Consider the following 53,736-nt stretch of genomic DNA (forward strand, 5'->3'; position numbering starts at 1 on the left):
GGTCTGCTGCTGGGGCTTGTGATTGTTCTGGCCGGATTTGTGCATCCGGTGACCTTCACCAGCGCGGTGATATTTGTGGGCATAGGCAACGGCTTAACCCTGCCATCGACCAACAGCGGTGCGATGTCGGTGCGCCCGAAACTGGCGGGCAGCGCTTCTGGGCTGTCTGGCGCGATGAGCGTTGCAATCGGCGCGGTTATGACCAGCGTGACAGGCGCTGTGCTGACGCCGCAGAATGGCGTTTTGTTGCTCTATGGGCTGATGATCGGCTGTGTGGCGATTTCGCTTATATGTGCGATTTACGTGCGTTGGCTTGATATCAAAGAGCCGCTTGAGGAGACCTCAGAAGCGGCTTGACCGGGCAATTTCCCTGTGGCACGAAGCAGGCATGGACACTGAAGGCATCTTTTTTGGCATCTATTATCCCCTGACCACATAGTGGCGGGGTCTTTAGCATTTTCATCCGCTGCGTTTGCCGGGGATGAAGCCAAAAAACCTTCCAACACATGAGACCCCCGACAGGCGTGGCCCGATAGACAAGGGGTCCGGTCATGGGACATGAACTCAAACTTTTGAATGGCGCCAAACTGGGCGCGCAGGCGCAGCTCCGTGTGGGGCTGGTGGGCTTTGGCGGTTTTGGCCGGTTGGTGGCGCGTGAGCTGGCTGGGCAATGTGCGCTGACGATCTGTGATCCGGCGTACAGCCGCGCCGTGCTGCCGGATGGGCGGCGGCTGGCGCTGCAGGGGCTGGCGGAGGTGGCCCAGTGTGATGTGGTGATCCTGGCGGTGCCGGTGGCGCGTATGGCGCATGTGTGCCGGGCGCTGGCCCCGCATCTGAAACCGGGCACGGTGGTGATGGATGTGGGCTCCGTCAAAGTGGCCCCGATGGCGGATATGCAGGCGCATCTGCCGCCGCATGTGGAGATTTTGGGAACCCATCCGCTGTTTGGACCGCAAAGTGCGAAGGAGAGCGTGAAAGGGCGGAAGATCGCGCTGTGTCCGGTGCGTGGCACCCGCTGGCGTCGGATAGCCGCTTTTCTGCGCCAACGGGGTTTGAATGTGATTGTGACCACAGCAGAGGATCATGACCGCGAGTTGGCGATGGTGCAGGGGCTGACCCACCTGATCGGCAAGGTTATGACGGACTTGGGGCCGCTGCCAGAACGCCTGACCACGGCGAGCTTTGATCTGCTGCGGGAGGCTGTGGGCATGGTGCAGGACGATCCGCCCACGGTTTTGCACGCGATTGAGGTGGCCAATCCTTATGCCAAAGAAGTGCGCGCGGCGTTCTTCCAAAAGGCCGAAGTGCTGCGCGATCAATTTGAACAAGCCACCCTGCTTGTTCAGGGACAGAGCGTGTCACCTGCGGCGTAAACCGCAACAACAGCGATCATGGCGCAGCCCCCGAAGAGAAAGGCCCGCGCATCCAGAGTTTGAAATTCTTTGGATGCGTTTTGATGCATAGGCTCAGAGGCCTTGCGGCTTTAACGCTAGGGGGCGTGCGCCCAAAAAAGAAAAGCCCCGGCGATAGGGATCGACGGGGCTGTTGCTTGTCTGATTGTGAGACGTCTTAGCGTTTGCGGTCGCGGCGCGAGCTCATCGGCTGGAAGGCGACGCCGACATGGGCCTCACAGTAAGGTTTGCCGGCTTGCACAGGCAGGCCGCAGAACCAGAAATCCTCGGTTGCCGGATCGCCGACAGGCCATTTGCAGGTGCGCTCGGTCAGCTCCATCAGAGAGAGCTTCTTGGCGGTTTTCTCCACCTCATTGACCTTGGCCAGCGCCTCCGGGCTGATTTCATTGGCGGAGGGCTGCGGCGGCAGCGGCTGACCTGCGGGGATGATGGCCTTGCGCAGCGGCTGTGGCGGACGCGCGGCGACCGCAGGTTCGGTCTTGGGTTCCGGCTTTGCCTCTTCCGCTTTAGGCTCTGCCTTTGGCTTTGGCGCAGCCTTGGGTTTGGGCGCTGCCTTTGGCTTGGCCTCTGCCTTTGGTTTGCTCTCGGCTTTCGCGGTGCTGCCGGTGGTGCGGTTGGACAGGCCCAGACGATGGACTTTGCCAATCACGGCATTGCGGGTCACGCCGCCGAGCTCCTTGGCAATCTGGCTGGCCGATTGGCCTTCGCCCCACATTTTTTTCAACAGCTCTACGCGCTCGTCGGTCCAGGACATTCGTCACTTCCTCAGCTAAAAAGCGGCCCGCCTAAGGCCGCCTCTGCATTTCTTGGTCAGGGGCCTATTCTAGCCACCCCAGCCCGAGTTACAAGGCGAAGAATCACTTCGCGCCCGGACAATCGCGGACAATGGCGCAGCAGGCACAACTCAGTGAGGGCAGAGAGACATGGCAAAGAGCGATCAACCGTTGCAAATGGGTGTGCGCCGCTTTGGGCGCGTAAATTGGCTGGGGCTGCAGACCCTCGCGCAGCGGGAGATTCTGCGGTTTATGTCCGTCTGGACGCAGACCCTTCTGGCGCCTCTGGTGACCGCGGGTTTGTTCCTGCTGATTTTTTCCATCGCGATCGGGCCAAGCCGCAGCGATGTGATGGGCGTGCCGTTTCTGACCTTTCTGATCCCCGGTATCATGATGATGACGGTGATCCAGAATGCGTTTGCCAATACCTCCTCCTCAATCGTGATCTCCAAAGTGCAGGGCAATATTGTCGACACGCTGATGCCGCCGCTCGCTCCGCTGGAAATGGTGCTTGGCTATCTGGCTGGCGCGGTGGCACGGGGGCTGTTTGTGGCCGTGGCCATGAGCGTCGTTGTGGGGCTGGTTCTGGGGCAGGGGGTTGCACACCCGCTCTGGGCGTTGCTGTTTGTTGCGCTTGGTGGCGCGATGATGGGCGCCGTTGGCATCGTGGCTGGCATTTTTGCGCAGAAGTTCGATCAGATGGCGGCGATCACAAACTTCATCGTGACCCCCTTGGCTTTTCTTTCCGGCACATTCTATTCCGTTGAGGCCTTGCCGCCGGTGCTGCGGAGCTTCACCCGCGTGAACCCGATCTTCTATCTGATTGATGGCACACGTTTTGGCGTGATTGGGGTATCTGACGGCGCACCGGTGCTGGGGCTGGTGGTTGTAGCAACCGTCACCGCAGCGCTCTGCACCATTGCGTGGTGGATGCTGAAAACCGGCTATCGGCTCAAGAGCTGACCGGCGTCAAATGAGTGAGATTGCTTGGGGGCTATTTTCGGAAACGAGAGCAGCCCTCTCTCTTTGCGCTAAGCGGTTCCGACTAGCGCCAGAAGGCGACCCATTCGATCAGTTCAAAGAACTTCTTGGCCAAAAGCAGTGAAGCGGCGCTGTCGTTAAACAGCATGTCCAAACCCAAACCCGTCAGAAAGAGTAAGACGAGAAAAACAGCGATGGGATTGGTCATGAAGCACTGCGCCCCCGGATGATTTTGGTCAGAGCAGATATGCCTGACCCCATCCGAGGGCGCAAGATTTAGTATGGGTTTGGGTTAGATGCGGCCCATTTTGGCTGCAACATCCGCCATACGTGCGGAGAAGCCCCATTCGTTGTCATACCATGCCAGCACGCGCACAAGACGGCCGCCGAGCACTTTGGTTTGCTCTGCTGCGAAGGTAGCACTTTCGGTGGTGTGGTTGAAATCAACCGAAACCAGCGGCAATTCGGAGTAGCCCAGAACGCCTTTCATTTCACCGGCAGCGGCTTCGGCCATCACGGCGTTCACATCTTCGGCGGTGACATCTTTGGATGCGGTGAAGGTCAGATCCACGGCAGACACATTCGGGGTTGGCACGCGGATTGCGGACCCATCGAGCTTGCCTTTGAGTTCAGGCAGCACTTCACCCAGCGCCTTGGCGGCACCGGTGGAGGTCGGGATCATGGACATACCAGCGGCACGGGCGCGGTAGAGATCGTTGTGGCGGCGGTCCAGGGTTGGCTGGTCGCCGGTGTAGGCGTGGATCGTGGTCATGATGCCGCTTTCAATGCCGAAAGCGTTGTTCAGGACTTTGGCCACAGGCGCCAGACAGTTGGTGGTGCAGGAGCCGTTGGAGATCATGTTGTCGTTGGCTTCGAGCTGATGATCGTTCACACCGAAGACGATGGTCTTCTGCACGTTTTTCGCAGGAGCAGAGATCAGCACTTTCTTCGCGCCGCGCTCTAGGTGCTTTTTGGCTTTCTCACCGTCGTTGAAGTTGCCGGTGCATTCCAGAACGATGTCCACACCGTCCCAGTCCAGCTCGTCCATGTCGTAGGTGGAGTACATGCGCATCGGGCCCATGCCCACATCCATGGTGCCGTTGCCAGCCACTACTTCGTTGCGGAAGCGGCCGTGTACGGAGTCATAACGGATCAGGTGAGCTGCGGTGTCCAGCGGGCCGGTGGCGTTCACTTTGACAACGCGCACATCTTCGCGCGTTTCCTCTGCGATGTGCATCAAAGTGCAACGTCCAATACGGCCAAAACCATTGATGCCGACGGTAACAGTCATGAGGCGCTCCTGTAGCTGCGCGGATAAATAGGGATTGGGTATTGCTATAGTCGCCGCGTTGTCTTTGCGGAAGGTGAAATACCGTGAATTATGAGTGTGTTAGCGATAAACTGTACCGATGCCGCTATCGGTTGCGGTATCGGTGCCGCTCACGGTATCGCTAACATTCTTAGGCTGTTCGTAAAGAGTTGGTTAACAAGGTGGGGGCTGACGCAATTCTCCAGTCGTGCCGAATCAGCAAGTTGCAGCGGGCGCACGCAGGCCTGCTGACCACCCACGAGAAGTCGGTCGGATGAGGGCATCACAGGCGATTGACCCAGCGTCTTTGAGATTTGGCACGATCTGCGAGTGATTTTTTACGAAGCTGCGTTATCTGGAGGCTAACGCGAACGGTTCCAACGAACGGGAGACAGCTTATGCAATTGATCGTGGATGGAAAAAAACATGAGGTGGATGTTGAAGACGACATGCCGCTTCTGTGGGTGCTCAGAGATGAGCTGAACATCAAAGGTGTGAAATACGGCTGCGGCGTTGCCGCATGTGGCGCCTGCACGGTGCATATTGATGGGGTTGCGGTGCGCTCCTGCCAGACGCCTGTGGCGGATGTGGATGGCGAAGTGACCACGATCAACGGTTTGGGGCAGCCCGGTGCATTGCATGCGGTGCAAGAAGCCTGGGTGGAGCATCAGGTGGCGCAATGTGGCTACTGCCAGTCGGGGCAGATCATGCAGGCGGCCTCGCTGTTGTCTGATATCCCGAACCCGACGGATGAGGACATTGATGACGCCATGAGCGGCAATCTGTGCCGCTGTGGCACCTATCCGCGTATCCGTGCAGCGGTAAAAACCGCAGCCTCCAAGTTGCAGGAGGTGTAAGCCATGGGAACTGTTGGAAAGATCGCCCGCCGTTCGTTTTTGCTTGGCGCTGCCGCTGTTGTCGGCGGGGTGGCCTTTGGCGTCTACCGTGTGAAGACACCCTATGAAAACCCTCTGAAAGAAGGGCTGGCGGACGGGGCCGCGACCTTCAATCCGTGGGTGATCATCGACAGCGAGAAAGTCACGCTGATCGGGCCGCACGGGGATAAGGGGCAGGGGATTGCCCATGTGCAAGCGGCGTTGATTGCCGAAGAGCTGGACATCGAGTTGGATCAGGTCGAGACCAGCTTCGGCAAGCCTGACAAGGCCTATTGGAACCGGGCGCTTTCGGCTGATGGCGTGCCGTTTCAATCGGGTGACACAAGTTTTGTCGCAGAAAGCGCGCGGACCGTGATGTCAGGGTTTGCCAAGCTGTTGGGCTTGCAGATCACGGGCGGCTCCAGCGGGGTGCCCGATAGCTATGTGAAACTGCGCGAAGCGGGGGCGATTGCGCGCGAAACGCTCAAGCTGGCGGCGTCCAACGTCAGCGGGGTGCCTGTAGCGCAGCTGAAGACGGCCAATGGTGCAGTGCAGTTGCCGGACGGGAGCGCGCTGAAATACACCGAGCTGGCCGCTGAGGCGGCAAAGCTTGAGCCGGTAATGGACATCAAGCTGCGTGACCCAAGCGAATGGCGTCTGCTGGGCAAACCCATGCAGCGGCTGGATATTCTGGCGAAGTCCACTGGCACCTTGGAATATGGCATCGATGTTGAGGTCGAAGGCGCTATGCATGCCACTGTGGTTTGCAATCCGCGCAAGGGCGGTGGCCTGAAAAGCTATGACGCAAGCGCCGCCAAAGAGATGCGCGGCGTTCAGAAGATCCTTGAGGTCACCGGTGGTGTTGCGGTTGTGGCCGACAACACATGGCGCGCCATTCAGGCCGCGCAAGCCATTGATTTTGATTGGGGTGAAGCGCCTTATCCGGCGGAGCAGGATGGCCATTGGGCGGCGGTTGCTGCGAGCTTCGACGAGGAGCAGCTCGATAAGAAATGGCGTGATGAGGGCGATGCGCCCGCGGCCATTGCCTCAGAAGGTGCGGCGATCGAGGTGGAGTATCGCGTGCCCTATGTGGCGCACCAGCCGCTGGAGCCGTTAAATGCCACGGTTTTGGTGGAGGACGACAAGGTCACCGTCTGGACCGGTCATCAAATCCAGATCATGCTGCAGCAGCAGGTGGCTGCGATCACGGGCCATAAGCCGGAACAGGTTGATCTGGTGAACCGCTACATGGGCGGCAGCTTTGGCCACCGGCTGGAGTTTGAACAGGTCAAACTTGCCGCTGAGGTCGCCAACCAGATGCGCGGTACACCGGTGAAACTGACCTACAGCCGCGAAGAGGACTTTGCCCATGATTTCACACGCCACATCGGGATGGCACGTGCCTCCGGTGCGGTGAAAGATGGCAAGGTGGTGGCTGCTGATCTGCAGATCGCCATGCCCTCTGTCGCGTCCTCTCAAATGGGGCGTATGGGCATAAGTATTCCGGGGCCGGACACGCAGATCGCGGCCGGAGCTTGGGATGCGCCTTACAGCTTTGATAACTACCGGATGCGGGCCTATCGCGTGCCGGAGCTGGCACCAACGTCGAGCTGGCGCTCGGTTGGGGCCTCTGCGGGCGGGTTCTTCTTTGACAGCATGCTGGACGAGCTGATCCATGCGGCCGGTGCGGATCCGCTCGAGGAACGCATCCGTCTGATCAGCAATCCGGTCGCGCGCAAAGTGCTGGAAGCGGCTGGCGAGATGTCCAATTGGGGCAGTCCGCTTGCGGAAGGCAAAGGCCGAGGAGTTGCTTTTGTTGAGAGCTTTGGGGTGCCAACCGCCGAAGTGATTGAGGTGACCAGCACCGAGGACGGCATCAAGATCGACAAGGTCTGGGTCGCTGCGGATGTTGGCCGTGTGCTCGACCCGGTGAACTTTGAAAATCTGGTTCAGGGTGGCGTGGTCTTTGCGCTGGGCCATGCGATCAACAGCGAAATCACCTATTCCGACGGGATGGTGGAGCAGTCCAACTATTGGGATGCAGAGGCGATGCGGATGTATCAATGTCCGGAGATCTTTGTGAAAGGTCTTGAGAACGGAGAGAAAATCCGTGGCGTCGGTGAACCTCCGGTGCCGCCTGCAGCGCCTGCCTTGGCCAATGCGATTTTTGCCGCGACAGGGCAACGCATTCGGGAGCTGCCGCTCTACCATCACATTGATTTTGTGTGATCGGAACGATCTGAAACAAATGAACCCGCCGATATTCTCGGCGGGTTTTTCTTTTTTCAGTCGGGGATGAACCGTGGAGGCCGCTTCTCAAAGAAAGCAGCGCGCCCTTCTTTGGCATTGTCGCTGCCGAGCAGGCGCGGCTGCACATCGCGCTCATAATCGATGGCGCTGTCCAGCCGCCCGGAGCTGAAGGCTTTGATCGCGCGCAGAGCTTCCGGCCCAAGTGTCTCTACGTGCTGTGCCAGACTGAGCGCCGCCTTAAGGGTGTCTCCATCCTCCACCATGTCATCCGCCATGCCCCAGCTGAGCGCCGTGGGGGCATCAACCGGACGGGCATAGAGCATCACCTGACGCGCGCGCGCCTGACCGATGCGGGCGGGCAGGGATGCGAGCAGACCGTAATCCGGCATCAGGCCGATCTTTGGAAAGGCCGAGAGGAAACGGGCCGATTTTGCCGCAATCACCGTGTCACACATCATCGCAAGAGACAGGCCAGCGCCAGCGGCCCAGCCTTCAACGGCGGCGATCACCGGAACAGACGCGCCGGTGATTTGATTGGCCAGCCGTTTGACCTGTTCAAAGTTGATCCGCTTCTGCCGCATCGGCGCGTCCATTGCGGCGATATCGCCGCCTGAGCAGAAATTGCCACCGGCCCCCGTGAGGATGACCGCGCGGATGCTTGTGTCGGTCTCAATCTCTTCGAGAGCCTCAGACAAAGCAGCGCGCAAAGGCGCCCCGATCGGGTTGCGCCGGGCCGGATCATTGAGGGTCAGCACCATTGCGCTGCCGATGCGCTCTTTCAAAAGGGGGGGCGTGGCCATGACATCTCCTGTGCGGACGCGAATGCTCACAGGCTGCGGTAAAATTGGGCATCGCTCAAGTCGGGCGCTCATTGGCTACGCCGCGTCATGAATTGGCTGCTGTCATCGGCAAAACTGTGGAGGCTTTTCTCAAAGCGGTTCAGCGGTTAGGGTAACCAGCGTGGTGATGGTAATGGGGTATTGGGGTGGCTGCGGATGACGGGGCTTCGCAAAATTCTACATGTCGAGGATGATCCCGATATTCGGGAGATTACACTTCTCGCGTTGGTGGAACTGGGAGGGTTTGAGGTGCTGCAATGTGCCAGCGGCGAAGATGCGCTTGCACAGGCGGTGGCTTTTGCGCCCGATTTGATGGTGCTTGATGTGATGATGCCGGGCCTGAGCGGTGTGGAAACGCTGGCTGCGATGCGCGCCTTGCCGGAGCTTGCGCAGACCCCTGCGGTGTTCATGACATCAAAAGACATCGCTTCCAAAGATGAAGACGAGATCCGGGAGGGCGCGATTGGCGCCATTCAGAAGCCGTTTGACCCGGTGGCGTTGCCAGATCAGCTGCGCCAGTTGATCGCGGCGCAACAGGCCAGCTGAGAAGACCCCTCAGGCGGTGGCAATCACCTCGCCCAGCTCTTCGCTGAGAATGTCGGTTGCGACCAGAATGCTTTCGAGTTCGTGCGGTGTGGGGAGCCTGAGGCGCACGGGCTCCAGCAATTGTTCCACCTCTGCCGCCAGATCGCCGAGTTTCCTTAGGCCGTAGGTACCGCTGATGCCGGCGAGTTTGTGTGTGGCGAGATAAAGCTCTTCAAGCGCTTTGGGGGACGCGCCGTGCTCCAGCAGCGTGGCGGTGAGATCTTCGATTTCCGCTTCCCGCGCGGGCAGCCCTGACAAAAAACGACGGCGCAGCCCGGCAAACTTTCTTTGATATTTGGACGGAAACATGGCTGCAGTCTCAGGCGTCTTGCTGTGCAGGGGATTGGGGGAGTTCAATGCTGATGTCCTGCTCTGTGTCGCAAAGCGGGAAGATCGCAAAGAAGCGGCTGCCCTCGCCCAATGTGCTTTCAAAGTCGATGGCGGCGCCATGGTCTTCGATGATCTGCTGGGCGATGGAGAGGCCAAGCCCGGAGCCGTCAAACTTGCGGCTGTCAGAGGTATCCACCTGTTGGAATTTGTCAAAAATCAGGTGGCTGCTTTCCGGCGGAACCCCGATGCCGTAGTCGCGCACCTCTAGGATCGCGCACCCGCCTTCCAGACGTGCGCCAAGCTCAATATAGCCGCCGGAATGGGAGAATTTCACGGCATTGGACAGCAGATTGTCGAGCACCTGCATCAGGCGCTCGTTGTCGCCGCGCACCGTGAGAGGCTGAGGCGGCGGCGCTGTGCGCACCACAATTTCAAACTGATCCGCGTAAGGCGTGATGGATTGTGCCGCGTCATGTATCAGCTGGCCGAGATCGACAGGGGCAAAATGGTAGACCATCTTGCGCGCTTCCATTTTCTGGATGTCGAGCAGATCGTTGATCAGTTTGCTGAGGCGCTTGCTGTTCTTATGCGCGATCTCAAGCATGCGGTTGGCGCTGTCTGGATTTTTGGCCAGATCGGTTTCACGCAGCAGAGTGAGCGAGCCGGTGATGGAGGTCAGAGGCGTGCGCAGCTCGTGGCTGACAACCGAAACAAATTGCGATTTGAGCTCATAGCCTTCGCGCGCCTTGTCCCGCTCTGCGCGCAGCTCATCCATCTGGTCCAGCGTGCGTTGATACATGCGCAGAAAGATCGTGGAGCACTCAAGCACGAAATAGAGCACAAACAGGGCGGTCGCAAAGTGGAGCCAGAGCTTGGAGTCAAAGGATGCGTCTTGGGCCAGGATGTCTGACACCGGAATGTAGATAAAAATCACGCCGTAAGTGATCAGCCGAAGGCCCAGAATTTGCGTCAGCTGGTGATTATTTACGGCGGCAAAAAGGCCGGCGGCGAACAAGAAGAACAGCGACATAAAGTGCTGACCGGGGCCTTCGAGGCGGGCCAGCAGCAGAATGAAGGTGGCGATTGAGGCGGCGGAAAGCGCGTTTGACAGGGACAAACCACGGAGCAGGCGCTGGCTGTGGCGCAAGGAATGATCCGTACGGTTAATCACCTTGTAGCAAATCGAGTTGTCAAACAGATCGGTGGCCTGAATGAACAGGTAGCAAAACGCAGCAAGGCTCCAGGAAAAATAGAAACCACAGAGAAAACCAGCACCGGCGTAGATGCCTTGGCGCTGCCAGAAGAGGGTGATGCCGCCAAGCGCAAAATCGTGAATTTCCTGATGCAGGCGGCGGGTGTCCTCAACCTGATGGGCCGCGATGGGAAACAAACCGCGCAAAGGTTTGCCAAACAGGCGGGTCATTCGTGTGGATCGCGTCGTCTTTTCAGGTTGTTCAATGTGCATTCTGCAACATCCAAGTGAGAGTGACCGACGCGGTGCGTTCAATCTGTTTGGCGCGATGCCCCAAGCATCTGTAGGATGCGCAATCTTGGGGGGCAGCGGCCACGCGGGTTTAATGCGCAGGGGCGCTGTGATCGGTTTTGAAGACGCGACCGTTGTGCTGAAGCTCCATCTCCGGGCGGGAGATTTCAAAATCGAGCAATTCGAACGTCGTGTCGATATGGCCTCTGTGATGGGGCACGTAGCCGGATTGATCAAAGGTGCCGGTGGCTTCGATCACGTCCCCGGGGGAGACAGTGGTGCGGAACCGCTCGATAAGCGCCTTGTCACGTACGGTGAAGCTCACGCGGCGCGGGTAGCGAAATCCGGGGGCGTCAGACTCGGTGGCTGTTTGAGCGGAGATGTCGACCATAAGCTTTGGTTCCGGCTCAGAAAGCAGCAGCGTATGCGCGATTTCACCTTTGATGTGAAAATTCAAAAAATAGGTCTGCATGGCATCCTCCGAACTGACGGCCCCTTGGATGGGGTGTTTGCCGAATCTCACTTTGGAAAGCGGCATTTTGATGGTCTTGCCGGGGAGAATTTACGAAGTCATTTCTAGTCCCCACCTATCCTGTAAATCGGACCAAAAGCTTTACGAATGGTAAATTTAATACATAAAATTGCACTAAAATTAGAAAAACTGTGTTCACATTACAGAAACACTCAACAAACTTCACCTAGTGAACTTTTTCACTAGATGTTTAACTAAATTTGTGCCTCAATCGTGCTATGGGTGTTTGGGGGGCGCTTTTTCTAGGTGGTAAACTCTGGTGGGTTATGAGTTAAGTCACTATTTTGTATGGATATAGTTCGTTTTTCTGTTCCAAACTTTTGTCTGCCGTACTCTTTGTCTAAGCGCGAACTTTCTACCTATGGGTGATGCGATGATTGGTCGGTTGCGTGTGTTTTGCATCCGAAAATCGACGTTGTTGTGAGTGAATACAATTTTTTAGGATTTGTCAGTGTACACGGTTGGGAAGGGGCAAAGAGGTATCCGGAGAGAGAATGGATATGCTGACGACGACCCTCTCGTTCGAGAACATGCACAAGCATGGCGAACTGATGGTCAACCTACTAAGGGCTCGCAAACAGTCCTTCATTGTACAGAATAAATGGGACCTGCCAGAAGTGGCGGGTATGGAATACGATCAGTACGACACGCCAGCAAGCAGCTGGATTGCGGTTCATGAAGGCGAGCGCGTGCTTGCCGGGGTGCGTTTGACACCGACCACCGCAAGATGTGGCATGTACTCTTATATGGTGCGGGACGCGCAGAAGGGCATGTTGGAGTCAATCCCCAGCAACCTGCTGTTTGACGAAGCGCCCATCGATCCGAGAGTATTTGACGCCAGCCGGGTTTTTGTGGCGCGGGATGTGCCAGCTGAGCAGCGCATGGAAGTGCAGACGCAGCTGATGCAAAAGCTGATCACCACAGCACGATCCATGGACGCCAAGCATGTTCTTGGTCTGGTGCCCGCAGTTTGGCCGCGTTGGATCAGACGACTTGGTCTGGTGGCAGAAGCGGCAGGGCCGATCATGCTGGTGGACGGGCTTCCGGTGCAGGTTGCGCGTATGGATCTGTCAAACACCCACCGCCACTGAGGCGTTAGCTGAAAGCGGCTGCTGCGGGGCGCGTGTCGATGTCTTCACGCAAAGCGTCTTGGAGCAGATGCTCATAAGCGCGGCGTTCCATTTCGGTCTGGAACCCGCTGCCAGGATGATGGCGCATTGTCTTGCGCAAATATGCAAAACTGCTGCGCTGGTTGGTGGCCCGTATTTCCGCATTGGCGACCGCACGCTGCAAAGCCAGAACCGCGCCTGCCCGGGTCAGGGTGCGCAAGGTTTGCGGCTCTCCGACCGTTGTTTTGCTCATCAAACCATCAATCTGCGTTGACGGAACGTAGCTTAGACGCTCGTTGAGCGCGGCTTCGACGTGCGTGTTTTCAAAGGATCGGCTGCGCGGGGCAACGCAAAGGAAAACGCCATTGCCGCGATAGGTCGCGATTGCGTCATTGTCTGCCACCACCGACATCAGCTCGCTGGAGACATCCGTAAGCATGCGCCGAAAGGCGACAGGCGAGAGCGCGGTATAGGCGCTTTGAATGGTGTCGACCTTAACCCCGAAAGCCATGCTGCGCAGCAGGGTGGAGCGGGGCAGGCCCATCAGGTGGTTTTCAAAAGCAACATATCCAACCATCTGGGTTACGCCGGCGAGCTCAATGGGCTCTTTGAGGCTGTGGGTGGTTGTTTCCAGAAGATCCCGCTTCAAGGCCGCCATTTCGCTGGCGGTCTCTGTGATGCGGTGCTGTTCGGACACAATGCGGTGCGCCAGAGAGATGCGGCTGAAAAGCTCCAGGAAATCAAAAGGTTTGGTGACAAAGTCGGTGGCGCCCGCAGCGAAGGCCCCATCGATGTATTTCTTCTGAGACATCGCGGTCAGCATGATGATGGGCGTGCGGGCATAGCCTTTGGTCTTGCGGATTTTGCCTGCCAGCGTGATGCCATCGATCACGGGCATCTGGATGTCGAGCAGGAAGCAGTCAAAAGGCACTTTGGCTTTGGCAATCGCGCGGATGGCCTCGGGGCCCGAAGGCACCGTGACGATGGTGTGATCGGTTTTGGTCGCAACGGCCTCCGCCAGAAGCGCGCAAATGCTCTCGTCGTCATCGACGGCCAATATCTTCATGTCTCAGCCCTTTCTGTGGCTGCCTGTCTGATAAAGCGTGAAACGCAAACCAACAGTGCCGACGCGGCTTCTGCCCACCGGCCTTGGTCAGATGTTGCAAAGCGAATGCGTCCAGAAAGGGGCGAAAGATTGACTTGATTCGAAAAAATTAAGGATTTGTTAGGAGATCAATCCGTTCAAAATCAAAAGCTTAGGGGCATTTGTGGGTGTTTGAGGCTCCCGTTTGCCTTAACTTCCACCTTGGGGTGAAACTGGTGACAGGTGCTCGCTCAGACAAATTTCCGGAAGATCTTTGTCTGGTCGAACATGTCTTCCAGTGTGCGCATGCGTTGTTCGGTCCGGCCCCAAGAGGCTTCCTGCACGGCGGCGATCAAGGTTTCGGACAAGAGCATCATGGCAATGGTGGAATCCCAGGCCGAAGGGGCTTCGATCCGACAATTCAGCGAAATCTCCGCGTATTGGCTGATCGGGCTTTGCCATTGGTCGGTGATAAGAACTACGCGCGCGCCCTGCGCCTTTGCGATCTCGGCTAGCCGCAAGGTGGAATTCTCATAGCGCCGGATGTCATAGATCAGCACAACATCGCCTTCGGAAATGTCCAGCAGGTCGTGCGGCCATGCGTTTGAGGTGGACCGGATGTGGCGCACGCGCGCGCGAATGACCTGCATATGAAGGTGTAGATATTCGCTGAGTGCGTGGGTGATGCGACCACCGGTGATATAAAGCGCGTTGCTTTCGTCGGCGAGCAGCGCGGCCAGCGCGTCAAATTGTGCCGGATCAACACTTGCCAGAGTTTGGCGGATATTGCCGATCACGGCCTCGGTGAAACGGTTGAGAAGGTGCTCTTCGGGGGCGCTTTGCGCCCAGCTTTCATGTTTGGCAATGGGGTTGGAAAAGCGCGCTTCCACTTCCTGCCGCAAAGTATCCTGAAATTCGGGAAACCCGGAATAGCCGAGTTTTTGCACCATACGTGCCACCGTTGGTGTGGAAACCGACGCCTTCTCAGCAAGTCGCGTGATCGAGCCCATGCCGGACATAGGATAGTTTTCCAGAATCACGCCTGCGAGCTGCCGCTCAGCGCGCGTAAGGCTTTCATAAACCTTGTTAATCTTTTCCTGCGCGGTGTCTGCCAAGGGGGTGCCCCATCTCTCTGCTGTTTCTGTAAGCATAGTTTCAGGGTTTTTTCGAAAGAAGAAGAACTTTCAGAATAATTATTGACAGAAGATGAGCTCCTGAAGAAGTTTGTTCACAAAGGGGGCACCAATGACTTTAGAAGACGACGAAGTGGTACATGTTGAAGGGCCGGTCACGCCTGGTGATGTGCTGTTTGTCTGTGAGCACGCTTCCAATCATTTCCCCGATTGCTTTGGCACACTTGGGCTGAGCGATGACGTGCGCGAGAGCCACGTGGCTTGGGATCCGGGGGCGCTTGCGCTGACACGGCTGCTGGCGCAGCGCTTTGGCAGCACCTTGGTGGCCGGTGGCGTGTCGCGCCTATTGTATGACTGCAATCGCCCGCCCGAAGCGGAGAGCGCGATCCCCCAGCGCAGTGAGGTTTTTGACATTCCCGGCAATGTTGATCTGTCAGCGGATGCGCGGGACGCGCGTGTGCAGCAGATCTATATGCCATTCCGGGCTGGGGTGGAGCAGGTCCTGGTTTTGATGGAACCCAAGGCGTTGGTCACCGTGCATTCGTTTACGCCAGTTTATCACGGCGTACCGCGCGCGGTGGAGATTGGCGTGTTGCATGACCGGGACACGCGACTGGCGGATGGGATGCTGGAGGCGCTTTCGGACTCTGAGCATGATGTGCAACGCAATGCGCCTTATGGGCCGGAAGACGGCGTGACCCACTCTCTGCAGCTTTATGGCCTGAAAAATAAGGTGGCAAATGTGATGCTTGAGGTGCGCAATGATCTGCTGCGCACTGAGGCGCAGATTGCGCATATGGCCGATGTGATCGAAGGCGCGCTGCGTGCAGGCCTTCATACGCTTGCTGACAACTCTACGATGGAAGAGGGGCTGTAAATGCCAAAGCTTGTGCGGCTCTACATTCGCGGCATTGACGGATTTAACCGCCGGATTGGGCGGTTCATCATGTACGGGATTTTCGTCATGATGGCGATTTTGCTGTGGTCCTCCTTCTCAAAGACTTTTGCGACGCCTTCGCTGTGGACGCTTGAGATGGCGCAGTTTGCCATGGTGACCTACTACATCCTTGGCGGACCATATTCGATGCAGCTTGGATCGAACGTGCGGATGGACCTGTTTTACGGGGGATGGACGTTGCGCCAGCGCGCCACGGTGGATGCGATGACCGTGTTCTTCCTGATGTTTTATATCGCGATCCTCATTCATGGGGCCGTGGGGTCCAGCGCCTATTCGCTGGGGCACTTTGGCGTGGAGCCTTATGCGTTTTATCGCGATCTGGTCTGGGCCTATGTCACCGGTGGCAAAGAGGCGGCCAGTGAAATCATTGGCTATATCGAGCGCAGCCCGACTGCGTGGCGGCCGGTTCTCTGGCCAATCAAGCTGATCATGCTTTTTGGCTTTATACTGATGTTCTTACAGGCGGTTTCTGAACTGTTCAAAGACATCGCGCGGATGCGTGGAGTTGACTACTGATGTCTTATGAAATGATCGCCATTCTGATGTTCTCGACTATGATGCTGATGCTCATGACGGGGCAGAGGGTCTTTGGGGCCATTGGCTTTGTGGGTGTTCTGGCAGCGGTGCTGCTGTGGGGCACGGGGGGCAGTGATATTGGCTTCTCCGCCGCGATGAAGCTGATGAAATGGTATCCGCTGCTGACGCTGCCAATGTTCATTTTCATGGGCTATGTGCTCAGTGAATCCAAAATCGCCGACGATCTCTACAAGATGTTCCATGTCTGGATGGGGCCGGTGCGGGGCGGTCTGGCGATAGGCACGATCCTGCTGATGGTGCTGATTTCGGCCATGAACGGCCTCAGCGTTGCGGGCATGGCGATTGGGGCGACCATTGCGCTGCCGGAGCTGCTCAAACGGGGCTATGACAAACGCATGGTGACCGGGGTCATTCAAGCGGGATCGAGCCTTGGCATTCTGGTGCCGCCTTCTGTGGTGCTCGTACTTTATGCCATGATTGCGCGCCAGCCGGTGGGGCAGCTGTGGTTGGCCGGTGTGTTCCCAGGCCTGATGATGGCGGCGATGTTCATCCTCTACGTGGTGATCCGCTGCCGTATTCAGCCGGAGCTTGGCCCGGCCTTGCCTGAGGCGGATCGTGATATTTCGCGCGCAGAAAAGCTGCGCCTACTGCGGGCCGGTCTGCTGCCAATCGTGATCTTCGCCACCATGATGGTGCCTTTTGTGAACGGTTGGACATCGCTGGTGGAAAGTTCGGCGATTGGTGCGATCACAGCCTTTGTGGCCGCCGTGCTGAAGGGGCGTATGACACGGGAAGTGTTTGAAACCTCTGTGCGCAGCACGCTTGGCATTTCCTGCATGTTCATGTGGATCATTCTCGCCGCACTGGGCTTTGGTGCGGTGTTTGACGGGCTGGGCGCGGTGAAAGCCATCGACAATCTGTTCACCGAGCAACTGGGGCTTGATCCCTGGATGATCCTGATCCTGATGCAGCTGAGCTTCATCCTGATGGGCACATTTCTGGACGACACAGCGATGCTGGTCATCGTGGCGCCGCTTTATGTGCCACTGGTGAAGGCGCTTGGCTTTGATCTGATCTGGTACGGCGTGCTTTATACGATCACCACACAGATCGCCTATATGACACCGCCATTCGGCTATAACCTGTTCCTCATGCGGGCCATGGCACCAAGCGAAGTCACCCTGCGCGACATCTATCGCAGCATCGTGCCCTTCGTGTTTGTCATGGTTCTGGCACTCACATTGGTGATGATCTTCCCACAGATCGCGCTGTGGCTGCCGGAATATGTCTACGGAAAATAAAAAATCTACAGAGCGCCGAAAACGGGGCCAGATTCAACAAGGAGAGTAAGAGATGACGACAAGACGTAAGTTTCTTCAAGCCGCTGGCGCTGGCGCAGTTGCGGCACCGTTGGCGACACCGGCGATTGCGCAAAGCACCATCAAATGGCGCATGCAGACCTATGCCGGCCCCGCGCTGGCAGCACATGTGATCGATCCGGCGATTGAGATGTTCAACAAGATTGCGGGCGACCGTATGCAGATTGAACTCTTCTACGCTGACCAACTTGTGCCGACAGGTGAGCTGTTCCGTGCCATGCAGCGCGGCACCATTGATGCGGTGCAGTCTGACGATGACTCCATGGCGTCGCCGACTGAGGTGACCGTGTTTGGCGGCTACTTCCCGTTTGCCTCCCGCTACAGCCTCGATGTGCCTGTGCTGTTCAATCAGTACGGCCTGAACGAGATCTGGGACGAAGAGTATTCCAAAGTGGGTGTGAAGCACATCAGCGCCGGTGCATGGGATCCTTGCCACTTTGCCACCAAAGATCCGATCAACTCCCTGGCTGATCTGAAAGGCAAGCGCATCTTCACCTTCCCAACCGCGGGCCGCTTCCTCAGCCAATTCGGCGTGGTGCCTGTGACCCTGCCTTGGGAAGACATCGAAGTGGCTGTGCAGACCGGCGAGCTTGACGGCATCGCATGGTCGGGCATCACGGAGGACTACACCGTGGGTTGGGCCGATGTGACCAACTATTTCCTGACCAACAACATTTCCGGCGCATGGGCGGGCAGCTTCTTTGCCAACCAAGACCGGTGGAATGAGCTGCCAGAAGATCTGCAGACCCTGTTCCGCGTTTGCTGTGACCAGTCTCACTACTATCGTCAGTGGTGGTATTGGGGCGGCGAGGCCAACCTGCGTGTGAACGGCACCAAGATGCAGCTGACCTCTATTCCGGATGAAGAATGGGCACAGGTGGAAACCGCAGCTGTGAAATTCTGGGATGAGATCGCAGCGGAAAGCCCAACCAAGGCAAAAGTTGTGGAGATCTTCCGCAAGTACAACGCAGACATGCAGGCGGCGGGTCGTCCGTACCGTTACGGCTAAGTCTTTCGGCAATAACATCTTTCGAAGCCCCGTCGGTTGATGGGGCTTCGGCACTCAACAAAGAAGGCGCATTTGATGTCTGGCAATCTGACCCTTGATGAGCTGCGTGGCCTGAGCGCGAGCGGCGAAATTGACACTGTTCTGGCCTGTATCGTGGATATGCAGGGTCGCTTGATGGGCAAGCGGTTTGTGGCGCAGCACTTTGTGGACAGCGCGTGGGAAGAGACCCATTGCTGCAACTACTTGCTGGCGACCGATCTGGAGATGCACACGGTGGAAGGCTATGCCGCAACCAGCTGGGCGGCAGGCTACGGCGACTATCTGATGAAGCCGGACCTGAGCACATTGCGCCGGGCGGCGTGGCTGGACGGCACTGCGCTGGTGATCTGTGACGTGATGGATCACCACGGCCACCACGACATTGCGCATTCCCCGCGTGCGATGCTGAAGAAACAGATCGCACGGCTTGCGGAGATGGGTTTTGAAGCGGTGTCGGCAACCGAACTTGAGTTCTTCATTTTTGAGCAGAGCTTTGAGGAACTGGGCAAGACGGGCTATCGCGACCTGACCCCGATCAGCGCTTATAATGAGGATTATCACATCCTTCAGACAACCAAGGAAGAAGGCGTGATGCGCGCGCTGCGCAATGGGCTTTATGCCTCGGGCATTCCTGTGGAAGGGTCCAAGGGGGAGGCGGAAACCGGGCAGGAAGAGCTCAATATCCGTTACGGCAGCGCCATGGACGCGGCCGAAAACCATACGATTTCAAAACATGCGGCCAAGGAGATTGGCTGGCAGCAGGGCCATGCGGTGTCCTTCCTGCCGAAGTGGCACCATGACAAAGTGGGCAGCGCGAGCCATGTGCACCAGTCGCTTTGGACCAAAGGCGGCGTGCCTGCGTTTTATGATGCGGACAAAGATCTGGGCATGTCCGACCTGGCGCGAAACTATCTGGGCGGCCTGCTGAAATACGCCAATGACATCACCGTTTTCCTTGCGCCTTATGTGAACAGCTACAAGCGCTTCCAGAAGGGCAGTTTCGCGCCGACCGCCAAGGTCTGGTCGGTGGACAACCGCACGGCGGCTTTCCGGTTGTGCGGCGATGGCAGCAAGGCTGTGCGCGTGGAATGCCGGGTGCCGGGGGCGGATATGAACCCCTATCTGGCCATCGCGGCGTTGCTGGCAGCAGGCATCAAGGGCATCGAAGAGAAGCTTGATCCGGGCACGCCTTTGACCGGCGATGCTTATGAGGCGGGCAACAATGTGATCCCGACAAATCTGCGTGATGCAACCGAGGCGCTGCGCGGCTCCGACATGCTGCGTGAGGCTATGGGCAGCGAAGTGGTTGACCATTATGTGCGGATGGCGGAATGGGAGCAGGAAGCCTTTGACGCGGTGGTGACCGATTGGGAAATTGCGCGCGGGTTTGAACGGGCGTAAGCCGGAAGAGGTGAGGGGCCAGCCCCTCACACTCCCCGGGATATTTGACGAATGAGAAAGCGGGGCGTTGTGCCCCTTATGGATGGAGTGTTGCCATGAGCGGCATGTTGACATGTATCTCTCCGATCGATGGGTCGGTTTTTGTAGAAAGACCTGTGCTGAGTGCTGAGGAGGCCTTTGCTGCGGCCAAACGTGCAAAGGACGCGCAGAAAGCCTGGGCCGCGCGGCCTTTGCAGGAGCGGATTGATCTGGTGATGGCTGGTGTGGCCGCTGTGGGTGCGATGAACGATGAGATCGTGCCGGAGATTGCCAAGATGATGGGCCGCCCGGTGCGCTATGGCGGTGAGTTTGGCGGCTTTAACGAGCGCGCAAGCTATATGGCGGACGTCGCTGCGGAGACGCTTGCGGACATTCAGGTGGGCGAAGACGCCACATTCAAGCGCTACATCAAGCGTCTGCCGCATGGCGTGGTGTTTGTGGTTGCGCCATGGAACTACCCTTACATGACCGCGATCAACACGGTGGCGCCTGCGCTGATTGCGGGCAACACCGTGATGCTGAAACACGCGACGCAGACCCTGTTGGTGGGGGAGCGCATGGCGCAGGCCTTCCACAGTGCAGGTGTGCCGGAAGATGTGTTCCAGAATGTCTTCCTGAGCCATGACGTGACCAATGATCTGATTGCGGGCAATGCGTTTGATTTTGTGAACTTCACAGGCTCTGTGGGCGGTGGTCAGGCGATGGAGCGCGCCGCTGCGGGTACGTTTACGGGCGTTGGCACCGAGCTTGGCGGCAAAGACCCGGGCTATGTCATGGAAGATGCGGATCTGGATGCGGCTGTGGACACGCTGATTGACGGGGCGATGTTCAACTCCGGCCAATGCTGCTGTGGTATCGAGCGGATCTATGTGCATGAGAGCCTGTATGATGCCTTTGTGGAAAAGGCGGTGGCGGTTGTAAACGGCTACAAACTAGGCAATCCACTTGAGGAAGAGACCACGATTGGTCCGATGGCCAATGTGCGTTTTGCTGATGAGGTGCGCGCGCAGATTGCAGAAGCTCTTGAAGCCGGTGCAACGGCGCATATTGAGACTTTTGCCGAGGATGATGGCGGGGCTTACCTCACGCCGCAGATCCTGACCGATGTGACCCATGAGATGCGCGTGATGCGTGATGAGAGCTTCGGCCCTGTTGTGGGCATCATGAAGGTCTCCTCTGACGAAGAGGCGATTGCCTTGATGAATGACAGCGAGTTTGGTCTGACCGCAAGCCTCTGGACCAAAGACGTAGAACGTGCAGAGCGTGTGGGCAATGAGATCGAGACCGGCACGGTGTTCATGAACCGGGCGGACTACCTTGATCCGGGCCTATGCTGGACCGGCTGCAAAAACACAGGACGTGGCGGAGGGCTCTCGGTGATTGGCTTCCAGAACCTCACACGTCCAAAATCCTACCATCTGAAAAAGGTGACATCATGACACTTGTTGGCAACTGGTCTTACCCGACTGCAGTGAAATTTGGCGTTGGTCGCATCAAGGAGCTGGCAGATGCTTGCGCGGCAACCGGCATGAAGAAGCCGCTTCTGGTGACGGACAAAGTTCTCGCGGATCTGCCGATCACCACGGCGACGTTGGATCTTTTGGAGGCGACCGGGCTTGGGCGCGCGATGTTCTCCGAAGTTGATCCGAACCCAAACGAGAAGAACCTTGAGGCGGGTCTAGAGGTCTACCGCGCGGGGGGGCACGACGGGGTGATCGCCTTTGGTGGCGGCTCAGGCCTTGATCTGGGTAAAATGGTGGCCTTTATGTCCGGTCAGACCCGTCCGGTTTGGGACTTTGAGGACATTGGCGATTGGTGGACCCGTGCCGATCCTGACGGGATTGCGCCGATCATTGCTGTTCCGACAACTGCGGGCACTGGTTCAGAAGTTGGGCGGGCCAGCGTCATCACCAATTCCGTGAGCCATGAAAAGAAAATCATCTTCCACCCCAAGGTGCTGCCAGCCATTGTGATCTGTGATCCGGAGCTCACCGTGGGCATGCCGCAGTTCATCACCGCAGGCACCGGGCTTGATGCCTTTGCCCATTGTGTGGAGGCCTATTCCAGCCCGCATTATCATCCGATGAGCCAGGGCATCGCGCTGGAAGGCATGAAGCTGGTGATTGAGAACCTGCCGCGCGCTTATGCCGATGGCAAAGATCTGGAAGCCCGTGCGCATATGATGAGCGCGGCCATGATGGGGGCGACGGCCTTTCAGAAAGGTCTTGGTGCCATCCACGCCATGAGCCATCCGGTGGGCGCGATGTTTAACACGCACCACGGCACCACCAATGCGGTCTGTATGCCGGCGGTTCTGGAGCTGAATGCGCCTGAGATTGCGGAGCGGTTTGATCGCGCTGCGGGCTATCTGGGGGTTGAAGGCGGCTTTGATGGGTTCCGCGCCTTTGTGCAGGGCTTCAACGACAGCTTTGCCATTCCGCGCAAGCTGTCTGACCTTGGCGTGAAAGCAGATGCCATCCCTGAACTGGTCAAAGGCGCGCTGATTGATCCGAGCTGCGGTGGCAACCCGGTGGAACTGACTGAGGCGAACCTCACAGCGCTGTTTGAGGCGACAATCTAAGCCGCTTTGCGCAGCAGATAGATATCCATAATCCAACCAATCTCGGCCCGCGCATCTGCGCGGGCCGAGATGATTTTGGCGGAGACCTCTGCCAGCGGGCCTTCGAGCAGGATTTGCTGATCCATGCCCACATAGCCGCCCCACCAGATGTGCAGATCCTCAGGATCGAGATGCTGGAAAGAGCAGCTGCCATCCAGCATCACGGCCACCGTTGAAACACCTTCGGGCCAGCCGTCTTCGCGCAGTTTGCGCCCTGTGGTGATCTGGACCGGATCGCCCAAAGTGTTGAGCGGAATGGCGTGGGCGGCGGTCAGCATTTGCAGAGAGGTGATGCCGGGCACCACATTCACAGTCAGCGGGATGCCGCGCGCAATCAGGCGATCTGCGATGCGCAGGGTGCTGTCATAGAGCGACGGGTCACCCCAGACCATCAGCGCCACATGGCCGTCAGCGGGGGCATGCGTGGAGATGAGATTTTGCCAGATCGCGGCCAGTGCATCGTGCCAGGTGTTTACCCCGTCAAGATATTTGGGCGTGCCTGCGTCGCGCACCGGATAGTCAAATTCGACGATCTTGGGCGCAGTTGACAGAAGCTCTGCGGCAATCATGCGGCGCAAATCGGCGAGCTCGGTTTTCTCATCCCCTTTGCGCGGCAGCAGGATGACATCTGCCGCCTCCAGCGTTTTGAGCGCCTGTCGCGTGAGGTGATCCGGGTTGCCTGAGCCAATGCCAACAAGAGACAGCGTGGTCATGCGGGATCTGCCAGTTCGCCAAAGAGGATGATGCCCGGTGCAGACGAAATCTCTTCCGCGAGCTGTTTGGCGAGCTCTTCCATCGTGGTGCGGGTGAGTGTCTGTTCCGGGTGGGACACGCTTTCAGCCAGGAGCGCAGGGCAATCGCGGCGCAGGCCCGTGGCAAAGAGCTTTTCGGCCAGTTCCGGGAAAGTGCGTTTGGGCATGAACAGCACGGTGGTGGCACCGGGGTCTGCGAGCGCCTGAAGGTTGAGATCGCCGGGCAGGGCGCCCGCCACATCGTGACCGGTGACAAATTGCACGCGACGGGCGACCAAACGACGGGTCAGTGGGATGCCAGCAGCAGCGGCGGCGGCGCTGGCCGACGTCACACCGGGGATGATTTCAAAATCAATGCCAGCCTCTTTGAGCGCGGTGATCTCTTCTTCCAAACGGCCAAAAATACCGCTGTCACCGGATTTCAGGCGCACCACATGGGCGCCGGATTGGGCGTAATCCACCAAAAGCTGGCTGACGTGGTGTTGCTTGGGCGACGGGCGGCCTGCGCGTTTGCCCACCCCAACAAGATCTGCCTCTTTGTTGGCGTGCTCCAGAATGGGGCCTGCGGAGAGGTCGTCAAACAGCACGGCCTCCGCCTTTTGCAGGCGGTCCACCGCCTTCAGGGTGAGCAATTCGGGATCACCCGGGCCGGAGCTTACGAAACTGACAAAGCCGGTCATGCGGAGGCCTCTGCAATCAGGTGGAAGAAGGTGCCGGTGGTGTTGCCTTTGATGGAGCCGGTTTCCGGCACCGGGTTGCCGTCTGCATCGCCAACTTGGGCGAGCGGGGCATCTGGTTCTTCCAGAATGGTGGAATAGTGGAATTCGTGGCCGCGCAGGCGTGCGCCGGTGTCAAAGCCCGGCATTGGGGCCTGCAACGTCGCTTGGCGGTAGCCGAGGTGGAACTTGCGTTTCTCATAAGAGGTCACAAGCCCCAGAAGGCCGGCCATTTCGTGGCGGTTGCCCTCTTTGTCGATCAGGGCTTGGCCCAGTGCCATGTAGCCGCCGCATTCGCCGTGCACCGGTTTGGTTTCAGCGTGTTTGCGCAAACCCGAAAGATAGGTCTGATTGGCGGCAAGCGTGCCTGCGTGCAGCTCTGGATAGCCGCCGGGCAGCCAAACCAGATCGGCGCTGGCATCAGGGGCTTCATCGGCAAGCGGAGAGAAGGGAAGGATCTCTGCACCCGCGTTGCGCCAACCGGTCAGAAGGTGCGGATAGGTGAAGTTAAAGGCCGCATCCCGTGCCAGAGCGATACGCTGGGCCGGGGGCTTGGGCAGCTGTCCTGTGCGCGCGGGGCCTGCTTTGGCTGCTGCTTTGATGGCTTCCAAATCCACGTGCTCGCGCAGGAAGGCGGCATAGCCGGTGATGGCTTCTTCAAGATCGGGATGCTCAATCGCCTGAATGAGACCAAGGTGGCGCTCAGGCAGGGCGAGATCGCCACGCCGCGGCAGCACGCCCAGCACATTGATGCCCGCCTGATCCATGCCCAGACGCGCGAGGCGCTCATGGCGCGGGGAGGCGCAGCGGTTGAGGATCACCCCAGCAAAGGGCAGATCTGGGTTGTAGGTTTTGAAGCCAAGCGCGGTGGCGGCCGCCGATTGCGCCTGACCACCCACGTCGATCACCAGAATAACCGGCCAGCCCATCATCAGCGCGGTTTCCGCAGAGCTGCCAAAGCCGTTTTCACCACGTGTGGCCACGCCGTCAAACAGGCCCATGGAGCCTTCGGCCACAATGATGTCCGCGCCTTGCGCCTGCTCTGATATGCCGCCAGCGAGTGCGGGAGGCATGGCCCATGTGTCCAGATTGAACGCAGGACGGCGCGCGGCTGCGTGGTGGAACGCCGGGTCGATGTAGTCCGGGCCGGATTTGAACGGTTGTACGTTCATGCCATCTTCGGCCAGTGCCCGCAGCAGCCCCAGCATTACGGTGGTTTTGCCTGTGCCGGAGGAGGGCGCGGAAATCAGGATGCCGGGGGGCATGGTGGTGGTCATGTCAGTCGTCTCCATGCTGCCAGCTCGACCACGGGCTGTCTGCGGTCTGAGGGCGATAACGGCGGTCATATTCGGTGGCGTAAAGGCAGCTCTCGTCAAAGCCTTCGCCGGCAAGGGCAGGGCCAACAAGGATCAACGCCGTACGGGTGATGTTTTCGGTCACATCGGCTTTCAGGGTGGCAAGTGTAGACCGGATGATCTGTTGGTCAGGCCAGCTGGCGCGGTAGACCACGGCCACCGGGCAACCTGCGCCATAGGCGGGGGTCAGATCAGCGATCACGTGATCGAGGTTGCCGATGGACAGATGGATCGCAAGGGTCGCGCCTGTGGCGGCGAAGTTCTTGAGCGTTTCGCCTTCTGGCATTGAGGAGGCGCGCCCGGGGGTGCGGGTCAGCACCACGGATTGTGCCAGACCGGGCAAGGTGAGCTCGGTTTCCAGCGCCGCAGCGGCGGCGGCAAAGCTCGGCACACCCGGGGTGACCGAGACAGGAATGCCTTCGGCGCGTAGGCGGCGGAGCTGTTCCCCCATGGCTGACCAGACAGAGAGATCGCCGGAGTGTAAACGGGCCACATCCTGACCCTTTTCATGGGCTGCTTTGCATTCGGCCAAGATGGCATCCAGGTCCAGCGGCGCGGTGTTGATGATGCGCGCGTCTTGGGGGCAGTGTGACAGGATTTCATCCGGCACAAGAGAGCCCGCATAGAGGCAGACCGGGCAAGAGGCGATCAGGTCGCGACCCCGTAAGGTCAAGAGATCGGCCGCACCAGGGCCTGCACCGATAAAGTGAACGGTCATGTGGTACTTCCTTCAGCAATGGCGCAGGTGGCCATACGGTCTTCTGAGATGACGCGGGTTTGCAGCAATGTGGCGGATGCACCCGCAGCCACCAAAGCGCAGGCTTCTGCCACCGAACCGGTGCCGCGTTTTTCGCGCACTTTTGTGGAGTTGGTCACAGTGGTGGCCGCGTGCAAATCCTGCGAGGCCACGGGGATCACGGGCAGAGAGAGGGCATCGGCAAAGGCCGCAAACACATGCGTTTGCGCTTTGTCGTCCGGTGCCGCAATCGCCGACACACCTGCAGGCTGCGCGGCCAGCCAGGCGGCTTGCAGGCTCTCAAACGTGGCGGATTGTCGGAAGCCAAAACCGGCAACTCTCATTTTGTGACGCTCCATTGCACAATGGGATAAGCGGATTTCCAGCCGCGTTTTCGGCCCAAGGGGTTGGCATGCGCAAGCTCGATGCGCAAGAGGTCGCCGCCGTTTTGTGCCTGCCAATTGGCCAAAAGCACCTCTGCCTCCAGGGTTACGGCGTTGGCCACCAGACGCGCGCCTTCGGGCATTTGCTGCCAAACCGTTTGTAGCATCTCTTCGCTGATGCCTCCGCCAATGAAAACGGCATCCGGGGCATCCAGACCGGCGAGGGCCTCCGGTGCGCCGCCGGTCACGACCTTCAAGCGATCAGCACCGAGGGAGGCAGCATTGGCTTTGATACGTGCGGCGCGGTCCGCGTTGATCTCCACACTGGTGCCGCGGGTGCGCGGGTGGGCCAGCAGCCATTCGATGGCGATGGAGCCGGAGCCGCCGCCGATGTCCCAGAGGTGCTCGCCGGGCAAAGGGGCGAGTGCGGAAAGGGTCAGGGCGCGTACCGGGCGTTTGGTGATCTGACCGTCGTTGTCAAAGAATGTATCCGCGCGGCCGGAAGCTGTGGTGAGGGCAGGGCCACCCTGTGCCTCAATCGCGACGGATACGGGATGTGTTATGTCACTGAAGGCCAGTTCTTGGGCTGCGGATTGGCGGATGCGTTGGCGGGGGCCGCCGAGAGCCTCAAGCACATGCAAAGTGCTTTCGCCAAAACCGATGCCTGTGAGCCAAGCGGCAAAATCAGATACAGCGTCACCGTCGCGCAGGGTCACGATGGCGCGTGTGCCGTTGGCGAGATGCGGGCGCAGGCGTGCAAAGGGGGCTGCATGCAAGCCCATGGTGATAGTGCTTTCCAGCGGCCAGCCAAGCGCGGCGGCAGCGAGTGACATGGTGGAGGGGGCGGGCAGGCTGCGCCATTCGTGCGGCTTTAGATGTTTGGTGAGGCTGCCGCCTGCGCCGTGCCAGAACGGATCGCCGGATGCGAGCACAACGGTTTGACGGCCACGATTTTCCAGCAAGAGCGTGAGGCCGTCAGCGAAGGGGATGGGCCATGTCACGGTCTCGGCGGTGAACGCTGGCAACAGCGACAGGTGGCGCGCCGCGCCCATGACAACTTCGGCGTCTTCAAGCGCTTTGCGGCTTGCAGGGGGAAGGCCATCTGGGCCATCTTCGCCAAGCCCGACGATGGTGAGCCAAGGATCAACTGACATGACAACCAAACTCCTTATTCTTGGCGGCACAACCGAGGCCAGCGCCTTGGCTCAAGCTGTGGCGCGCGCCGGTTTTGACGCGGTTTTCTCTTATGCGGGGCGTGTCGCCAAGCCCAAAGAGCAGCCTTTGCCCACGCGGGTGGGCGGATTTGGCGGTGTTGACGGGCTGGCCATCTATGTGCGGGACAATAGCATCACCCATGTGATTGATGCGACACATCCTTTTGCCGCGCAGATGAGCTGGAACGCTTATCATGCCTGTGCGCAGGAAGGCGTGGCGCTGATTGCTTTGACCCGTCCGGCCTGGCAGGCGCAGGCGGGGGATGACTGGCGCCATGTGGCGGATATTGAGGGGGCTGTTGCGGCGCTTGATGGGGCAGAAAAGCGCGTGCTGCTGGCGCTGGGCAAACTCAATCTGCCTGCCTTTGCCGCCCAGCCGCACCATCACTATATTCTGCGCCTTGTGGATCAGCCGGAGACCCCGCCCGCCGTGCCACATCACACCGTGGTTGTGGCGCGGGGGCCGTTTGATGTGGCCGGGGATCAGGCCTTGATGGAGCAGCATGGCGTCGAGGTGGTGGTTTGCAAAAACGCCGGGGGCATCGGGGCAGAGGCCAAACTGCACGCGGCGCGGGCGTTGAACATACCGGTGATTATGATCGATCGCCCTAAGCTGCCGCCGAGGGCGGCGGTTGCCACTTCGGAAGAGATTCTGGCTTGGGCTAAAAACTGAAGTTTGGCCCGGCGTAGACGGGCCGCGCCCGACCCTCCCTACGGGAGGGCGCTTTGCTTCCTCCCAGGATCGGTCGCGGCCCTTTTGGCGAGGGGCCATGACCGACATTTAGCCAGCCACCGACCGAGGCGTGTAGACAATCGGCGCGCCATTGCGCTCGATGATGCGGGTCTGGCTGGAGCCAAGCAGCACCACGGTGCGCATGTCTGCCATATCCGGCGTGGTGTCCTGAAGTGGCACGATTTTGATGGTCTGATCCGGGCGCGACACATTGCGGGCAAAGATCATCGGGCGGTTGTCGCCACAGGCGTCTTTCAGGGTTTTAAGCGCCTTTTCAAAGCCTTCCGGGCGGGACTTGGAGCGTGGATTATAAAAAGCCATGGCGAAATCCGCCTCTGCGGCCAGACGCAGGCGTTTGTCGATCAGCTCCCAAGGCTTGAGATTGTCGCTGAGGTTGATGGCGCAGAAATCATGACCCAAAGGCGCGCCGCATGCGGCAGAGGCTGCGAGCATGGCGGTGATGCCGGGCAGCACGCGGATGTCGAGATCGCGCCACGCGGCCTCGCCATGTTCCACCGCCTCAAACACCGCAGCGGCCATGGCAAATACGCCCGGATCGCCGGAGGAGACCACAACCACACGTTTGCCCTCAGAGGCCATCTCAAGAGCGTGGCGGGAGCGGTCGATTTCAACGCGGTTGTCTGACGGGTGCAGGGTCAGGTTCGGATTGGCCGCCACACGTTCCACATAGGGGATATAGCCCACTGCATCGGTGGCCTCGGCCAGCGCGGCCTGCACCTGTGGGGTCACCAATGCCTCATCACCGGGGCCAATGCCGACGATCTGGACCCAGCCTTGTTCTGACGTGCTCATGGGCGGCGTCCCTGACCGTGGACAACGATGATCGAGAAATAAGGCGTCACGTCGTCTGTCATTTCCGAGAGTTTTGTCACCGTCTGCTTGGGCATGGTGGCGTATTGCACGATCCACGCATCCTCATAGCGGCCTGCGGATTTGAGGGCGGCGATGACCTTCTCAAAGTTGGTGCCGATCTTCATCACCACCAGCGAGTCGGTGCGGGAGATGTAATCTGTCAGCGTGTCCTCGGGCAGGGTGCCGGTGAGCACGGTGAGCACATCGTCCCCCCAGGTGATCGGCGCGCCTGTGGCTGTCCATGCGCCGGACATGCCGGTGATGGCGGGGACGACTTTTACGGGCACGACTTTGCGCACGCGCTCGTAGATGTGCATGAAGGATCCGTAAAAGAACGGGTCGCCTTCACAAAGCACAACAACATCGTCGCCAGCTTGGGCGAGGCGGATCAGATGCTGGGTCACATCCTCGTAAAACTGCGACAGGATTTCATTGTAGCGCGGATCGGACAGCGGGATTTCGGTGGTGACCGGATATTCCATCGGAAATTCGATCACACCCTCGGGCAGCAGCCCTTCGACAATCTGGCGGGCCTGGCCTTTGCGGCCCGCCTTGCGGAAGAACGCCACATGTTTGGCACCGGTCAGAAGACGGTGCGCGCGCACGCTCATGAGGTCGGGATCGCCGGGGCCGAGGCCTACGCCGTGGATGGTGCCTGTCTGTGTCATTCTTTGCGGCTCGCGATAGCGTTGATGGCGGCCACTGTCATGGCGGAGCCGCCAAGGCGGCCTTCGACAATCATGCAGGGCACAGGTTGGTCGGCCCAAAGCGCGTCTTTGCTTTCCATCGCGCCGACAAAGCCCACGGGGCAGCCGATGATGGCGGCAGGGCGGGGGCACTCGGGATCTTCGAGCATGTTCAAGAGGTGAAACAGCGCGGTAGGGGCGTTGCCGATGGCCACGATCGCTCCGCCCAGACGGTCACGCCAATGTTCCAGCGCGGCCGCAGAGCGGGTGTTGCCCATCTCCTTGGCCAGATCATGGATGCCCTCGGCGTGCAGAGTGCAGATCACATCGTTGTCTGCGGGCAGGCGCGGTCGGGTCACGCCTTCGCTGACCATGCGCGCATCACAGAAGATCGGCGCGCCGTCTTCCATGGCTTTGCGGGCCGCCGCCACCATGCCGGGGGTGAATTTCACATGCTGCTCCAGACCAACCATGCCGGCGGCGTGGATCATGCGCACAACAACCTGTTCTTCGTCTGTGTCAAAGCCGTCTAGGGCTGCCTCGCGGCGAATGGTGGCAAAGCTTTCATCATAGATCGCCTGACCATTCTTCTCATATTCGTAAGGCATCAAAATTCTCCCAAGGCGGTGGTCAGCTGGTCCGGCGTGAGGCCGGTTTTTGTGGGCGCATCCCATGGACGGCCGTTTTTGACAAGATCAAATGCGCCGTTGTTGCCCACAAGGGTGGTGGCGCAGGGGCGCGGGCGGGCGCAGCCTTTGGCGCAGCCGGAGACATGCAGTGCACCGCGCGCCGTGGCGGCCAAGGCGCGGGCAAGCGGGCGGGTCTCAACGGTGGAGGAGGTGCACAATGGCGCGCCGGGGCAGGCATCAATGCTCAGCAGAGGATCACTGAATTCTGTGATGAAATCGGCGGTTTCCACCGGCTCCACCCCTTCGAGCAGGAAAAGCCGCCAAGGGGTCACGCGCATCGCATCCGCCTGTGTTGCCTGCACCAATGCGGCCAGCGCGGTGGCTTCGATCTGGCCAAAGGCTGCGCCAAAGACGGTGCCAAGGGCGGTTGCGCCGGGGCGCAGAGATTGTGCAGGGGCGGTGGGCAAGGCGGCTTGCCAGTTGGCGGGCAGGGCGGTCATGGCCACATGCGCGGCCATGCGGCGGCGGCTTGGGCCATCGGTTTTGACAAACCACTGCGCCATGTCAATCAGCGCGTCCACTGCGGTGGCGGCGGTGACCGGACGTCCACGGGACGCGCCGTCTGCGCGCAGGATCAAAGCACCGTCGGCTGTGCGCTCCAGCCGGAAATCGGCGGAGTTCTGCGTGAATTGCGGTGCGCCGTCGATGTCGATGGCAAAGCCCATTTTGGCGGGCAGCTCGGGGAAGTCGCCCAGACGGGCCACCAGCGCGTTTGCGATCTGGTCGGTTTCGTCTCCGGCCTGCCAGAGCGGCGGGGTCAGGATGTTGCGGCGGCTTTCCAGCAGGGGATCATCGGGCAGCAGGCCGAGATCTGCGAGACGTGCCAGAACGGCCTCGTGATCGGCCTCTGCCACGCCACGGATTTGCAGGTTGGCGCGGCTGGTGAGGTCAATCAGGCCGGAGCCAAACTCAAGTGCGGTTACGCAAAGCCCGAGCACCTGCGCCTGTGTGAGCCGCGCCAGCATCGGGCGCACGCGCACCACCAGACCGTCACCGGACATCATCGGCTTATAGGCGCCGGGGCACCAGCCTTTGGCGCTGGGGCGGGTCATGCCAGACGTTCCAGCTCTGCGAGAATGGAATTGCGGCGGGTGATCCAAAGACCGGCCTCATGCAGCGCGGCAAAGCGATCACGCATCGCGGCCAGCGCCTGTGGATTTTCTTTCTCTAGGAAGCTGACCACCTCTGTGTCGCCCAAAGTGGCGTCGTGGTAGGCATCAAACAGCTGTGGTGGCACCGCGCCTGCGAGATTGGCGAAGGCGGCCATATGCTCCAGCGTGGCCGCGATTTCAGCCCCGCCGCGGAAGCCATGGCGCATCATGCCAGCCAGCCAATCCGGGTTGGTGGCGCGGGCGTGCACCACACGCGCGATTTCCTCGGTGAGGCTGCGGGCGCGGGGATTTTCCGGGTTGGTGTTGTCCACATGATAGAGATTGGCGTTGCCGCCGGTGATCTTTTGCGCGGCGGCAAAGCCCGCCTCGTGGGTGGCATAATCGGACGCCAGCAGGAGGTCGGTTTCCGGCATGTCCTGCAAATGCACAAAGCTGTCAGCGGCGCCCACCAGCGCGCGAATGCCATCCGCGTCTTTGGTGATCTTATCGCCATCAAAGGCATAAGAGGAGGCGTTGAGCCAGGCCTCGCCAGCAGCTTTGCGGCCTTCTTCCGAGTAGTTTTCGACGTCGTGGCCCATGCCAAGGCCGTAGCTGCCGGGCGCGGGGCCGTAGACCCGTGGCGCGGTGATGCGACCGGCAAACGGGTTCCAATCGGCGGCTTCGTCTCGGTCTGTCAGAGCTTTGACCGCCTGACCAAAGAGGGTGCTCAGCGTTGGGAAGACATCGCGGAACAGGCCCGAGACACGCAGGGTGACGTCAATGCGGGGGCGTTCGAGCAGGGCGATGGGCAGGATTTCAACGCCCGAAACCCGCTCGCTGCCTTCGTCCCAGACCGGTTTTGCGCCCAAGAGGTGCAGCGCCATGGCAAATTCTTCGCCTGCTGTGCGCATGGTGGCGCTGCCCCAGAGATCGACGATCAGGTTTTTGGGATAGTCGCCCTCTTCCTGAAGGTGGCGGCGCACCAGCTCTTCGGCCAATTTCACGCCCTGCGCATAGGCGGAGCGGGAGGGCACAGAGCGCGGATCGGTGGTGAAGAGATTGCGGCCCGTGGGCAGCACGTCTTTGCGCCCGCGATAAGGCGAGCCGGAGGGGCCGGCCTCGATGCGTTTGCCGGCCAGAGCACGGGTCAGGGATGCGCGTTCGGCATCAGCCGAGGCGCTGGCGTCAAACGCCCCTTTGACGGTCGGCGCGCGGCCAAACACATGCAGGCCATCGCCAAACTGGCTTTCCTTGATGTCACAGACAAAGGTGTCGATGCGGGTGATCGCCTCTGCCAGAGAGGTGGCGTCATCCAGCCCAAGTTCTGATTGCAGACCAAGGGCTTCGGCTTCGTCTTTGATGTCCGATTGCAGGCGGTCACGGCGTTTGGGATCTAACCCGTCGGCGTTTGAGAACTCATCAAGCAAGGTTTCAAGGCGGGCAAACCGCTGTGGCGTCGCGCTGGCTTTCAGCGGTGGCGGCACGTGGCCAAGCGTGAGCGCGTTGATGCGGCGTTTCGCCTGCGCCGCCTCGCCGGGGTCATTCACAATGAAGGGGTAGATCACAGGCGCGTCGCCAATCAGCGCCTCGGGCCAGCAGGCCCCGGAGAGGGCCACGGATTTGCCGGGCAGCCACTCCAGCGTGCCATGGGCGCCGATGTGCAGCAGAGCGTCAACGCCCTGTGTCTGGCGGAGCCACAGGTAAAAGGCCACGTAGGAATGGCGCGGCACGCGGGAGAGATCGTGGTATTCGTCTTCGCGGATCTGATCGGTGCCGCGCTCTGGCTGCAGGGCGATCAGGATGTTGCCGCGTTTTGTGGCTTTGAAGGTGAACGCATCTTCAGAAACGGTTGGATCATCTTCCGGCGCGCCCCAAGCCTCTGTGAGATCTGCGTGCAGCGTTTCCGGCAGAGATGTCAGTGCCGCTTTGTAATCAGCCAGCGACCAAGAGATCGTTTCGCCAAGCAGGGCGTCTGCAAGAGGCGCTGCCTCACCGTTTCCGGTGTCAAAGCCGTCCTCGGCAAAGTCTGACAGGATCGCCTCAACACTGGCAAGCGGGTCAAGCCCCACGGCGTGCGCCATGTTCCAGTCTTTGCCCGGATAGGTCGACAGCACACAGGCCAGGTGTTTGTCTGTATTGGGTTTTTGTGCCAGCCGCACCCAGCCCTCGACCTTATCCGCAATGGCGGTGATGCGGTCAGGCAACGGGCGGTGGGCAAAGCGGGAATACTCCAGCGCTTCGTCTTTTTTACCGGGCTCTTTGAAGGAGCTCACACCGGTAAAGAGACGGCCGTCGACCTCTGGCAACACAACGTGCATGGCGAGATCGGAAGGTGCAAGGCCGCGCTCTGCTTCGGCCCAGGCTTTTTTGCGGGAGGTGGCGAGCGCCACCTGAAAGACCGGTGCTTCGGTCGCGTCCAGAGGCGAGGTGCCATCTGCGCCTTTGCCGGAGAAAGAGGTGGCGTTCACAATCGCGGCGGGTTTCAGATCGCGGAGGGTGTCCGCCAGCCAAGCGGCGGAGGCGGGCACTTTGAGAGAGGGGGCAAACAGGCCCACCACATCAAAACCACGTCCGCGGAACTCTTCAAACAGCGCCTCAATCGGCGCGGTGTCAGCGGCGCTGACGTAGGCGCGATAGAAGGTCAGGGCAATCAGCGGCTTTGCAGCGTCGCGCCCGGTGAGCGGGTCAGACAGGCCCGTCTCAGGTGTCCAGCCGCCGTGATCGGGCAGCGCTTTGGAGCCCATGACCGGCTTTGCATAGAGCCCTGCGGCCAATGCCAGCTGCGCCAGTGCGGCCTGGGCAGCAACCGCTCCGCCGGTGTCACAGAGATGGGTCAGGCGGTGCAGGGTGGACACTGGCAGGGTGGAGACTTCATCCAGCCGTGTATCCGGCCGCCCGTCTGCGGGCAGCGCCGCAAGGGCGATGCCTTTTTCCGCCGCCAATGCCTGTACCTGCTGGATACCGTATTGCCAGTAGGAGATGCCGCCAATCAGACGGATCAGGATGGCTTTGGCACCAGACAGCGTTTGCTCAATGTAGGTGTCGACCGACAGCGGGTGTTTCAACGCTGTCAGATTGGCAAGACGCAGCGTGGGCAGATCGCCGTTGCTGCGATGCCAGCCTGCCGCGAAAGCCCCCAGATCGCTGTCGGAAAACGACAGCACCACAAGGTCAGCCGGTGACTGACCCAGATCCATTGGGGTTTCGGCCTCATCAAGACCGTGGCTTTCGCGAAAGACTACATGCATGGGCGTTTAGTCTACCAGAGCGGCGCGGATCGCATCCACATTTACGTCATCATGTTCCGCAATCACGACCATGCGGCCATGACGGCCCTCCTCGGGCTTCCATGGGCGGTCAAACTGATGACGCACGCGCGCGCCCACAGCCTGCACCAGAAGACGCATGGGTTTGCCTTCGACGGCGGCGTAGCCTTTGACGCGCAGGATGTTGAGATCTTTGGCCATTTTCTCGATCTTGGCGGCAAAAGCTGCGGGATCGCTCTGCTCTGGAACGTCGATCACAACGCTTTCAAAATCGTCATGTTCGTGGTCGTGGTGCCCATCGTGATGGGAGGGGCGAGCCTCCAGATCATCCTCTGCGGCGGCTTCCAGACCGAGGATCACGCGCGGGTCCACTTCGCCTTCGGCCACTTCGACCACTGGCAGAGGGCGGGGCGCTTCGGCCAGCACGATTTCCTTGGCTTTGGCCACACCATCGGGGCCTGCAAGATCCGGTTTGGTCAGAAGAACAATGTCCGCGCAGCTGATCTGATCTTCGAAAACCTCGGAAAGCGGGGTTTCGTGATCCAAGCCTTCATCTGCTTCGCGCTGGGCATCCACTGCGGCCACATCAGGGGCAAAACGGCCATCGGCAACCGCTTCGGCATCGGCCAGCGCGATCACGCCGTCCACGGTGATTTTGGAACGGATATCGGGCCAGTCAAAGGCTTTCAGCAGCGGCTTTGGCAGGGCCAGGCCGGAGGTTTCAATCAGAATGTGCTCGGGGCGCGGCTCAAGCTGCATAAGGGCTTCGATGGTGGGGATAAAATCATCCGCCACGGTGCAGCAGATGCAGCCGTTGGCCAGCTCCATGATGTTTTCCGCCGGGCAATCCGGGATGGCGCAGGATTTCAGGATCTCGCCGTCCACACCCACATCGCCAAATTCATTGACGATCACCGCAAGGCGTTTGCCCTGTGGTTTGGTCATCAGATTGCGCACGAGTGTCGTTTTGCCGGATCCCAGAAAACCGGTGATGACGGTGACAGGGAGTTTTTCAAGAGTGCTCATTCGGGGATCTCCAGTGGGGGAATGCGGGCGATGCAGTTTTTGCGGAAATGGGTGGAGCGTTCGCGCCACGGGACCAGCCCGTCAGCGGTGGCGGCATATTTGCTCACGCCGTCCGCGACCAGTTCCGCGTCTTCTGCACCGGTGAAATTGCCATAGACATAGGTCCAGCGCTCATCGCCGCCACGCACGGTGATCGAGCAGCCAAAATCGCAGTTGGAAAAGCACTCAACACCTTTCACCGTCACGTTTTCCGGCAGGTCTGAGGCGGTGAGCGCATCAAACAATTGCGTACCGGGGCGCGGCCCTTCGACGTCGGTTGGCTGGCCGGCACGGCAGGTGGTGCAGACAAGCAATTCGACTGGAGCATTTGCATCAGCCATCAGATCTGGTCCCTTTTCAGGGACGGGGCAAACACGGGACATCTGTGGAGAGCCCGACACCGAAACACCCCGTCCGGTTTATGTCATTTGCGCTGGCAGGTCTCCCGGCTTGCGGATCTCAGAGCTTGGGCTCTGGTGGTCCTCCTGCCTTCCCGGATTTCTCCAGTGGCTGTGGCGGACCTCTCCGGTCACGGTCGCGGGGGCGGCTGCGCTTTGGGCCTTGACGTTGGACCCGTTTCACATTCCCTTTTCACCTGCTCAAATCGAGCAGAAACCAGCGACAACCCGAATGGGCAATGATTGCGGCTAAGTCAAGCGCGAACGGAGGGGCAGGAATGTCTGAAAACACGGATCAGAACGAACGCCACAAGGCCAAGATGGCCAAAATCAAAGCGGCGCGAGACAGGATGATGGCCACAAAGACCGAAGAAAAAGGTCTGATCATCGTGCACACCGGGCCGGGCAAAGGCAAAAGCTCCTCCGGATTTGGCATGATTATGCGCTGCATTGCACATGGCATGCCGGTGGCTGTGGTGCAGTTCATCAAAGGCGCGATGGCCACGGGGGAGCGGGCCTTTCTGGAAGAGCATTTCCCAGAAGAAGTGCAATTTCATGTGTCAGGGGAAGGGTTTACCTGGGAGACGCAGGACCGGGAGCGCGACATTGCCAAAGCAGAAGCAGGCTGGGAACTGGCCAAGGAGCTGATCCGCAACCCGGAGAACCGCTTTGTGATGCTCGATGAAATCAACATCGCGCTGCGCAATGACTATCTCAACATCGACGACGTGGTCGATTTTCTGCTGAGCGAAAAGCCTGCGATGACTCACGTTCTTTTGACCGGCCGCAATGCTAAGCCGGAGCTGATTGAGGCTGCTGATCTGGTGACAGAGATGACCCTGCTGAAACATCCGTTCCGCGATGGCATCAAGGCGCAGGCGGGGGTGGAATTCTGATGGCGATCAAACGTCTGCTCACCGAATTTGGCATGGGCTCTTCGCTCAGACGCCAGGATTACACCGAGGCGGCGAGCCGCGCTGTGAAGGACGCGCTGTGGCACAATTCGATCAATCTGGCGGAGCTTTTTAGCAAAGACAAATCAGAGATGATCATCACCGTTGAGGTGGCGGTGCAGCAACCGGAGCAGATTGACACTGCGGTGATTGCGGCGATCTTCCCTTATGGGCAGGTGACGGTTGTGCCGGTCAAAGGCGGGCTGGACGTGCCGCGCACGGACGGCGGCAACCCGACGGTGATGGCCAATGTGGCGATTTCGGTGGCTTTGGATGTGGAGGTCGCGGCATGAGCGAGCAGCGTTTCATCATCGAAATGGGCATGGGCAACGACCAATACGGGCAGGATTACACCAAGGCTGCGGCCCGTGCGATCGAGGATGCAATTCGCCATTCTGCCATCCCGATGTTTGCCGCTTTAGGTAAGGATCCCAAAGAGATGCGGGTGCAGGTGACGGTGGGGGTGCAGGCGCCGGAAGAGGTGGATTGTGACGCATTGGTTAAGAATTTGCCCCGCGGGCGCGCGGAGGTGAAAGCGGTGTTTGGGGGGATGAATGTGACAAATCCCGATGACGGAAACGTGCTTGTCATCGCTTCTGCGGCGGTGGAGGCCTTCCTCCCAAAACAGGGCTGAGCCATGGGCAAGGCAATTATGATTCAGGGCACGGGCTCCAATGTGGGCAAGTCGATGCTGGTGGCGGGGCTGTGCCGGGCGGCGGCGCGGCGGGGTCTGTCTGTGGCACCGTTCAAGCCGCAGAATATGTCTAACAATGCGGCTGTGACCGTTGACGGGGGCGAGATCGGACGGGCGCAGGCGTTGCAGGCGCTGGCCTGCGGCAAGGCGCTGACTGTGGATATGAACCCGGTGCTTCTGAAGCCGGAAACCGATGTGGGCTCGCAGGTGGTGGTGCAGGGCAAGCGGCTGACCACGGTGAAGGCGCGGGAATATGCCAAGCTCAAGCCGCAGCTGCTTGAGGCGGTGCTTGAGAGCTTTAACCGTTTGAAAACGAATAGTGATCTGGTGATCGTTGAGGGCGCGGGCAGCCCGGCGGAGGTCAATCTGCGGGCCGGAGACATCGCCAATATGGGCTTTGCGCAGGCCGCAGAGGTGCCCGTGGTGCTGGCCGGAGACATCGACCGGGGAGGCGTGATTGCGCAGGTTGTCGGGACGCAGGCGGTGATTTCGGAAGAGGACGCGGCGCTGGTTGTGGGCTTTCTGATTAACAAGTTTCGCGGTGATCCAAGCTTATTTGATGATGGCTATGATCTGATAAAGGCAACGACCGGTTGGGACGGCTTTGGGGTGTTGCCCTATTTCGGGGAGGCGTGGAAATTGCCTGCCGAGGATGCGCTTGACATCAAGAACGCCGAACGTGACGGCGGCTTGAAAGTGGTCTGTCTGGGGCTGTCGCGGATTGCGAATTTTGACGATCTGGACCCGCTGGCACAGGAGCCGGGCGTGTCGCTGACCATGTTGCGGGCGGGGGAGCCGATCCCCGGCGATGCGGATGTGGTGATCATTCCGGGCAGCAAATCCACCCGTGGCGATCTGGCGTTTCTGCGCGAGCAGGGCTGGGATGTGGATCTGGCGGCGCATGTGCGGCGCGGTGGCCATGTTCTTGGGATTTGTGGCGGATATCAAATGCTTGGCGCGGTTGTGCAAGATCCTGAGGGCATCGAAGGCCCGGCTGGAGAGACCGAAGGTCTTGGGCTTTTGGACGTGGAAACGGTGATGACACCGGACAAACGTCTGACGGAAACCGAGGCCGTGCATGTGGCCTCTGGTGAGGCCTTCCGGGGCTATGAAATCCACATCGGGCGCACGGATGGGCCGGATCGGGCGCGGCCCTTTGCGCAGGTGGACGGGCGTGATGAGGGCGCGGTTTCTGCGGGTGGGCAGGTGTCGGGGAGCTATCTGCACGGCATGTTCCGCGATGATGGCTTCCGCCGGGCCTGGCTGACTGCGCTGGGTGCGCAGGTGGGCAATGAGGGCTATGACGTCACCGTGCAGGCGGTGCTGGATCGTCTGGCAGATCATGTGGAAACACATCTGGTTGTGGATGGCATCTTGGCGGCTGCGCGCTAAAACTTCGATGCCACCGGCGGGAGTATTTTCAGCAGAATGAAGGAGTTAGATCCGACTGCGGCGCAGGTCGCGGACAGACTTGCCGTGGGCGTTTTTGAAGGCGCGGGCGAAGCTGGTGGGGCTGTTGAAGCCTGTTGCGAGGGCGATGTCGCGCACCGTCAGACGGGTGTCTGTGGCGAGGCGCAGGGCTTCTTCGAGGCGCAGATGCAGATATGTGGCCTGTGGAGAGCTGTTCAAATGCGCGGCAAAGCGCATCTCCAGCGTGCGGGTTGAGGTCCCTATGATCGAGGCAACGGCGGGGATGGAGAGCGGCGTGTCAAGCGCGCGGGCCATGACATCCAGCGCGCGGCCAACCTGCGGGTGCTGGCGCATCTGGCGCGGGGTTGAGGTGGGGCTTTGTGCCTGAGAAGGCATTGGGTCATAGAGAAAAGCACTGCCGACGCGGCGCGCGAGATCGGGGCTGAAGCGGGTGGCAATCAGGTGCAGCATCATGTCAATGCAGGGGCTGGCACCGCCCGAGGTGGCGATGCGCCCTGACAGGCAAAACCGGTCCTGAAGCGTTTTAACTTGCGGAAAATGTTGAGAGAATTTTTCGAGATCTTCCCAGTGAGTGGTGGCCTCATGGCCATCCAGCAGCCCTGCGCGGGCGAGCAGCCAGGGGCCGCCGTCGATGGCGGCGAGCGAGGCACCTGCATTATAAATACGGCGCAGCGAGGCGCGCAGACGCGGGGTGGATTGTTCCTCCAGACGAAAGCCCGCCACCACAAACAATAGATCACATCTGTCCAGCTCAGACAGCGCAGGGCCGGTGATTTCAAGGCCGCTTGTGAGCGCAGCGGGTGTGCCTTCAGCCGTGAAGAACTGCCATTTGAAGAGCGTTTTTCCGGCGCGGCGGTTGGCGGCGCGCATTGGGTCCACGGTGGCGGCAAAGCTCAGAGTGTTGCACTCATCCAGCACCAGAATGGCGGTGTTGAGCGGTGCGGGGTTGGGGTGGAAAACGCCAATTTCTGCGGATTTAGTCATGTAGTTTTCGTAAAGTGAAAAGTGTTGCGCCACAAGAGCAGTACGGTTGGGCAAGGAGCAAGAAAGGAATCGCCATGCCGCTGCAAATGAATCGTGAGGTTTTCATCACCTGTGCCGTGACCGGATCGGGTGGGACGCAGGATCGCAGCCCGCATGTGCCGCGCAGCCCGAAGCAGATTGCCGACAGCGCGATTGCGGCGGCCAAGGCGGGCGCGGCGGTGGTGCATTGCCATGTGCGTGACCCAGAAACCGGCGCGCCGAGCCGTGATCTGGGGCTCTATCGCGAGGTGACCGACCGCATTCGCGACAGTGAGGTCGACATGGTGCTAAACCTGACCGCTGGCATGGGCGGCGATATGGTGTTTGGCGGCGTGGAGACCCCGCTGCCGACTGTGGCGGGCACCGATATGGTGGGGGCCACGGAGCGGGTGGCGCATGTGGCGGAATGCCTGCCGGAGATCTGCACCTTGGACTGCGGCACGATGAACTTTGCCGAAGCGGATTATGTGATGACCAACACGCCGGGCATGCTGACGGCGATGGGAAAAATGATGACGGATCTGGGGGTTAAGCCCGAGATCGAAGCCTTTGACACCGGGCATCTGTGGTATGCCAAACAGCTTGTGAAAGATGGCGTGCTGGAGCCCAATGCGCTTGTTCAGCTGTGTATGGGCGTGCCGTGGGGCGCGCCGGATGATCTCAACACCTTTATGGCGATGGTCAACAATGTGCCGGATGAGTGGACGTTTAGCGCGTTTTCTCTGGGCCGCAATCAGATGGCCTATGTGGCGGCAGCGGTGTTGGCCGGGGGCAATGTGCGCGTGGGGCTGGAGGACAATCTGTGGCTCGACAAAGGGGTGCTGGCGGAAAACTGGCAGCTTGTGGAGCGTGCGGGCACGATCATTGAGAACATGGGCGCGCGGGTGATTGGCCCGGCGGAAGTGCGCGAAAAGCTTGGCTTGGTGAAACGCGCGCCGAAGGGCTGAGGCCTTGCGGGAGGGCGGCGCAACAGCTGCGCGCGGCGGGGTAAGCTTTGCAGGCTTTTGGGCCCACCGCGCGCTGTTTGGCCAAAAACACAACACGTCGGTATCGCGTCGGTATCCCTACGGTATTGCGTCGGTGCCAAAAACGGCCCCTGAGTCGGCGGTGCAATGGTTAAGAAAAGGCGTTGCGCGACCTTTTTTGCGCCCGACAGAGGGGCAGGTTTCAGGCCGGTTTGATCCGGCACAGGAAGCAGTTGTTGGAGGCGCTGCGCACATCGACAAAGGCGATGTTGTCCCGCGCAAGCAATGTGGCGGCATAGGTGCTGATCTCTGCCGTCGGGGTGACCTGGCCGGTGCCGTAAACAATGCGCTCATTAGAACTGTAGCCGCGCACAATATAGGTGGGCGCGCTGAGGATCGCCGGAAGGTCGGCGCTTGGCGGCGTGCCTGCGCAGCTCTCACAAAGATAGATCGGGCCGGTTTCGGTGAAGGCATTTTGCCCTTCAAAGGGGCGATGGGCGAGCGTGAGGAACGGCTGCCCGGCGGCGGTTTCTGTCAGACAGGCGCGGCAGGGATGACCGGGGCCGTCACAGATCGCGCGCTCCACGGGATTGCCGTAGGCGTCAATGCGATTGGCGCGGATTGCGGACACCTCGGCGGCGGGCAGCGGATGAAAATGAACAGACATAGGCGGTCTCCTTTTTTGAGGGAGACTAGGGCGTGCACAGAGGTGCAGCGACCCGTATCATGCGGAAAGGACACGGGATGACAAAGACAGCAGCGATTATTGGCGGCGGGGTGATTGGCGGCGGATGGGCGGCGCGGTTTCTGCTCAATGGCTGGGATGTGCGGGTGTTTGACCCGGACCCGGAGGCAGAGCGCAAGATTGGCGAGGTGATTGCCAATGCGCGGGTGAGCTTGCCGGGGCTGAGTGACACGGCTTTGCCAGCGGAAGGCGCGCTAAGTTTTCATGAGACCATGTCAGAGGCTGTGAAGGGCGCGGCTTGGATTCAGGAGAGCGTGCCGGAGCGGCTGGAGCTGAAGCGGAAGGTCTATCAGACGCTGCAGGAGCATTGCAACGAGGATGCCATCATTGGCAGCTCCACCAGTGGGTTTAAGCCGAGCGAATTGCAGGGCTGTGCGACGCGGCCTGCGCAGATTGTGGTGACCCATCCGTTTAATCCGGTCTACTTGATGCCGCTGGTTGAGGTGGTGCCCACCGAGAAGAACCCAGCGGAGATGGTGGCGCGGGTCAAAGAGATCCTGACCGGGGTGGGGATGTTCCCGCTGCATGTGCGCAAGGAGATTGATGCCCATATTGCGGACCGTTTCCTGGAGGCGGTGTGGCGTGAGGCGCTGTGGCTGGTGAAAGACGGGGTGGCCACCACCGAGGAGATTGATGAGGCGATCCGCATGGGCTTTGGCATTCGCTGGGCGCAGATGGGGCTGTTTGACACCTATCGTGTGGCGGGCGGTGAGGCCGGGATGAAGCATTTTATGGCGCAGTTTGGCCCTGCGCTGGAATGGCCCTGGACCAAGCTGATGGATGTGCCGGAGTTCACTGAGGAGCTGGTGGATCTGATTGCGGGGCAGTCTGACGCACAATCCGGCCATATGAGCATTCGCGAGATGGAGCGCATTCGCGACAACAATCTGGTGTCGATGATGCGGGCCTTGAAGGCGCAGGATTTTGCCTCCGGTGCGGTGCTGAACCAGCATGACGCCAAGCTCTCTGCCGAGGCGGGCATGGTGCGCAAAGCCAGCGAGATTGTAGACCCGAGCCAGCCGATTGTGACAGTGCGCCGGGCGGTGCCGATCGACTGGCTGGATTACAACGGGCATATGACCGAGAGCCGCTATCTGCATGCCTTTGCCGATGCCACTGACCGGCTGATGGAGATCATTGGCTGTGATCAGGCCTATATCGCCACGGGCGGGAGCTTTTTCACGGCGGAGACCCATATCCGGCATATTGACGAGACCCATCTGGGCAGCGTGATCGAGGTGCGCACCCGCGTGCTGATGGGGGAAGGCAAGAAGATGCATGTCTGGCATGAGATGTATGCGGGCGAGAAGCTGTTGGCGACGGGGGAGCATATCCTGATCCATGTGAGCCTTGAGACCCGCCGGCCTGCGCCGTTCAGTGAGGAGATTGCCGATAATCTGAAGATGATCTGTGAAGCCCAGGCGGAGTTGCCTGCTCCGGAAGGTGCTGGGCGCTATGTGGGGCAGCCACGATGAGCCAGCGGGTTCTGATCACGGCGGGCGGCTCTGGCATTGGGCGCGCGATGGCGGAGGCTTTTGGGCGCGACGGCTGGCAGGTCTGGGTGGCGGATCTGGATGGTGCGGCTTTGGCGGATGTACCTGAGAGCTGGCGCAGCACGCAGCTTGATGTGACCGATGAGGCAGGCGTAGCGGCGCTGTTTTCGGAGGTGCAGGCCGCGTGGGGCGGGCTCGATGCGCTTTGCGCAAATGCCGGAGTGGCCGGGCCGACAGCGGCTGTGGAGGATATAAAACTGCAAGACTGGCAGGCCTGTGTGGCGGTCAATCTGGAAGGCGCGTTTCTGGCTGCGAAATACGCCGCGCCGATGATGAAGGCTGCCGGGCAGGGCGCGATTGTGGTGACCAGCTCCACAGCGGGGCAATATGGTTACCCGTATCGCGCGCCTTATGCGGCCGCCAAATGGGCGGTGATCGGGTTGACCAAAACACTGGCGATGGAGCTCGGGGGCTATGGCGTGCGGGCCAACGTGATCTGCCCCGGCGCGGTGGAAGGCCCGCGCATGGAAGGGGTGCTGGCGCGGGAGGCTGCCGCCAAGGGAATGAGTCGCGATGACGTCTATGAGGGCTATGCCAGTGGCACGGCGCTGGGGGCCTTTGTGGAAGCGGGTGATGTGGCGGATATGGCGGTGTTTCTCTGCTCTGACAAAGCGCGGATGGTCAGCGGGCAGGTGATCGCCGTGGACGGGTTTACGGTGAATCCGGACCCGAAGGTTTAGGGGCTTTGCCCCTGCCACCGCAAGCGGTGGCCACCCCAGGATATTGGGAGAATGAGAAGGCTAGGCGGCTTACAGCGTGGCCTTGAGGCTTTCCAGATGGGCGGGGATGTCGCGGGCGCTGATGTCGGCCTGACGTACCAAATTGTCAAAGTGCTCGGTGAAGGAAGTCACGCGCTCTGTGTCGCGAAAGGCGAGGTAGTTGCGGCCCAGATAGAGCACGGCGAGCAGGGGGCCGAAGACGGTGATCGGGCTGGAGTAGAGGCGGCGGGCGTCAAAGAGGTAGAGGCGCAGGCGCGGGTAGAGCTGTTCTGTGAGGCTTGCGAAATGGGCGAGTTGCCGGGCGCGGATGTCGGCGGGCAGGCCGCGATAGTAGCCCTCGCCATTGGCAAAGGATTCCATATCGTGGCGCGGCAGGGCGATTTCATAATCCGATTGTGAGGCGCGCATCAGATCCAGCCGGTCGCGGGAGGCGTTGATGGCCTGCTCAGCAGTGCGGCCCAGATGCGGCGAATATTCCCAGTTCAGCATCTCATCGGTTTTGAGCATGTCCGGCAGCGCTGCGGGGACGTGACGGATCTTGTAGCCTGCGGCCTCTTGGTGCCAGGCGAAGATCTGTTCATCCACCAGCGCGCGGGGGGCCTTGGTGACGGTGAGCGCATTGGCGAGAATATCGGCGGTGTTTTCCGGGCGGTCGGTGAGCGAGAGCAGCCAGTCGGCAGAGACCCCAAGCGCCGCCGCGCATTCACCGACAACCTGCGCATTGGGGAGCCGCGCGCCCTCGTCTTTGAGGAGTTGGCTAATGGTGGAGCGGTCTACGCCGATGGTGCGCGCGAGCGCGGCCTGAGACATGGCGCTGGTCTGCATGGCGGTGGCAAGGCGCTGGCGGAAGCGGTCGGCGCGGAGCCGTTTGTCGATATTTTCGATCATGTGGTGATTAATATCACCTATGACGATTTTTGTTAATCATATTCGGAATTCTGAAACGCACCGCGGCGCGATAGCTCTGGTTGTGCTCACAAAACCGTGAGCCTGACTAAGACGAAGAAAAGGCACGGCGATGGAAACTCCCAAACGCTCGATTGTGAAAGCGGTGATCTGGAATGTGATTGGGCTGATGTCCATGGCATTGGTGGGGCTTTGGGCGACGGGCTCTTTGGCGATGGGCGGCAAGATGGCGGCGATCAACACAGCCATCGGTTTGAGCTGCTATGTGATCTACGAGCGGGTCTGGGCGCGGGTGTCCTGGGGGCGTGTGCGTGGATAGGGTGCAGCCCAAGAAGGTGCGGGTGGAATGGCCCACCCTTGGGTTGCTTCTTTTGTGTTATGCGCTGTTTGCGCTGGGCACTGTCTGGGGCGCGGCGTTGTGGTTGCCTTTGGGCATGGGGCTGACGGTTGTGGCCATGGCGCTGCACAGCTCGCTGAGCCATGAGGCCTTGCATGGACATCCGTTTGAAAACAAAGTGTTGAATGCCGGTTTAGTGTTTCCGGCGCTGGGGCTGTTTGTGCCGTATCTGCGGTTTCGCGACACCCATCTGGCGCATCATTTGGACAGCCGTCTGACCGATCCATATGACGATCCGGAGAGCAATTACCTCTATCAAGAGGACTGGGCGGCACTGCCCAAATGGCGTCAGCGGGTGCTGAATTGGAATAATACGCTCGCCGGGAGGCTGTTGGTTGGACCGCTGGTGGGGCAGATCTGTTTCATGGCTGCAGATTGGCGAGCGGTGCGCGCAGGGGACATGGCGGTGTTGCGCGGCTGGCTGTGGCATGGGCCTGCGGTGGCAGTTGTGCTCTGGTGGTTGGCGGCTGTTGGGCAGATGCAGGGGTGGGCGTTTGGGTGCTGTGCCTATGGGGCAATGGCGATTTTGAAGATCCGCACCTTTCTGGAGCATCAGGCGCATGAGCGCGCGCGGGGCCGCACGGTGATCATTGAGGATCGCGGGCCTTTGTCCTGGGTCTTTCTCAACAACAATCTGCATGTGGTGCATCATATGCATCCCAAAGTGGCCTGGTATCAGCTGCCCAAACTGTTTCGCAGCCATCGGGCGCGTTATCTGTCGCGCAACGACGGTTATTATTTTGCCTCCTACAGCGAGGTGTTCCGGCGCTATTTCTGGCAGAGCAAAGACCCGGTGGCGCATCCGCTGTGGCGCAAAGGCGGGTGAGACCTGCCGCGGGTGGCTATTCCACAGTGACAACAGCGTCTTAGGTGTGCATCAAGAGCGTCATGGAACTTTGGATCATTGCCTCCGTCGCCGCAGCCGCCTTTCAGACCGTGCGCTTTATGCTGCAAAAACACCTCGCGCAGGTGAAGCTCTCTGCCGCTGGGGCCACATTTGCGCGGTTTGTGTATTCCGCGCCGATTGCCGCGACCATTCTGCTGACGCTTGTCGCCTTGGGGCAGGTGAAGCTGCCTGCGTTGTCCTGGGCCTTCTGGGGATATGGCATTGTGGGCGGCGCGGCGCAGATCACCGCGACCGTGTGTACGGTGATGTTGTTTGGGCGGCGCAATTTTGCGGTGGGCATGGCTTTCATTAAAACCGAGGTGCTGCTGACGGTGCTGATTGGCATTCTGGTGCTGGGCGAGGCGGTCTCTGCTCTTGGGATGGCGGCGATCTTCATCGGTTTGGCCGGGGTTTTGGTGCTGTCGGGGCCGATTGAGGCCAACCAGCAGGGCTGGCGGCGGTTTCTTAGCCCCTCGGCGGCGCTGGGCCTTTTGGCCGGAGCGCTCTTTGGCGTGTCGGCGGTCTGTTACCGCGGAGCCTCTTTGCAGGTGGCGCTGGATGCGCCGATGCAGCGGGCGCTGGTGACTTTGGCGGCGGTGACGGCGATGCAGATGGCAGGCATGTGGGTCTGGCTGAAGCTGCGCGAGCCCGGCGAGGTGGCCAAGGTGCTGGGCGCCTGGCGCAGTGCGGGCTTCATCGGGCTGACCAGCATGGGCGGAACCTTCTGCTGGTTCACGGCCTTCACGCTGCAAAACGCGGCCTATGTGAAAACCGTTGGGCAGATCGAGCTGGTGTTTGGCATTCTGGGCACGGTGCTGATCTTCCGTGAGACGATCAGCCGGCGGGAATACCTTGGTATGGCGCTTTTGGCGGCGTCGATTGTGGGGCTGGTCCTGCTGGCCTAGGCTCAGCGATCTTGTTCGTGGCCGTAGATCCTGAGAAAGAGGCTGGATTCATCGTTGTTTTTGAAGAAGGGCACGGCGGCGGGTGGGTCGCGGTCGGTCACGCGTGCCTCGATTTCGGCGAGCACAACCTCGGTGATGAAGGGCAGGTCAAAGGCGCGCACGTCTTTGAGCGGGATCCATTGGAGGTGGGACAGCTCTTCGCAGGCGGCAGAGAAATCATCCAGATCGGTAGCGATTTCATCGGCGTCCAGAAGGAAGAAGCGCGCATCAAAGCGGCGCGGGCGACCTGGAGGCGTGATGGCGCGGAAGACAAATTGCAGCGCTTCGGCGGTGGGGACATGACCGGTTGCGGCAAAGCTTTCCCAATCCGGCGCTGGCGGCTCTGACCAGCTGCCTTTCTGCCCGAGGATCAGCCCGGTTTCTTCCCACAGCTCGCGAATGGCGGCCACGCAGAGCGCATGAGACAGATCGTGCGCGCTGTCTTCGCGCAGACGGTCAGCGCAGAAATCAGGTATCTGCGTGGCAAGGGCGATGTCCGCATCACCCGCGTCCACCGCGCCGCCGGGAAAGACCACCTTGTTGGGCATGAAGGCCGCTTTGGCACCGCGCTGCCCCATCAGAATGCGGGGATCGGTGTCCCGATCCCGCAGTACGATGACCGTTGCAGCGTCCCGAATGGCGGTTTTTTCGATCGTCATGCCCGTATGCTCCCCTCAGCTTGAGGGGTCTTGGGACGGATCACTAGAACCCGTGCATGCGGCGCGCCCATTGAAACGCGACCACGCCCCCCTTCAGTCGAGGAAGAAGGTAGAGCGAGAGCGCGACGCAGCCAACCGCAAAAATTGTAAAGAGGATAAGAGGTTCTGGTCGCCAGTGCACAAAGGCTACGTGCAGGAGCGGGGCCATGAGGTGGCCGACGATCAGAATGGTCAGATAGGCGGGGCCATCATCTGCGCGGTGGTGATGCAGCTCTTGTTTGCAGACCGGGCAATGGTCGCGCACCTTCAGATAGCCCTTCAGCATAGGGCCATTGCCACAATTGGGGCATTTGCGGCGCCAGCCGCGCATCAGGGCAGGTTTCAAAGGTCTGTCTTCCAATGCTGCCGTTGTCTCGCTCATCACATGTCCTCGCGTTCGATCAGGTCAAAATGATGTAGCTGGCGCACAGATTAAAGAGGTCAAAATGCCTTGCGGCGGGATGTCGCAAAGGAAGGGCTTGCGGGGGCACTTGCCGGAGCTGTGGAAGGCCAAAGAAAGGCACGCGCAAAAAAATCGAAAAAAGTTGCGACGGAATGGCGGGGGCGGCGCGTTCTATCTGCACCAAACAGGCAATGAGCCACATTGGACGATGCCTAAAGAGGAGAGATCGAGATGCAAAGCAAACTGATGATCGGCGCGGTTGTGATCGCAGCACTGGGTGTGACGGCTGTTGGGGCCTCTGCCAAAGAGGGTGGCAAGGAGCGCCATCACCGCGGCCATCACATGCCCGCCTTTGAAATGCTGGACACCAATGGCGACGGTGTGGTGACCCGCGCGGAGCTTGAGGCACAGGCGCAGGCGCGTTTTGACGGGGTGGATGCCAATGATGATGATTTGATCTCCCGCGATGAAATGCGGGCCCATGCCGAGGCTTCGGGCAATGCGCGCATGGCCAAAGGTGTGGACCGTATGTTTGACCGGCTGGATGCCAATGAGGACGGTCAGCTCTCTGCAGAGGAGATGAAACCCAAAGGCGACCGGATCGGCAAGATGCTGGAGCGGCTGGACAGCGACGCGGATGGCCAGATCAGCAAGGCGGAATATGAAGCCATGAAGGAAAAGCACGCAAACAAGCGTGCAGAGCGTAAGGCCAAGATGTTCAAGGCGCTCGATACCGATGGTGACGGCAGCATCAGTCAGGAAGAATGGGACGCGGCCAAGGAAGCGCGCGGCACAGTCAAACAGGGTGAGGCAGCGACACAGGACAACTGATCCGGTCGAGCCGACCGGGGCGGTGGGAGATGTCCCCTTTGACCGTCCAGGCCTGAGCCTGCTGCGCATCGCTTATCCGGCCTTATCACCGGAGCGATTGCGCAGCACCGGCGCAGCGGGTAGCCCTTGAGACGATGACGATGCCTTACGATCAACAGGACGAGATGCCCGATGACGCTTTGTTGGTGTTATATGCCAATGGAGACGGTGCTGCGGCGCGCAGCCTGACGCTGCGGCTGACGCCACGGGCGTTTGCGCAGGCGTTTCGCATGCTTGGGGATCGGGCCGAGGCCGAAGATGTGGCGCAGGAGGCGATGATCCGCCTTTTCAAACAAGCGCCGGATTGGCGCCAAGGCGAGGCCAAGGTGACCACATGGCTTTATCGTGTGGTGGCCAATCTCTGCACCGACCGGCTGCGCAAGACGCGGGGCGTGGCGCTGGACGCTGTGCCGGAGCCGGAAGATGACGCCAAATCGGCGGCGCAGCAGATGCAGGATCAGGCACGCAATGACGCTTTGCAAGCCGCTCTCAACAGCCTGCCGGAGCGGCAGCGTCTGGCGGTGGTGTTGCGTCACATAGAAGGGTTGGGCAATCCTGAGATTGCCGAGATCATGGAGATCAGCGTAGAGGCGGTGGAAAGCCTGACCTCGCGCGGAAAACGGGCGCTGGCACAGGCACTGGCCGGTCAGCGCGAAGCACTGGGGTATACAGATGGCTGATAAGTTTGATGACAAGATGTTTGACGACGACATGCTTGAGGATCTGTTTGCCTCCGCCAAGAGCGATGCGCGGGCAGAGCCGTCGCCTGACCTGATGGCGCGGGTGCTGGAGAGTGCCCAGACCGTTCAGGCAGACCAGCAGGCAGCTCAGCAAGCCGCACAGGGTGCCCCCCAAAGCCCGCGACGCGAAGAAGGCGGCTGGTGGCGGGCGCTGTTGCAGGCGCTGGGCGGATGGCCCTCGCTCAGCGGGGTGGCCGTGGCGGGGCTGGCCGGGGTGTGGATTGGTGTTTCCTCAGGCACGGCCCTGATGCAGAACACTTTGGGCCTCGATCTCTATGGGGAAGTTGCGCAAACTTACCTTTCTGATCTGGATGTGAGCTACGCCCTGACCCTGGGCGTGGAGGAAGAATGATGACACAAGACACTGGTGCAAATGGCGCAACCGATGGGCAGCCGCCAAAAGGCAAAAAGCGCCGCGCGCTGCGGGTGCTGTTGATCGGGTCGGTGACCCTCAATGTGCTGATCATCGGGGTGGTCGGTGGCGCGATTTTCAGTTTCAAGCGTCACGACGGCCCCCCAGTGGCCGGGGACAGGTTCACCGCGCCCTTTGTGCGGGCGATGAGCTTTGAGGACAAGCGCGCCGTGGGGCGGGAGATCCGCCGAAGCTACAGGTCCGCCTCTGTGGATCGGCAGGCGGATCAGGCGCGCTATCTTGAGGCGCTGAGCTTGCTGCGTCAGAGCCCGTTTGATGGCGAAGCGCTGAAGGTGACCGTGGTGGCGCTGGATGAAGCGGGGGTGAACCGTCGGACGCTCGCGCGGGAGAGCTTTCTGAAGCGGATCAGCGATATGAGTGATGCTGAGCGCGCCGCTTATGCCGATCGTTTGGAAGAAGAGCTGAAACATGGGCGCAAAGGCAAACACGGCGATGGCCACAAGGACGGCAAGCACAAAAACTGACCTTGCGGGGCAGGCGGCTCAGGTCTGAGAAAGGCGAGCTGGCCTGTCTGAAAAGAAGTTGCCTGAGGGCAAAGAGGCGCTTTGTTTTTGAAGCGCTTTTTTGTTGGGCAAGCTGCGAGGTCAGGCTGCGGAGCAGGACAGGGTGACCTTGTCCCGACCTTCGGCTTTCGCGCCGTAAAGTGCCTGATCCGCGCGATCCAGCAGAGCAGAGGCAATGCCGTCATGGGCGGCAAGGCGCAGGTGTTGTGTCGATCTGCAGTCCGGTGACTTGGCCTTGATCAGGTCACTGCCCATAGCCACGCCAATGCTGACGGTTACGGGTATCTGAATGTCGCGGCCGCGCAGGTAAACAGGCTCGCTGCGCACCACATCACACAGACGCTGGGCGACCTGCTCGGCGGCGGTCACATCCTCAACCGGCACCACAATCATGAACTCTTCGCCCCCCATGCGGGCAATCAGATCTGCCTGAGACAGGCAGCGGCGCATCCGGCGCGCGATCTCGGCCAGAACGATGTCGCCAGCGGCGTGGCCATAGCGGTCGTTGACTTCTTTGAAGTGGTCCAGATCGGCCAGCATCACAGCAAAATCGCCGCGCTGGCTGTGGGCGCGCTGCGCCAGTTTGGTGAGATGCGGCATCGCATAACGGCGATTGAACAGACCGGTGAGCGGATCAGTGACCGCAGCGGTGAGGCCATCCTCAACGCGTTTGCGCAGCCGGTCGGTCAGGCGCTTGCGGGCAATCATCGCATCGAGCCGCAGGGCGGCCTCTTCGGCATCAAAACCGTCGATCAGCACATCGTTGGCGCCCAGATCAAGCGCGTTGATGCGGGCGGTGTCGTCCTCGGCATCCAGCACCACAAGCACAGCGGCCTGACGGGTGGTGGCGCGGGCGCGCACCTCTGCCAGAAGGCGCAGGGACTCATCAGGCGTTGCGGTGCGCAGGGAAATCACAATGGCGTCCGGCGCGGCAAACTGTGACATGTCCTGCGCGATCTGGGAGATCGGCTGTTGGCGCAGACCGTAGGGCACGCAGGCTTGCAGTTGCGCGTTCCACAGCAGCCCTTCGGCGGCGTTCCAGGAGGCGATCAGCACCTGCGCCGGACCTTCAAAGCCTGACATCTGCTCCGCGAGGCCGGGGATCTGGCCAGCCTGTTCGCGCAGGCGCAACTCTTCATAGGAGCTGCGGGCGCGGATGATGCTGCGGATGCGCGCCAGAAGCGCATCGGTGCTGACGGACATGTCAAATGCGTCGTCGGCACCGGCACGCAGGGCGTCGATCCGGTCCATGCGGGTGCCTTCGGTGTTGGCGATCAACACGGGCAGATGGGCAAAAGCCGGGTTCTCTTTGACGAGTTTGCAAAGTTTCAGTGCGCTCATGTCCACAAGGTCACCGCCCAGAACCAGCAGGTCCGGTGTTTCTGCGTGGAGCAGATCCAAAGCTTCCCCTGCGCTGGCGGCCTGCTCAACGCGAGCAAAAACACCAGTCAGTTTGACTTTTAACAAGATGCGGTTCGCCGAGATACTGTCGACGATCAAGACATGAGCTGCCATAAGAAAACCTGAAAACTGTGAAAAACGGGACCTGTTCATTTTGGCTTATCATTGGTTAACAAACTCTTTCGAAAGTGGGAGCAAATGAGCGTTTCTCAAGAAGTGGCGGAAACCGTTGCTATTAAGGCTTTAGGCTGGTTGGTGACCCAAGATGAAGTGGTCGGAGTCTTCATGGCGGCTACTGGTGCCTCGGTTAACGACCTGCGCGAGCGGGCAGGTGATTCTGATTTCCTGGGGTCGGTGCTGGAGTTCTTAACGATGGACGATGCCTGGGTGGTCTCATTTTGCGATGCCAATGATCTCCCTTATGACGTGCCGCTGATGGCGGCGAATCTTCTTTTGGGTGAGTCGCGGGCCCATTGGACCTGAATATATGACGCCTCTTGCGCGCGGGGGCAGCACCGGTGCAGGGTGCGCGGGTGAGGCGCTTGGCGCGGGGCGAAGGAATAAAGGCGAAAGAATGCGGGTAGACGGGCTTCTGTTTGATAAAGACGGCACGCTGTTTGATTTTGGGGCGACGTGGAACGGATGGGCAGCGCGGATGATCACGCGCTTTGCCGATGGGGACGCGGCGCTGGCGACGCAGATTGCGGGTGCGTTGCAGTTTGACCTGAGCGCGGAGGCCTTTCTGCCGGAGAGCTTTGTGATTGCGGGCACCAACCGCGAGGCGGCTGAAGCTGTGGCCAGCGTGGTGCCGGGCGGCGATGTGGACGCGATTGAGCAC

The 53,736-nt window shown here is 60.1% G+C and carries 59 protein-coding genes and 1 riboswitch (2 of these 60 running past the window's edge); of the genes, 31 read left to right on the plus strand and 28 right to left on the minus strand.

What is annotated here, in order from left to right:
* Together J7412_RS06940 and J7412_RS06945 are read left to right on the plus strand one after the other, a co-directional pair.
* Positions 1-357, plus strand: the end of a protein-coding gene (locus tag J7412_RS06940; protein ID WP_348540475.1) for a multidrug effflux MFS transporter. The gene continues 861 nt to the left of window position 1, outside the view; 357 of the gene's 1,218 nt are visible here — the last part of the coding sequence; its start codon lies beyond the left edge, outside the window; its stop codon occupies positions 355-357.
* Positions 358-551: 194 nt separating this feature from the next.
* Positions 552-1,373 carry a prephenate dehydrogenase/arogenate dehydrogenase family protein gene (locus tag J7412_RS06945; protein ID WP_209077997.1) on the plus strand — a complete coding sequence of 274 codons (822 nt, stop codon included), beginning with the start codon at positions 552-554 and terminating at the stop codon, positions 1,371-1,373.
* A gap of 196 nt (positions 1,374-1,569) precedes the next feature.
* Here J7412_RS06945 and J7412_RS06950 read toward each other — a convergent pair whose 3' ends face one another.
* Positions 1,570-2,166, minus strand: a complete 597-nt coding sequence (locus J7412_RS06950; protein WP_209060939.1) for a GcrA family cell cycle regulator — start codon at positions 2,164-2,166, stop codon at positions 1,570-1,572.
* A 169-nt stretch (positions 2,167-2,335) separates the two neighbouring features.
* On the opposite strand from J7412_RS06950, the gene J7412_RS06955 reads away from it, so the two are divergent.
* Positions 2,336-3,148 (plus strand): ABC transporter permease, encoded by an 813-nt coding sequence (locus J7412_RS06955; RefSeq protein ID WP_247743798.1) that lies wholly within the window; start codon positions 2,336-2,338, stop codon positions 3,146-3,148.
* Between the two features lie 82 nt (positions 3,149-3,230).
* On the opposite strand, the gene J7412_RS06960 is transcribed toward J7412_RS06955, so the two are convergent.
* Both J7412_RS06960 and gap read right to left on the minus strand, forming a co-directional pair.
* On the minus strand, positions 3,231-3,374 hold the full coding sequence (locus J7412_RS06960) for a hypothetical protein (RefSeq protein ID WP_209060938.1): 144 nt from the start codon (positions 3,372-3,374) through the stop codon (positions 3,231-3,233).
* An 84-nt stretch (positions 3,375-3,458) separates the two neighbouring features.
* Positions 3,459-4,457: a type I glyceraldehyde-3-phosphate dehydrogenase gene (gene gap, locus J7412_RS06965; RefSeq protein ID WP_209077998.1), complete on the minus strand. Its 999-nt coding sequence runs from the start codon at positions 4,455-4,457 to the stop codon at positions 3,459-3,461.
* 416 nt (positions 4,458-4,873) lie between these two features.
* Here gap and J7412_RS06970 point away from each other — a divergent pair, with 416 nt between their 5' ends.
* Together J7412_RS06970 and J7412_RS06975 are read left to right on the plus strand one after the other, a co-directional pair.
* Positions 4,874-5,332, plus strand: a complete 459-nt coding sequence (locus tag J7412_RS06970; protein WP_209060935.1) for a (2Fe-2S)-binding protein — start codon at positions 4,874-4,876, stop codon at positions 5,330-5,332.
* Positions 5,333-5,335: 3 nt separating this feature from the next.
* On the plus strand, positions 5,336-7,579 hold the full coding sequence (locus tag J7412_RS06975) for a molybdopterin cofactor-binding domain-containing protein (RefSeq protein ID WP_209077999.1): 2,244 nt from the start codon (positions 5,336-5,338) through the stop codon (positions 7,577-7,579).
* A gap of 56 nt (positions 7,580-7,635) precedes the next feature.
* Here the strand turns inward: J7412_RS06975 and J7412_RS06980 are convergent, their stop codons facing one another.
* The gene (locus J7412_RS06980) at positions 7,636-8,400 is read right to left on the minus strand and encodes an enoyl-CoA hydratase-related protein (protein ID WP_209078000.1); all 765 of its coding nucleotides are present in this window, start codon (positions 8,398-8,400) and stop codon (positions 7,636-7,638) included.
* A 195-nt stretch (positions 8,401-8,595) separates the two neighbouring features.
* Here J7412_RS06980 and J7412_RS06985 point away from each other — a divergent pair, with 195 nt between their 5' ends.
* Positions 8,596-8,985 (plus strand): response regulator, encoded by a 390-nt coding sequence (locus J7412_RS06985; RefSeq protein WP_209078001.1) that lies wholly within the window; start codon positions 8,596-8,598, stop codon positions 8,983-8,985.
* Positions 8,986-8,994: 9 nt separating this feature from the next.
* Here the strand turns inward: J7412_RS06985 and J7412_RS06990 are convergent, their stop codons facing one another.
* From J7412_RS06990 to J7412_RS07000, 3 genes are all read right to left on the minus strand, one after another.
* The gene (locus J7412_RS06990; RefSeq protein ID WP_209078002.1) at positions 8,995-9,333 is read right to left on the minus strand and encodes an Hpt domain-containing protein; all 339 of its coding nucleotides are present in this window, start codon (positions 9,331-9,333) and stop codon (positions 8,995-8,997) included.
* 10 nt (positions 9,334-9,343) lie between these two features.
* Positions 9,344-10,819 carry an ATP-binding protein gene (locus tag J7412_RS06995; protein WP_209078003.1) on the minus strand — a complete coding sequence of 492 codons (1,476 nt, stop codon included), beginning with the start codon at positions 10,817-10,819 and terminating at the stop codon, positions 9,344-9,346.
* Between the two features lie 109 nt (positions 10,820-10,928).
* On the minus strand, positions 10,929-11,309 hold the full coding sequence (locus J7412_RS07000) for a hypothetical protein (RefSeq protein WP_209078004.1): 381 nt from the start codon (positions 11,307-11,309) through the stop codon (positions 10,929-10,931).
* 560 nt (positions 11,310-11,869) lie between these two features.
* On the opposite strand from J7412_RS07000, the gene J7412_RS07005 reads away from it, so the two are divergent.
* Positions 11,870-12,460, plus strand: a complete 591-nt coding sequence (locus J7412_RS07005) for an acyl-homoserine-lactone synthase (protein ID WP_209060927.1) — start codon at positions 11,870-11,872, stop codon at positions 12,458-12,460.
* A 4-nt stretch (positions 12,461-12,464) separates the two neighbouring features.
* Here J7412_RS07005 and J7412_RS07010 read toward each other — a convergent pair whose 3' ends face one another.
* A complete protein-coding gene (locus J7412_RS07010; protein ID WP_209078005.1) occupies positions 12,465-13,544 on the minus strand; it encodes a response regulator in 1,080 nt (359 codons plus the stop codon).
* A 269-nt stretch (positions 13,545-13,813) separates the two neighbouring features.
* Positions 13,814-14,677: a MurR/RpiR family transcriptional regulator gene (locus J7412_RS07015; RefSeq protein ID WP_247743799.1), complete on the minus strand. Its 864-nt coding sequence runs from the start codon at positions 14,675-14,677 to the stop codon at positions 13,814-13,816.
* A gap of 130 nt (positions 14,678-14,807) precedes the next feature.
* On the opposite strand from J7412_RS07015, the gene J7412_RS07020 reads away from it, so the two are divergent.
* The 7 genes from J7412_RS07020 to J7412_RS07050 all read left to right on the plus strand — a co-directional run bounded on the left by J7412_RS07020 (position 14,808) and on the right by J7412_RS07050 (position 22,638).
* Positions 14,808-15,572, plus strand: a complete 765-nt coding sequence (locus J7412_RS07020; RefSeq protein WP_209078007.1) for an N-formylglutamate amidohydrolase — start codon at positions 14,808-14,810, stop codon at positions 15,570-15,572.
* Entirely contained in the window at positions 15,573-16,169 is a 597-nt protein-coding gene (locus tag J7412_RS07025) for a TRAP transporter small permease subunit (RefSeq protein ID WP_209078008.1), read from the plus strand.
* The gene (locus J7412_RS07030; protein ID WP_209060912.1) at positions 16,169-17,491 is read left to right on the plus strand and encodes a TRAP transporter large permease subunit; all 1,323 of its coding nucleotides are present in this window, start codon (positions 16,169-16,171) and stop codon (positions 17,489-17,491) included. Before J7412_RS07025 ends, J7412_RS07030 begins: the two co-directional genes overlap by 1 nt.
* Before the next feature lie 52 nt (positions 17,492-17,543).
* A complete protein-coding gene (locus tag J7412_RS07035; RefSeq protein ID WP_209060911.1) occupies positions 17,544-18,578 on the plus strand; it encodes a TRAP transporter substrate-binding protein in 1,035 nt (344 codons plus the stop codon).
* Positions 18,579-18,653: 75 nt separating this feature from the next.
* Positions 18,654-20,018: a glutamine synthetase family protein gene (locus J7412_RS07040; protein ID WP_209078009.1), complete on the plus strand. Its 1,365-nt coding sequence runs from the start codon at positions 18,654-18,656 to the stop codon at positions 20,016-20,018.
* Positions 20,019-20,113: 95 nt separating this feature from the next.
* Positions 20,114-21,496, plus strand: coding sequence for an aldehyde dehydrogenase family protein (locus J7412_RS07045; protein WP_209078010.1), 1,383 nt, complete (start codon positions 20,114-20,116; stop codon positions 21,494-21,496).
* Positions 21,493-22,638: an iron-containing alcohol dehydrogenase gene (locus J7412_RS07050; RefSeq protein ID WP_209078011.1), complete on the plus strand. Its 1,146-nt coding sequence runs from the start codon at positions 21,493-21,495 to the stop codon at positions 22,636-22,638. Before J7412_RS07045 ends, J7412_RS07050 begins: the two co-directional genes overlap by 4 nt.
* Here the strand turns inward: J7412_RS07050 and cobF are convergent.
* The 6 genes from cobF to cbiE are packed head-to-tail and all read right to left on the minus strand — an operon-like array spanning position 22,635 to position 27,773.
* Entirely contained in the window at positions 22,635-23,390 is a 756-nt protein-coding gene (cobF, locus tag J7412_RS07055; RefSeq protein WP_209078012.1) for a precorrin-6A synthase (deacetylating), read from the minus strand. The two genes, J7412_RS07050 and cobF, sit on opposite strands and share 4 nt — an antisense overlap.
* Positions 23,387-24,109 carry a uroporphyrinogen-III C-methyltransferase gene (gene cobA, locus J7412_RS07060; protein WP_209078013.1) on the minus strand — a complete coding sequence of 241 codons (723 nt, stop codon included), beginning with the start codon at positions 24,107-24,109 and terminating at the stop codon, positions 23,387-23,389. The genes cobF and cobA overlap by 4 nt, the downstream gene beginning before the upstream one ends.
* Entirely contained in the window at positions 24,106-25,422 is a 1,317-nt protein-coding gene (locus tag J7412_RS07065) for a cobyrinate a,c-diamide synthase (protein ID WP_209078014.1), read from the minus strand. The genes cobA and J7412_RS07065 overlap by 4 nt, the downstream gene beginning before the upstream one ends.
* Position 25,423: 1 nt before the next feature.
* Complete coding sequence (gene cobM, locus J7412_RS07070; protein ID WP_209078015.1) at positions 25,424-26,218, minus strand: precorrin-4 C(11)-methyltransferase; 795 nt, start codon at positions 26,216-26,218, stop codon at positions 25,424-25,426.
* Positions 26,215-26,580 carry a cobalamin biosynthesis protein gene (locus J7412_RS07075; protein WP_209078016.1) on the minus strand — a complete coding sequence of 122 codons (366 nt, stop codon included), beginning with the start codon at positions 26,578-26,580 and terminating at the stop codon, positions 26,215-26,217. The genes cobM and J7412_RS07075 overlap by 4 nt, the downstream gene beginning before the upstream one ends.
* Positions 26,577-27,773, minus strand: coding sequence for a precorrin-6y C5,15-methyltransferase (decarboxylating) subunit CbiE (cbiE, locus tag J7412_RS07080; RefSeq protein WP_209078017.1), 1,197 nt, complete (start codon positions 27,771-27,773; stop codon positions 26,577-26,579). The genes J7412_RS07075 and cbiE overlap by 4 nt, the downstream gene beginning before the upstream one ends.
* On the opposite strand from cbiE, the gene J7412_RS07085 reads away from it, so the two are divergent.
* A complete protein-coding gene (locus J7412_RS07085) occupies positions 27,772-28,506 on the plus strand; it encodes a cobalt-precorrin-6A reductase (RefSeq protein WP_209078018.1) in 735 nt (244 codons plus the stop codon). The two genes, cbiE and J7412_RS07085, sit on opposite strands and share 2 nt — an antisense overlap.
* Before the next feature lie 108 nt (positions 28,507-28,614).
* Here J7412_RS07085 and cobJ read toward each other — a convergent pair whose 3' ends face one another.
* The 7 genes from cobJ to J7412_RS07120 are packed head-to-tail and all read right to left on the minus strand — an operon-like array spanning position 28,615 to position 36,577.
* Positions 28,615-29,379 carry a precorrin-3B C(17)-methyltransferase gene (gene cobJ, locus J7412_RS07090; protein WP_209078019.1) on the minus strand — a complete coding sequence of 255 codons (765 nt, stop codon included), beginning with the start codon at positions 29,377-29,379 and terminating at the stop codon, positions 28,615-28,617.
* On the minus strand, positions 29,376-30,107 hold the full coding sequence (gene cobI / locus J7412_RS07095) for a precorrin-2 C(20)-methyltransferase (RefSeq protein ID WP_209078020.1): 732 nt from the start codon (positions 30,105-30,107) through the stop codon (positions 29,376-29,378). The genes cobJ and cobI overlap by 4 nt, the downstream gene beginning before the upstream one ends.
* Positions 30,104-30,733, minus strand: coding sequence for a precorrin-8X methylmutase (locus tag J7412_RS07100; protein WP_209078021.1), 630 nt, complete (start codon positions 30,731-30,733; stop codon positions 30,104-30,106). Before J7412_RS07100 ends, cobI begins: the two co-directional genes overlap by 4 nt.
* Positions 30,733-31,866: a cobalamin biosynthesis protein CobG gene (locus J7412_RS07105; RefSeq protein WP_247743800.1), complete on the minus strand. Its 1,134-nt coding sequence runs from the start codon at positions 31,864-31,866 to the stop codon at positions 30,733-30,735. Before J7412_RS07105 ends, J7412_RS07100 begins: the two co-directional genes overlap by 1 nt.
* Complete coding sequence (gene cobN / locus J7412_RS07110; protein WP_209078022.1) at positions 31,863-35,153, minus strand: cobaltochelatase subunit CobN; 3,291 nt, start codon at positions 35,151-35,153, stop codon at positions 31,863-31,865. Before cobN ends, J7412_RS07105 begins: the two co-directional genes overlap by 4 nt.
* 6 nt (positions 35,154-35,159) lie before the next feature.
* Complete coding sequence (gene cobW / locus J7412_RS07115) at positions 35,160-36,197, minus strand: cobalamin biosynthesis protein CobW (RefSeq protein ID WP_209078023.1); 1,038 nt, start codon at positions 36,195-36,197, stop codon at positions 35,160-35,162.
* Positions 36,194-36,577 carry a DUF1636 domain-containing protein gene (locus J7412_RS07120; protein WP_209060876.1) on the minus strand — a complete coding sequence of 128 codons (384 nt, stop codon included), beginning with the start codon at positions 36,575-36,577 and terminating at the stop codon, positions 36,194-36,196. Before J7412_RS07120 ends, cobW begins: the two co-directional genes overlap by 4 nt.
* A 76-nt stretch (positions 36,578-36,653) precedes the next feature.
* Positions 36,654-36,871: riboswitch (cobalamin riboswitch) on the minus strand.
* Positions 36,872-36,912: 41 nt separating this feature from the next.
* On the opposite strand from J7412_RS07120, the gene cobO reads away from it, so the two are divergent.
* The 4 genes from cobO to J7412_RS07140 are packed head-to-tail and all read left to right on the plus strand — an operon-like array spanning position 36,913 to position 39,673.
* Positions 36,913-37,530: a cob(I)yrinic acid a,c-diamide adenosyltransferase gene (cobO, locus tag J7412_RS07125; protein WP_209078024.1), complete on the plus strand. Its 618-nt coding sequence runs from the start codon at positions 36,913-36,915 to the stop codon at positions 37,528-37,530.
* Positions 37,530-37,880: a Lin0512 family protein gene (locus J7412_RS07130; RefSeq protein ID WP_209078025.1), complete on the plus strand. Its 351-nt coding sequence runs from the start codon at positions 37,530-37,532 to the stop codon at positions 37,878-37,880. Before cobO ends, J7412_RS07130 begins: the two co-directional genes overlap by 1 nt.
* The gene (locus J7412_RS07135) at positions 37,877-38,221 is read left to right on the plus strand and encodes a Lin0512 family protein (protein WP_209078026.1); all 345 of its coding nucleotides are present in this window, start codon (positions 37,877-37,879) and stop codon (positions 38,219-38,221) included. Before J7412_RS07130 ends, J7412_RS07135 begins: the two co-directional genes overlap by 4 nt.
* Positions 38,222-38,224: 3 nt before the next feature.
* Positions 38,225-39,673, plus strand: a complete 1,449-nt coding sequence (locus J7412_RS07140; protein ID WP_209078027.1) for a cobyric acid synthase — start codon at positions 38,225-38,227, stop codon at positions 39,671-39,673.
* 45 nt (positions 39,674-39,718) lie between these two features.
* Here the strand turns inward: J7412_RS07140 and J7412_RS07145 are convergent, their stop codons facing one another.
* On the minus strand, positions 39,719-40,696 hold the full coding sequence (locus J7412_RS07145; protein ID WP_209078028.1) for a GlxA family transcriptional regulator: 978 nt from the start codon (positions 40,694-40,696) through the stop codon (positions 39,719-39,721).
* A gap of 74 nt (positions 40,697-40,770) precedes the next feature.
* Between J7412_RS07145 and J7412_RS07150 the strand changes: the two genes are divergently transcribed.
* Positions 40,771-41,682 (plus strand): 3-keto-5-aminohexanoate cleavage protein, encoded by a 912-nt coding sequence (locus J7412_RS07150; RefSeq protein ID WP_209078029.1) that lies wholly within the window; start codon positions 40,771-40,773, stop codon positions 41,680-41,682.
* A 220-nt stretch (positions 41,683-41,902) separates the two neighbouring features.
* Here the strand turns inward: J7412_RS07150 and J7412_RS07155 are convergent, their stop codons facing one another.
* Positions 41,903-42,367, minus strand: a complete 465-nt coding sequence (locus J7412_RS07155; protein ID WP_209078030.1) for a DUF1203 domain-containing protein — start codon at positions 42,365-42,367, stop codon at positions 41,903-41,905.
* 77 nt (positions 42,368-42,444) lie between these two features.
* On the opposite strand from J7412_RS07155, the gene J7412_RS07160 reads away from it, so the two are divergent.
* Together J7412_RS07160 and J7412_RS07165 are read left to right on the plus strand one after the other, a co-directional pair.
* Positions 42,445-43,920 (plus strand): carnitine 3-dehydrogenase, encoded by a 1,476-nt coding sequence (locus J7412_RS07160; RefSeq protein ID WP_209078031.1) that lies wholly within the window; start codon positions 42,445-42,447, stop codon positions 43,918-43,920.
* The gene (locus tag J7412_RS07165; RefSeq protein ID WP_209078032.1) at positions 43,917-44,678 is read left to right on the plus strand and encodes an SDR family NAD(P)-dependent oxidoreductase; all 762 of its coding nucleotides are present in this window, start codon (positions 43,917-43,919) and stop codon (positions 44,676-44,678) included. Before J7412_RS07160 ends, J7412_RS07165 begins: the two co-directional genes overlap by 4 nt.
* Positions 44,679-44,747: 69 nt before the next feature.
* Here the strand turns inward: J7412_RS07165 and J7412_RS07170 are convergent, their stop codons facing one another.
* Complete coding sequence (locus J7412_RS07170; protein WP_209078033.1) at positions 44,748-45,605, minus strand: helix-turn-helix transcriptional regulator; 858 nt, start codon at positions 45,603-45,605, stop codon at positions 44,748-44,750.
* Positions 45,606-45,735: 130 nt separating this feature from the next.
* On the opposite strand from J7412_RS07170, the gene J7412_RS07175 reads away from it, so the two are divergent.
* The 3 genes from J7412_RS07175 to J7412_RS07185 all read left to right on the plus strand — a co-directional run bounded on the left by J7412_RS07175 (position 45,736) and on the right by J7412_RS07185 (position 47,811).
* Entirely contained in the window at positions 45,736-45,942 is a 207-nt protein-coding gene (locus J7412_RS07175; protein ID WP_209060855.1) for a DUF2061 domain-containing protein, read from the plus strand.
* Complete coding sequence (locus tag J7412_RS07180; RefSeq protein WP_209078034.1) at positions 45,935-46,846, plus strand: fatty acid desaturase; 912 nt, start codon at positions 45,935-45,937, stop codon at positions 46,844-46,846. The genes J7412_RS07175 and J7412_RS07180 overlap by 8 nt, the downstream gene beginning before the upstream one ends.
* Positions 46,847-46,908: 62 nt before the next feature.
* Entirely contained in the window at positions 46,909-47,811 is a 903-nt protein-coding gene (locus J7412_RS07185) for a DMT family transporter (protein ID WP_209078035.1), read from the plus strand.
* A gap of 2 nt (positions 47,812-47,813) precedes the next feature.
* On the opposite strand, the gene J7412_RS07190 is transcribed toward J7412_RS07185, so the two are convergent.
* The gene (locus J7412_RS07190; protein ID WP_209078036.1) at positions 47,814-48,509 is read right to left on the minus strand and encodes an NUDIX domain-containing protein; all 696 of its coding nucleotides are present in this window, start codon (positions 48,507-48,509) and stop codon (positions 47,814-47,816) included.
* A 43-nt stretch (positions 48,510-48,552) separates the two neighbouring features.
* Positions 48,553-48,930, minus strand: coding sequence for a DUF983 domain-containing protein (locus tag J7412_RS07195; RefSeq protein ID WP_209060847.1), 378 nt, complete (start codon positions 48,928-48,930; stop codon positions 48,553-48,555).
* A 252-nt stretch (positions 48,931-49,182) separates the two neighbouring features.
* Between J7412_RS07195 and J7412_RS07200 the strand changes: the two genes are divergently transcribed.
* The 4 genes from J7412_RS07200 (at position 49,183) to J7412_RS07215 (ending at position 51,458) form a co-directional block, all read left to right on the plus strand.
* Complete coding sequence (locus J7412_RS07200) at positions 49,183-49,782, plus strand: EF-hand domain-containing protein (protein ID WP_209078037.1); 600 nt, start codon at positions 49,183-49,185, stop codon at positions 49,780-49,782.
* Positions 49,783-49,916: 134 nt separating this feature from the next.
* On the plus strand, positions 49,917-50,501 hold the full coding sequence (locus J7412_RS07205; RefSeq protein WP_209078038.1) for an RNA polymerase sigma factor: 585 nt from the start codon (positions 49,917-49,919) through the stop codon (positions 50,499-50,501).
* The gene (locus tag J7412_RS07210) at positions 50,494-50,913 is read left to right on the plus strand and encodes a hypothetical protein (RefSeq protein WP_209078039.1); all 420 of its coding nucleotides are present in this window, start codon (positions 50,494-50,496) and stop codon (positions 50,911-50,913) included. Before J7412_RS07205 ends, J7412_RS07210 begins: the two co-directional genes overlap by 8 nt.
* The gene (locus tag J7412_RS07215) at positions 50,913-51,458 is read left to right on the plus strand and encodes a periplasmic heavy metal sensor (RefSeq protein ID WP_209078040.1); all 546 of its coding nucleotides are present in this window, start codon (positions 50,913-50,915) and stop codon (positions 51,456-51,458) included. Before J7412_RS07210 ends, J7412_RS07215 begins: the two co-directional genes overlap by 1 nt.
* A gap of 120 nt (positions 51,459-51,578) precedes the next feature.
* Here the strand turns inward: J7412_RS07215 and J7412_RS07220 are convergent, their stop codons facing one another.
* The gene (locus J7412_RS07220; RefSeq protein WP_209078041.1) at positions 51,579-53,012 is read right to left on the minus strand and encodes a diguanylate cyclase; all 1,434 of its coding nucleotides are present in this window, start codon (positions 53,010-53,012) and stop codon (positions 51,579-51,581) included.
* A gap of 84 nt (positions 53,013-53,096) precedes the next feature.
* Here J7412_RS07220 and J7412_RS07225 point away from each other — a divergent pair, with 84 nt between their 5' ends.
* Both J7412_RS07225 and J7412_RS07230 read left to right on the plus strand, forming a co-directional pair.
* On the plus strand, positions 53,097-53,381 hold the full coding sequence (locus tag J7412_RS07225; protein WP_209078042.1) for a DUF3572 domain-containing protein: 285 nt from the start codon (positions 53,097-53,099) through the stop codon (positions 53,379-53,381).
* A gap of 91 nt (positions 53,382-53,472) precedes the next feature.
* Positions 53,473-53,736, plus strand: the 5' portion of a protein-coding gene (locus tag J7412_RS07230; RefSeq protein ID WP_209078043.1) for an HAD family hydrolase. 426 nt of this gene lie beyond the right edge of the window; 264 of the gene's 690 nt are visible here — the first part of the coding sequence; it begins with the start codon at positions 53,473-53,475; its stop codon lies off the right edge, out of view.

Source organism: Shimia sp. R9_3, assembly GCF_017743755.1.
Lineage (GTDB): Bacteria > Pseudomonadota > Alphaproteobacteria > Rhodobacterales > Rhodobacteraceae > Shimia.

Excerpts from the sequence above, each read along its gene's own strand:
- J7412_RS07155 (WP_209078030.1), bottom strand. The coding sequence starts at position 42,367 with ATGTCTGTTCATTTTCATCCGCTGCCCGCCGCCGAGGTGTCCGCAATC.
- cobO (WP_209078024.1), top strand. The coding sequence starts at position 36,913 with ATGTCTGAAAACACGGATCAGAACGAACGCCACAAGGCCAAGATGGCC.
- gap (WP_209077998.1), bottom strand. The coding sequence starts at position 4,457 with ATGACTGTTACCGTCGGCATCAATGGTTTTGGCCGTATTGGACGTTGC.
- J7412_RS06960 (WP_209060938.1), bottom strand. The coding sequence starts at position 3,374 with ATGACCAATCCCATCGCTGTTTTTCTCGTCTTACTCTTTCTGACGGGT.
- J7412_RS07010 (WP_209078005.1), bottom strand. The coding sequence starts at position 13,544 with ATGAAGATATTGGCCGTCGATGACGACGAGAGCATTTGCGCGCTTCTG.
- cobM (WP_209078015.1), bottom strand. The coding sequence starts at position 26,218 with ATGACCGTTCACTTTATCGGTGCAGGCCCTGGTGCGGCCGATCTCTTG.
- cobF (WP_209078012.1), bottom strand. The coding sequence starts at position 23,390 with ATGACCACGCTGTCTCTTGTTGGCATTGGCTCAGGCAACCCGGATCAC.
- J7412_RS07175 (WP_209060855.1), top strand. The coding sequence starts at position 45,736 with ATGGAAACTCCCAAACGCTCGATTGTGAAAGCGGTGATCTGGAATGTG.
- J7412_RS07020 (WP_209078007.1), top strand. The coding sequence starts at position 14,808 with ATGACTTTAGAAGACGACGAAGTGGTACATGTTGAAGGGCCGGTCACG.
- J7412_RS07165 (WP_209078032.1), top strand. The coding sequence starts at position 43,917 with ATGAGCCAGCGGGTTCTGATCACGGCGGGCGGCTCTGGCATTGGGCGC.
- J7412_RS07205 (WP_209078038.1), top strand. The coding sequence starts at position 49,917 with ATGACGATGCCTTACGATCAACAGGACGAGATGCCCGATGACGCTTTG.
- J7412_RS07225 (WP_209078042.1), top strand. The coding sequence starts at position 53,097 with ATGAGCGTTTCTCAAGAAGTGGCGGAAACCGTTGCTATTAAGGCTTTA.
- J7412_RS07035 (WP_209060911.1), top strand. The coding sequence starts at position 17,544 with ATGACGACAAGACGTAAGTTTCTTCAAGCCGCTGGCGCTGGCGCAGTT.
- cobJ (WP_209078019.1), bottom strand. The coding sequence starts at position 29,379 with ATGAGCACGTCAGAACAAGGCTGGGTCCAGATCGTCGGCATTGGCCCC.
- J7412_RS07150 (WP_209078029.1), top strand. The coding sequence starts at position 40,771 with ATGCCGCTGCAAATGAATCGTGAGGTTTTCATCACCTGTGCCGTGACC.
- J7412_RS06995 (WP_209078003.1), bottom strand. The coding sequence starts at position 10,819 with ATGCACATTGAACAACCTGAAAAGACGACGCGATCCACACGAATGACC.
- J7412_RS06945 (WP_209077997.1), top strand. The coding sequence starts at position 552 with ATGGGACATGAACTCAAACTTTTGAATGGCGCCAAACTGGGCGCGCAG.
- J7412_RS06980 (WP_209078000.1), bottom strand. The coding sequence starts at position 8,400 with ATGGCCACGCCCCCCCTTTTGAAAGAGCGCATCGGCAGCGCAATGGTG.
- J7412_RS07210 (WP_209078039.1), top strand. The coding sequence starts at position 50,494 with ATGGCTGATAAGTTTGATGACAAGATGTTTGACGACGACATGCTTGAG.
- J7412_RS07105 (WP_247743800.1), bottom strand. The coding sequence starts at position 31,866 with ATGACCCGCCCCAGCGCCAAAGGCTGGTGCCCCGGCGCCTATAAGCCG.
- J7412_RS07215 (WP_209078040.1), top strand. The coding sequence starts at position 50,913 with ATGACACAAGACACTGGTGCAAATGGCGCAACCGATGGGCAGCCGCCA.
- J7412_RS07100 (WP_209078021.1), bottom strand. The coding sequence starts at position 30,733 with ATGCCTTACGAATATGAGAAGAATGGTCAGGCGATCTATGATGAAAGC.
- J7412_RS06955 (WP_247743798.1), top strand. The coding sequence starts at position 2,336 with ATGGCAAAGAGCGATCAACCGTTGCAAATGGGTGTGCGCCGCTTTGGG.
- J7412_RS07120 (WP_209060876.1), bottom strand. The coding sequence starts at position 36,577 with ATGGCTGATGCAAATGCTCCAGTCGAATTGCTTGTCTGCACCACCTGC.
- J7412_RS06990 (WP_209078002.1), bottom strand. The coding sequence starts at position 9,333 with ATGTTTCCGTCCAAATATCAAAGAAAGTTTGCCGGGCTGCGCCGTCGT.
- J7412_RS06950 (WP_209060939.1), bottom strand. The coding sequence starts at position 2,166 with ATGTCCTGGACCGACGAGCGCGTAGAGCTGTTGAAAAAAATGTGGGGC.
- J7412_RS07050 (WP_209078011.1), top strand. The coding sequence starts at position 21,493 with ATGACACTTGTTGGCAACTGGTCTTACCCGACTGCAGTGAAATTTGGC.
- J7412_RS07200 (WP_209078037.1), top strand. The coding sequence starts at position 49,183 with ATGCAAAGCAAACTGATGATCGGCGCGGTTGTGATCGCAGCACTGGGT.
- J7412_RS07145 (WP_209078028.1), bottom strand. The coding sequence starts at position 40,696 with ATGACTAAATCCGCAGAAATTGGCGTTTTCCACCCCAACCCCGCACCG.
- J7412_RS07160 (WP_209078031.1), top strand. The coding sequence starts at position 42,445 with ATGACAAAGACAGCAGCGATTATTGGCGGCGGGGTGATTGGCGGCGGA.
- J7412_RS06970 (WP_209060935.1), top strand. The coding sequence starts at position 4,874 with ATGCAATTGATCGTGGATGGAAAAAAACATGAGGTGGATGTTGAAGAC.
- J7412_RS07135 (WP_209078026.1), top strand. The coding sequence starts at position 37,877 with ATGAGCGAGCAGCGTTTCATCATCGAAATGGGCATGGGCAACGACCAA.
- cbiE (WP_209078017.1), bottom strand. The coding sequence starts at position 27,773 with ATGTCAGTTGATCCTTGGCTCACCATCGTCGGGCTTGGCGAAGATGGC.
- J7412_RS07065 (WP_209078014.1), bottom strand. The coding sequence starts at position 25,422 with ATGACCACCACCATGCCCCCCGGCATCCTGATTTCCGCGCCCTCCTCC.
- J7412_RS07220 (WP_209078041.1), bottom strand. The coding sequence starts at position 53,012 with ATGGCAGCTCATGTCTTGATCGTCGACAGTATCTCGGCGAACCGCATC.
- J7412_RS07000 (WP_209078004.1), bottom strand. The coding sequence starts at position 11,309 with ATGCAGACCTATTTTTTGAATTTTCACATCAAAGGTGAAATCGCGCAT.
- J7412_RS07075 (WP_209078016.1), bottom strand. The coding sequence starts at position 26,580 with ATGAGAGTTGCCGGTTTTGGCTTCCGACAATCCGCCACGTTTGAGAGC.
- cobA (WP_209078013.1), bottom strand. The coding sequence starts at position 24,109 with ATGACCGGCTTTGTCAGTTTCGTAAGCTCCGGCCCGGGTGATCCCGAA.
- J7412_RS07045 (WP_209078010.1), top strand. The coding sequence starts at position 20,114 with ATGAGCGGCATGTTGACATGTATCTCTCCGATCGATGGGTCGGTTTTT.
- J7412_RS06975 (WP_209077999.1), top strand. The coding sequence starts at position 5,336 with ATGGGAACTGTTGGAAAGATCGCCCGCCGTTCGTTTTTGCTTGGCGCT.
- J7412_RS07140 (WP_209078027.1), top strand. The coding sequence starts at position 38,225 with ATGGGCAAGGCAATTATGATTCAGGGCACGGGCTCCAATGTGGGCAAG.
- J7412_RS07170 (WP_209078033.1), bottom strand. The coding sequence starts at position 45,605 with ATGATCGAAAATATCGACAAACGGCTCCGCGCCGACCGCTTCCGCCAG.
- J7412_RS07195 (WP_209060847.1), bottom strand. The coding sequence starts at position 48,930 with ATGAGCGAGACAACGGCAGCATTGGAAGACAGACCTTTGAAACCTGCC.
- J7412_RS07005 (WP_209060927.1), top strand. The coding sequence starts at position 11,870 with ATGCTGACGACGACCCTCTCGTTCGAGAACATGCACAAGCATGGCGAA.
- J7412_RS07085 (WP_209078018.1), top strand. The coding sequence starts at position 27,772 with ATGACAACCAAACTCCTTATTCTTGGCGGCACAACCGAGGCCAGCGCC.
- J7412_RS07040 (WP_209078009.1), top strand. The coding sequence starts at position 18,654 with ATGTCTGGCAATCTGACCCTTGATGAGCTGCGTGGCCTGAGCGCGAGC.
- cobI (WP_209078020.1), bottom strand. The coding sequence starts at position 30,107 with ATGACACAGACAGGCACCATCCACGGCGTAGGCCTCGGCCCCGGCGAT.
- cobW (WP_209078023.1), bottom strand. The coding sequence starts at position 36,197 with ATGAGCACTCTTGAAAAACTCCCTGTCACCGTCATCACCGGTTTTCTG.
- J7412_RS07030 (WP_209060912.1), top strand. The coding sequence starts at position 16,169 with ATGTCTTATGAAATGATCGCCATTCTGATGTTCTCGACTATGATGCTG.
- J7412_RS07130 (WP_209078025.1), top strand. The coding sequence starts at position 37,530 with ATGGCGATCAAACGTCTGCTCACCGAATTTGGCATGGGCTCTTCGCTC.
- J7412_RS07190 (WP_209078036.1), bottom strand. The coding sequence starts at position 48,509 with ATGACGATCGAAAAAACCGCCATTCGGGACGCTGCAACGGTCATCGTA.
- cobN (WP_209078022.1), bottom strand. The coding sequence starts at position 35,153 with ATGCATGTAGTCTTTCGCGAAAGCCACGGTCTTGATGAGGCCGAAACC.
- J7412_RS06985 (WP_209078001.1), top strand. The coding sequence starts at position 8,596 with ATGACGGGGCTTCGCAAAATTCTACATGTCGAGGATGATCCCGATATT.
- J7412_RS07025 (WP_209078008.1), top strand. The coding sequence starts at position 15,573 with ATGCCAAAGCTTGTGCGGCTCTACATTCGCGGCATTGACGGATTTAAC.
- J7412_RS07185 (WP_209078035.1), top strand. The coding sequence starts at position 46,909 with ATGGAACTTTGGATCATTGCCTCCGTCGCCGCAGCCGCCTTTCAGACC.